Origin of the sequence: Leclercia sp. GLN_9 (assembly GCF_043105735.1) — a bacterium.
In the GTDB taxonomy this organism is placed as follows: Bacteria; Pseudomonadota; Gammaproteobacteria; order Enterobacterales; family Enterobacteriaceae; genus Enterobacter; species Enterobacter adecarboxylatus.
In genome coordinates this window covers 1-57,156 of sequence record NZ_JBICLV010000035.1, presented here as the reverse complement: position 1 = coordinate 57,156, position 57,156 = coordinate 1, and the positions used below count along the sequence as shown (strand labels likewise).

Here is a 57,156-nt window from a genome sequence, read left to right as displayed (position 1 = left end):
TGAGCGCAGTGCGAAGCACAGGTTTCATTGCGGGGCCGCATGGATTGACAAGGGGGGCCCGGCGGCCCCCCTTGTCACGTTCGCGGGTTATGTAATGCCATATTCTGCTGAACATGAGGTGAACGGAACAATCCATCGGGCTTAACTGACTGGCATTACAGCCTTTAGGCTGCCATTTTTTATGTTTGCTCCCTCTCCCGGTGGAAGAGGGGCGGGCATCAGACCGCAGACTCGCCCTGCGTTGCGCTCTCAATCGTTAAGCGCACGTCGGAGGTAATCAGGTCTGCCAGCATCTGGTACACCTTCATCGTCTCTTCAGGCTCGGCATCACCACTGTCGCTGATATAACCCTCGTCACGCAGCGTTAACACCAGTGAACTGAATACCGCTTTATCGAAGAACTCCGGCGCGTTGATGCCATGCAGCATCGAGAGACGCTGTGCCAGCGTGCGGCTCTCTTTCTCCAGCGTACCGCGGTTGATCGACGGGTTGGCGCTCAGCAGCCAGAAAGTAATGGCGTAGCGCTGCACGGTTTCGCGTGCGCCTGCCGCCAGCAGTTGCAGCGTGCGCGCCCGGGACGGGTTGATCAGCAGAAGGTCATCTTTCTGCGAAATCAGACCCTGGCGGGTCAGCTCTTCAATCTGCTTATCCAGCACCTCGGCCAGCTCGTCGTTGTTCCAGCGCAGGAACAGCTCGGCTTTCAGCATCGGGTAAAGGGCGGTGACATGCTCCAGGAGCGCCTTACGGGTGATCTGGCGATGCTGGGTGATGATGGCCGCCATCAGCGAAGGCAGCATCAGCATATGCGCAATGTTGTTGCGGTAATAGGTCATCAGCACCGCCTGCTCGCGCGGCAGAATGATGATATCGCCGATGGTGTCCTTCTCGACCTCAAACTTGTTCATCTGCAGCGCGTGCTCAAGCAGCTCGCTGGCGCTGGCGGTCGGCACCGTGGCGTCTTCCGCGTACGGCACGTTGCGCAACAGGTTCAGGTAGCAGTCGAGCTGCTCGGTCAGCTGCTCGCGGGTAAGCGAACGCTGGCGAGAGCCAAGCAGGGCGGTACAACACAGGTTCATGGCGTTGGCCGCACCGGCGTTGTTAATGCGCACCATCAGATCGGCGGCAATGGCGTTAACCGTTGGCGTCAGCCAGGCCGGACGCACTGCTTCGATCGGGTCGATGGACTCACGCCACTCCGGCACACGGTGATTCAGGTAGGTCATCAGCGGCATAGGTTCGCCGAAGTTCACATACCCCTGGCCGAGGTTACGCAGCTTGCTCAGGCCCCGCAGCATCTGCAGCAGGCTCTCTTTCTCTTTGGTGGCGCCGCGCAGCTCTTTGGCGTAGGTGCCCACTTCCATCACGTGCTCGTAACCGATGTAAATCGGCACCAGGGTGATTGGACGCGTACCCCCACGCAGCATCGCCTGAATGGTCATCGACAGGGTGCCGGTCTTCGGATCGAGCAAACGCCCGGTACGGGAACGGCCGCCTTCCACGAAATATTCCACCGAATAGCCACGGCTGAACAGCTCGCCCAGATACTCGCGGAACACGGTAGAGTAGAGCTTGTTACCTTTAAAGGTACGGCGAATAAAGAACGCACCCAGACGGCGGAAGATCGGGCCTGCTGGCCAGAAGTTGAGGTTGATACCCGCAGCGATGTGCGGCGGCACCAGCCCCTGGTGATAGAGCACATACGAGAGCAGCAGGTAGTCCATGTGGCTGCGGTGGCAGGGCACATAGACAATCTCATGGCCGTCGTGGGCAAGCTGCCGCACACGCTCGGCGTTGTGCACGTTAATCCCCTGATAGAGACGGTTCCAGGTAAAGCTCAGGATACGGTCGCTAAGGCGGATCATCTCATAGGAGAAGTTGGCCGCAATCTCTTCCATCAGGGCGATGGCGTTTTGCTGCGCCTTCTCGTGGGAGATTTTTTTGCTGCGCGCTTCGTCTTCGACGGCGCGGGCAATGGCTTTTGAGGCCAGCAGCTTGTTAAACAGATCCTGGCGAGCAGGCAGGCGTGGGCCTACCGCGGCCAGACGCTGACGGGCAAAGTGCATGCGCGCCACACGTGCCAGCTTCTGGGCGATGGTCTTATCCGTACCGTGTTCATCGGCCATGCGGCGCAGTGAAACTGACGGTGAAAAACGGACAAAGCTGTCGCGGCCAAGCCAGTTGACGGCAAAAAATTTCTGCACCCCGTTGAGCATGCGCAACGGCGGATTCTCTTCGCCTTTATCGCGCCCCGGACGACGGCCAAACATGACCGACACAGGCACCATCTGCACATCCAGCAGCGGGTTGCTGCGGTGCAGATCGAGGTAGTCATGGAACAGCTTGATCGACTCTTCTTTCGGTGTGTACCAGGTGAACACGCGAGGGCCACCGTGGATAAAGATGTAGCGCGGCAGTTGGGTGCCGTCGATCTCCAGCGGCTCCAGCGGATCGGGAAGATCGTGCGCCAGACATTGGGCGCGCAGCGTCAGCAAGTCGGCCTTCGAGTTATAAGGCAAAACGTACATAATAGGACGCGAGTTATCGAGTCCTAACTCCAGCGTAGGAACCGCCGGAATAGACTTGCTTTTTACCAGGACGCTTAATGGTAAATTAAGTAATTTGTAGTAAATTCGTGGCCAGCCAGACATAAACGATGTAAAGCCTCTGGTTAAAAATGCAATTGCGGCGCAAGGATAACAGAAAGCGCGCAAAATTTCTGTTGTTACCCGTCATACTTCCGGTGGCTGCGCAGGGCGCTTAAACCACCGTTTCTGACGCTATTTTCGAAGAAAGGTTTCTTTTAATGGCCAATAATACCACTGGGTTAACCCGAATCATTAAAGCTGCCGGCTATTCATGGAAAGGCATCCGTGCTGCCTGGATCAATGAAGCCGCATTTCGCCAGGAGGGTGTTGCTGTCATCGCGGCGATTATTATTGCCTGCTGGCTGGATGTGGATCCCATCACCCGCGTATTACTGATTGGCTCGGTGATGTTGGTGATGATAGTCGAAATTCTGAACAGTGCGATCGAGGCGGTAGTAGACCGTATCGGCACTGATTTTCACGAGCTATCGGGCCGGGCGAAAGATATGGGTTCTGCCGCAGTGCTGATGGCGATTATCGTTGCGTTGTTTACCTGGGTCACGCTGCTTTGGGGACATTTACGATAAGCCTTCAGAAACCGCAAAAGTCTCTGGTTTTTTATGCGGTTTGTGGTTCCAAAATCACCTTTAGCTGTATATACTCACAGCATAACTGTATATACACCCAGGGGGCGGAATGAAAGCGTTAACGACCAGGCAGCAAGAGGTGTTTGATCTCATTAGGGATCATATCGGCCAGACGGGTATGCCGCCGACGCGTGCAGAAATCGCGCAGCGTCTGGGCTTCCGTTCTCCAAATGCCGCTGAAGAGCACCTTAAGGCACTGGCGCGCAAGGGTGTGCTTGAAATTGTCTCCGGTGCGTCTCGCGGCATTCGTCTGCTGGTCGAAGCGGAAGAGGGTCTTCCCCTCGTCGGTCGTGTCGCCGCCGGTGAACCGCTGCTTGCGCAACAGCATATTGAAGGCCACTATCAGGTCGATCCTGGCATGTTTAAACCGAGCGCAGACTTTCTGCTCCGTGTTAGCGGCATGTCGATGAAAGATATCGGTATTCTGGACGGTGATCTGCTGGCAGTCCATAAAACTCAGGACGTGCGTAACGGGCAGGTCGTGGTCGCACGTATCGATGATGAAGTGACCGTTAAACGCCTGAAAAAGCAGGGTAACACTGTGCAACTGCTGCCGGAAAACAGCGAGTTTTCCCCGATTGTTGTCGACCTGCGTGAAAATAACTTTTCTATCGAAGGCCTGGCGGTTGGCGTCATCCGCAACGGTGAATGGTTATAATGCTTTTCTGACAGACTGCGGCAGTGTCGCAGTCTGTTTTTCTTGCCTCTGGCGAACATTTCCATGTCTCTCCTGACTTCTTCAGACAAGGCGTTGTGGCGTCTTGCACTTCCCATGATCGTCTCCAACATCAGCGTTCCTCTGCTTGGGCTGGTGGACACAGCGGTGATTGGTCATCTCGATTCGCCCGTCTATCTGGGCGGTGTCGCCATCGGCGCGACGGCAACCAGCTTCCTGTTTATGCTGCTGCTCTTTTTGCGCATGAGCACTACCGGGCTTACCGCTCAGGCCTATGGCGCGAAAGATCCGCTGCGTCTGGCCCGTGCGCTGGTGCAGCCGCTGATCCTGGCGCTGGGCGCAGGGTTAGTGATTGTGCTGCTGCGCACGCCGCTTATCGATCTGGCGCTGCATATTGTCGGTGGTAGCGAGGCCGTCCTGCATCAGGCGCGGCGCTTCCTTGAGATCCGTTGGCTCAGCGCCCCGGCATCGCTGGCTAACCTGGTGCTGCTCGGCTGGCTGTTGGGCGTGCAGTATGCCCGGGCACCGGTGATCCTGCTGGTGGTGGGCAACCTGCTCAATATCGTGCTGGATGTGTGGCTGGTGATGGGGCTGAAGATGAATGTTCAGGGCGCTGCCCTGGCGACCGCTATCGCGGAATACGCCACCCTGTTGATCGGCTTATGGATGGTCTGGCGGGTATTGGCGCTGCGCGGTATTTCGCTGGCGCTGCTGAAAACGAGCTGGCGCGGCAACATCCGTAAGCTACTGGCCCTCAATCGCGACATCATGTTGCGCTCGCTGCTGCTGCAACTCTGCTTCGGGGCGCTGACGGTGATGGGAGCACGGCTAGGGCCGGAGATTATTGCCGTCAACGCCGTGCTGATGACCTTGCTGACCTTTACCGCTTACGCGCTGGATGGCTTCGCCTATGCGGTCGAGGCGCACTCCGGGCAGGCCTATGGCGCACGGGAAAGCGGCCAATTGCGGGAAGTGTGGCGGGCGGCCTGCCGTCAGTCTGGCCTGGTCGCGCTGACCTTTGCCCTCATCTATGCCCTGGCAGGCGATCAAATCATTGCCCTGCTGACTTCACTGCCCGAACTGCGCGAGCTGGCGAGCCACTATCTTATCTGGCAGGTGATCCTGCCGGTGGTGGGCGTCTGGTGCTATCTGCTGGATGGCATGTTTATCGGTGCCACCCGCGGGGCGGAGATGCGCAACAGCATGGCGGTGGCCGCTGCCGGGTTTGGCCTGACGCTCTTCACCCTGCCGTGGCTGGGCAACCATGGTTTGTGGCTGGCCCTGAGCGTGTTCCTGGCCCTGCGCGGGCTGTCTCTGGGCTGGATCTGGCATAGGCACTGGCGCAACGGCAGCTGGTTTTCATAGCGGCCTCGCCTTGCCAAATGGTAAAAGATTCCGAATAACAAACCTAACGCCGCAGGCTTATCTATAATTATTATCACGTCCAGCACGAAACGTATTTCAGGACGAACTTAACCTTAACGACCGAACGAAGAGGAATCGATGATGAATAAAGACCAAGTCGGCGGTAACTGGAAACAATTCAAAGGTAAAGTGAAAGAACAGTGGGGCGACCTGACCGACGATGACATGACCGTCATCGAAGGTAAACGTGACCAGCTGGTGGGTAAAATTCAGGAACGCTATGGTTATGAGAAAGACCAGGCGGAGAAAGAAGTTGGTGACTGGGAAACCCGTAACAACTATCGCTGGTAATTAACCTATACCCGCAGGTACACGGATGTACGCCCAGGGCGACCTTACAGGTCGCCCCTTTTTTTGCCCTCAGCGCGGCTTTTTCTTCAGCTGGATAGAGTGATCGTGCTGGCAATCTTCCTGATGGCGGCAGGCTTCCACTTCGACGCAGTTACGGCACAGGCCGTGCGCCTCAATCACGTTGTGACGCAGGGCAAAGCCCATCTTCGCTGCCAGGGTATGCATGATATCTTCCACCCCTTCCGCGCCCTCTTCCTTCACGCTGCCACAGCGGTCACAGATAAACATCGCAGAGGTGTGGGTCGGCTGATCGAACAGATGGCACAGCACATAGCTGTTGGTCGATTCCACCTTATGTACAAAGCCCTGCTCAAGTAAAAAATCGAGCGCCCGATATACGGTAGGCGGTTTGGCCTGAGGCTCGCTTTCGCGCAGCAGGTCGAGCAGATCGTAGGCGCTGATGGCCCCGTTTTGCAGACTCAGCAGACGCAACACTTCAAGGCGCTGCGGAGTCAGGCGCACATTGCGTTGCGCGCACAGCTTTTCGGCTTGCGCTAACAGTGCCTGCATTGTGGTCGTTTCCATTTTGCACCTCGAATAACGTGGAATAACAAACCGCCACTTTATCATGTTCTGGCCCAAACGCCGAGATCCACCGGGTGTGCTACCCTGACGAAAAACCACAGGGGATGAAAAGATGAAAAGACCGGACTGCATTCGACACTGGCGTGAAGTAGAAGGTGCTGACAACTCGACCTATCCTGACAGCCCAGAGCGTTTCTCCATTGGCGCGCCGCTGGCGCGTGCGCTGGGGCTTGGCCGCCTCGGTATCCACCACGAACGTCTGCCGCCCGGACGTCGCACTTCTTATCCTCATGCCGAAAGCGATGAAGAGGAATTTATCTTTGTGCTCGAGGGTTATCCCGAAGCCTGGATCAACGGCTATTTATGGAAGCTGGAGCCGGGGGATAGCGTGGGTTTTCCTGCCGGGACGGGGGTCTGTCACACCTTTATTAATAATACCAGTGAAGATGTACGGTTATTAGTCGTGGGTGAAGCAAATAAAAAACATAACCGAATTTATTATCCGCTGAATCCGGTATATGCCGCCACGCGCGAAGATCGCTGGATCGATCATCCGCCGCAATTTTTTGGACCTCATGATGGAAAACCAGGGCAAAAATAATTTCTTGTTCTATACATATTTAAACAGATAAGAAAATCAACGAGTTATCTAATACGAAAGTTTAGATAAATTCGTCGCCTAATACTTTTTTCACAAAGGACGTATGCCCCTGCGCGGCATTTAGCTGCCGGGGTTTATTCACCCACAATAAGTCAGGTGTCCTGTGAAAATAAAATTCAAATTTTCTGTGGCGGGAATTGCCACCGCTTTTCTTTTGTCTAATCAGGCCGGAGCTGCAAATACATGGACGGAAGCACGCGGCGATGCAATGGGTGGGACTGGCGTTGCGTCGGCGCATTATAGCAGTGGGGTATTGATCAACCCGGCCCTGCTGGCAAAATCCCAGGCGGAAGATGACGTCGCCATTATATTTCCCTCGGTGGGGGCGCAAATCAGCGATAAAGACAATCTGCAGGATAAGATCGACGAAATCAGCGATGAGATCCGCGCCGATCAGGAGATGATCGACGATCTGACCGTAGCGAGGATCATGGCCGATCCGCAGGGAACGCTCAGTGAGCTTCAGGGTGCCGCAGGCAGTCTGGCCGACCAGCTGGAGTTTCTTGAGGGAAAAACCGCGCACGGCAACGCCGGGGCAGGGATCGCCGTCAGTATTCCCGGCTCGGGGCTGTCGCTGGCGTTTGTCGCTAAGGCCAATGCCCACGCGCGCGTCAGCTCGGAGATCGACCAGCAGGATATCGATTTTCTTCGTAGATTGCAGGGCAGCATGGGGATGACCAACCAGATGGCGTTGGGTGCGGCGCGAAACGGCAGTGACGTGATTACCCGCAACCTTAACTCCATCGCCAAGGGCAGGGCGGCGATCGTCTCTGATTACGGCGTGGCGATTGCCCGCCAGTTTGATTTCAACGGCCTGCCGGTTTCGGTCGGCGTGACGCCAAAACTGCAACAAACCTGGCTCTACAACTACACCACCTCCATCTATACCTACGACAGCAGCGACTTTAACAGCAGCCGTTACCGCAATGACGATACCAGTTTTAACGTCGATGTCGGCGTTGCGGTGGACTTCGGTGAAAACTGGACGGTCGGCCTGAGCGGGCAGAACCTGTTGTCCCGCGATATTGATACCAACGATATCCGCGTTCTCAACGGGCGTACCGGGCAAGAGGTGAGTTATCAGGATACCTGGCAGATCCGCCCTCTGGTCACGGCGGGGGTGGCCTGGCATACCGGCCTGTTAACCCTCAGCGCCGACGGCGATCTGACTCAAACCCGGGGCTTCAAAAGCGAAGAAAATTCGCAGTATGTCGGGGCAGGGGCAGAGGTCTCTCTGCTGGGCTGGCTGGCGGTGCGCGGCGGCTTTCGCGGTGACGTGAAGGGCAACGACAGTAACGTCTTTACCGGCGGGCTGGGCTTCGCCCCCTTTAACACCGTGCATATCGATCTGACCGGCATCGTCGGCGAGGATGAAACCTGGGGGGCCGGAGCGCAATTTAGCGTGAGGTTCTGACAGGAACCGGAGGCGCTCTGCCTCCGGCAAATCTGTGCTATAGTAGCGCCCCCTTTTCACCAGATGCTTAAAATTTCGCCATGTCGTCAGAAAACTCGTCCATCTATCCTGCTCACCGTTTTTCCATCGCGCCGATGCTCGACTGGACAGACAGACACTGCCGCTACTTTCTGCGTTTGCTGTCGCGCCATACTCTGCTCTATACCGAGATGGTGACCACCGGGGCGATTATTCATGGCAAGGGCGACTACCTCGCCTTCAGCGAAGAAGAGCATCCGGTAGCCTTGCAGCTCGGCGGCAGCGATCCGGCCGCGCTGGCGCACTGCGCGAAGCTGGCAGAAGAGCGCGGTTACGACGAAATCAACCTCAACGTTGGCTGCCCCTCCGATCGTGTGCAGAACGGCATGTTTGGTGCCTGCCTGATGGGCAATGCGCAGCTGGTGGCCGACTGCGTGAAAGCGATGCGCGATGTGGTCTCCATTCCGGTGACGGTCAAAACCCGTATCGGCATCGACGATCAGGACAGCTACGAATTTCTCTGCGACTTTATCGGCACGGTAGCCGGCAAGGGCGAGTGCGACATGTTTATCATCCATGCCCGCAAAGCCTGGCTTTCTGGCCTTAGCCCGAAAGAGAACCGTGAGATCCCGCCTCTGGATTACCCGCGTGTCTATCAGCTGAAGCGTGATTTCCCGCAGCTGACCATGTCGATCAATGGCGGTATCAAATCTCTGGACGAGGCCAAAGCGCATTTAGCGCATATGGATGGCGTAATGGTGGGCCGCGAGGCGTACCAGAACCCGGGCGTGCTGGCGGCGGTCGATCGCGAAATCTTTGGTGTGGATTGCGCCGATCGCGATCCGGTCGCGGTGGTGCGGGCAATGTACCCCTACATTGAGCGTGAGCTGAGCAACGGCACCTATCTGGGCCACGTGACCCGCCACATGCTGGGTCTGTTCCAGGGGATCCCGGGGGCGCGCCAGTGGCGTCGTTACCTGAGTGAAAACGCCCATAAAGCGGGAGCCGATATCGAGGTGCTGGAGCAAGCGCTGCGTCTGGTGGCAGACAAGCGATAATTTTCACTAAAACCTGGTCAAATTCACCACGCCCGGCACCGCATTGCCGGGCGTTTTTATTTACTATCAATCACTTATTTTTGGCACGGATCTTGTAATAGTCATAGCAGCGTATCGTTGTTATGCATTACTGGAGAGAGCCATGCTGGAACTACTTTTTGTGATTGGATTTTTTGTCATGCTGTTGGTAACCGGCGTCTCGCTGCTGGGGATCATTGCCGCATTGGTGGTTGCCACCGCGGTGATGTTTATCGGTGGGCTGTTTGCCCTGATGCTAAAACTGCTGCCGTGGTTGCTGTTGGCCGTGGCGGTGGTGTGGGCGATACGGGCGATTAAATCGCCAAAAATCCCACGCTATCAGCGCAATAACCGCTTTCGTTACTAAGGTATTGAGCGGTTCGTCACATCCTTGCAACTTTTACGGCAGCATTGCTTAGAACAGAATAGGATTTAGTTATCGAATCTGTCACTATTGCCGCCGTTAAAGAATTCATCGTGCTGTACCCTACATACAGCCGAACTAAAAAAAGAAAGGGCTTCCTCCGGGAAGCCCAATTTCTTTCTGACCCGTTATCATTCCTGCCGCAAATGCGTTGACTGCTTTCATTCACCCCAGTCACTTACCTGAGTAAGCTCCTAGGGTTCATTCAATTGTCGCGTTACCCGGCCTTTCGGGGCCAGCGCAAGCGCTGTTCAAAGCCTTAAGCGTTTTGTCCTGCAACATGAATTATTCAGGGGATCAGCAGACTCGACCCCTGCGTCGCCCGGCTCTCCAGCACTTCATGCGCCCGTTGCGCATCGGCCAGCGGATATTTCTGCGCCTCCGCCACATCCACCTTAATTACGCCGCTGGCAATCAATGAGAACAGCTCATTGCTGGCCTCAACCAGTTCGTCATGATTGGTGATGTAGCCTTGCAGCGAAGGACGAGTGGCGAACAACGACCCTTTCTGGTTGAGAATGCCGAGATTCACCCCGGTCACCGGGCCGGAGGCGTTACCGAAGCTGACCATCAGGCCGCGACGTTGCAGACAATCCAGCGAGGCTTCCCAGGTGTCTTTGCCCACCGAGTCATACACTACGCGCACCTTTTTACCGCCGGTGATCTCTTTCACCCGCTCAACGATGCTCTCTTCACGGTAGTTGATCACCTGCCAGGCACCCGCCTGAAGCGCGCGCTGCGCCTTTTGCGCGTTGCCGACGGTGCCGATCAGTTTGGCGCCCAGCGCTTTTGCCCACTGACAGGCAATCAGCCCAACGCCGCCTGCGGCCGCGTGGAACAGGAACTGTTCATCGGGTTTGATCTCATAGGTTTTGCGCAACAGATAAAACACCGTTAACCCTTTCAGGAAGGAGGCGGCGGCCTGCTCAAAGGAGATGGCGTCAGGCAGAATGGCGGCTTTATCTGCCGGGACATTGTGGATCGAGCTGTAGGCGCCGAGGGCAGATTGCGCATACACCACGCGGTCGCCCTCTTTTATATGCTTAACGGCGCTGCCCACTTTGACCACTACGCCCGCCGCTTCGGTGCCCAGTCCGCTTGGCAGAGCCGGGGGCGGATAAAGGCCTCCGCGGATATAGGTGTCGATATAGTTAATACCAATGGCTTTGTTTTCGACCTGGACTTCGTTATCGCCAGGCGCGGTGGGGGTAAACTCTACCGCTTTGAGAACGTCCGGGCCGCCGTGCTTATGAAATTCAATACGCGTTGCCATTTATCCTCCAGTGACATTTGGGTGGGGCAAATGTTATGAATCATGGTAAAATATCGACCCCATTTCTATCTCGGCTCCCTTCACTATGGCAGGAAATAAACCCTTCAACAAACAGACTGAGCCCCGCGAGCGCGATCCGCAGTTAGCCGGGTTAAAAGTCCCGCCGCACTCGATTGAAGCGGAACAGTCGGTGTTGGGCGGTTTAATGCTGGATAACGAACGCTGGGACGATGTTGCCGAGCGCGTTGTCACCGACGATTTCTATACCCGCCCGCACCGCCATATCTTTACCGAGATGGCGCGTTTGCAGGAGTCGGGCAGCCCGATTGACCTGATCACGCTCGCGGAATCGCTGGAGCGACAGGGACAGCTCGAATCCGTTGGCGGCTTCGCCTATCTGGCCGAGTTATCGAAAAATACCCCAAGTGCGGCGAACATCAGCGCCTACGCCGATATCGTGCGCGAACGTGCGGTTGTGCGCGACATGATTTCCGTCGCCAATGAAATCGCAGAAGCCGGTTTCGATCCGCAGGGGCGTAACAGCGACGAGCTGCTCGATCTAGCCGAATCCCGGGTATTTAAAATCGCGGAAAGCCGCGCCAATAAAGACGAAGGGCCAAAAAACATTGCCGAAGTGCTGGACGCCACCGTCTCGCGTATCGAGCAACTGTTCCAGCAGCCGCATGACGGGGTAACCGGGGTCAACACCGGCTATGACGATCTGAACAAAAAGACCGCGGGTCTACAGCCGTCGGATCTGATTATCGTCGCCGCGCGTCCGTCGATGGGGAAAACCACCTTTGCGATGAACCTCGTCGAAAATGCGGCGATGTTGCAGGATAAACCGGTTTTGATTTTCAGTCTGGAGATGCCCTCCGAGCAGATCATGATGCGTTCTCTGGCCTCGCTGTCGCGCGTGGATCAGACTCGCATTCGTACCGGCCAGTTGGACGACGAAGACTGGGCGCGGATCTCCGGCACCATGGGCATTCTGCTGGAAAAACGGAACATCTATATCGATGACTCCTCCGGCCTGACGCCGACGGAAGTACGTTCCCGCGCGCGCCGCATTGCCCGCGAGCATGGCGGCATTGGCCTTATCATGATCGACTACCTCCAGCTGATGCGCGTTCCGTCCCTGTCGGATAACCGTACCCTGGAGATTGCCGAAATCTCCCGCTCGCTGAAGGCGCTGGCGAAAGAGTTGCAGGTGCCTGTTGTGGCGCTGTCGCAGCTTAACCGCTCTCTGGAACAGCGTGCCGATAAACGCCCGGTGAACTCCGACCTGCGTGAGTCTGGCTCCATCGAGCAGGATGCTGACCTCATCATGTTCATCTACCGTGATGAGGTGTATCACGAGAACAGCGATCTTAAAGGCATCGCAGAAATTATTATCGGTAAGCAGCGTAACGGCCCGATCGGTACGGTGCGGCTTACCTTTAACGGCCAGTGGTCACGCTTTGATAACTATGCGGGCCCGCAATACGACGACGAATAGCGCTTCCTCATCCTTCACGCCGCAGGGGCGTTGACTGCGCCCGCTCACCCCGGCTTACTAAGCTCCCGGGGTGAACGGGCTTGTCACGTGACTCGGCTGCGTCCTCGCCCCTTCGGGGCCTGCGCAGGCGCTGTTCAAAAACGCGATAGCGTTTTTGTTCTGCATCGTGAATGATGCTGGAGAGTCTTTTTATTAAGGAATTCAAATGCAAGCGGCAACTGTAGTCATTAACCGCCGCGCTCTGCGACACAACCTGCAACGCCTGCGTGAACTGGCTCCCGCCAGCAAACTGGTTGCAGTCGTGAAAGCGAACGCTTACGGACACGGTCTGATCGAGACCGCGCGAACGCTCCCTGATGCAGACGCCTTTGGCGTCGCCCGTCTCGAAGAAGCCCTACGCCTGCGCGAAGGGGGGATCACCCAGCCGATACTGCTGCTCGAAGGCTTCTTTAATGCCGCCGATCTGCCAACCATCGCCGAAAAACAGCTGCATACCGCCGTGCACAACAGAGAGCAGCTCGAGGCGCTGGAGAACGCGGTACTCAGTGAGCCGGTCACCGTGTGGATGAAGCTCGACACCGGCATGCACCGCCTCGGCGTACGCCCGGAGCAAGCTGAGGCTTTTTATCAGCGTTTAAGCCAGTGCCAGAACGTTCGTCAGCCGGTCAATATCGTCAGCCATTTTGCTCGCGCCGATGAGCCGGAATGTGGCGCGACCGAACAGCAGCTCGATATCTTCAATACCTTCTGCGAAGGCAAGCCGGGCTTACGCTCGATAGCGGCCTCCGGCGGTATTTTGCTGTGGCCGCAGTCCCACTTCGACTGGGCGCGTCCGGGCATTATTCTGTATGGCGTTTCACCGCTGGAGGGCAAACCCTGGGGGCCGGACTTCGGTTTTCAGCCGGTGATGTCACTCACTTCCAGCCTGATTGCGGTGCGCGAGCACAAAGCCGGTGAACCGGTGGGCTACGGCGGCACCTGGGTCAGCGAGCGCGACACCCGTCTGGGCGTGGTGGCGATGGGCTATGGCGACGGTTACCCGCGCGCGGCCCCATCCGGTACGCCAGTGCTGGTCAATGGCCGCGAAGTGCCTATTGTCGGCCGTGTCGCGATGGACATGATCTGCGTTGACCTCGGGCCAGAGGCGCAGGAGAAGGCGGGCGATCCGGTGATCCTGTGGGGAGAAGGTTTACCCGTGGAGCGAATCGCGGAAATTACAAAAGTGAGCGCTTACGAACTTATCACCCGACTGACGTCGCGGGTGGCAATGCACTACCTCGACTGATATCGACTTTCCCTCAATTCTGTGTGAGTGAGAAACCCGCACGGACTGCTCCCTCTCCCTTAGGGAGAGGGCTGGGGTAAGGGGGAGCATGCGACTGAGGTGATTGTTCCGTTCACCTTAGGTTCTGCACTTCTTTGTCAGTCGCGTCACTCGCGAACCTGTTAAGGGGGCTCGCCGCCTCCCTCTTCACAATCCCGGCTCCCGGCCAGGAAAATCGCCGCGTCGCGGTGCACTCAGCTTATTCCTTCAGACTTTCGGGTCGGGCACCAGCCAGCATCCCTGCAGGCTATGCCCTCCCGGCGCATCCCTGTGCCTCGCCCCGGCCTTCCGGAAACGCTTCGACGATTTTCAGCCGGACCAGGGAGCCGCTATAAGTTATTTATCCTCTTAGAACGCCGACATGGCTTTAAGGGCAATAAAATACTGGGGAGCCCTCGGCCTTTTAGAGCCAGGGTGAGGGGAAACAGGCCGCCCGCAGGTTCTGTCGCCCACACCTCATCTTCCTTAACATCCTCTCGATCTTCTGCCGCTTCCGGTTTATTGTTGAATTCCCTGCCTCATTATTACCCGGAGAACCATCGCGTGTTCCAGAAAGTTGACGCCTATGCTGGCGACCCCATCCTCTCCTTAATGGAGCGTTTTAAAGAAGATCCGCGCGGCGATAAAGTTAACCTCAGCATCGGTCTTTATTACAACGAAGCCGGCATTATTCCGCAGCTGCAGGCGGTGGCCAAAGCCGAAGAACGTCTGAACGCCACGCCGCACGGCGCCTCGCTCTATCTGCCGATGGAAGGGCTGAACAGCTATCGTCACACCATTGCCCCGCTGCTGTTTGGCGCAGACCATCCGGTTCTGGTGGAAAAGCGTGTCGCCACCATCCAGACCCTGGGCGGCTCAGGCGCGCTGAAGGTTGGCGCAGACTTCCTGCACAAATATTTCCCGGAATCCGGTGTCTGGGTGAGCGACCCGACCTGGGAAAACCACGTCGCCATCTTTGAAGGCGCAGGCTTCACGGTGAACACCTACCCGTGGTTTGACGATCAGAGCAATGGGGTGCGTGTTGGTGCGTTACTGGAAAAACTGAGCACTCTGCCGGAACGCAGCATCGTGCTGCTGCACCCGTGCTGCCATAACCCGACCGGTGCCGATCTGACCAACGATCAGTGGGATGCCGTGATTGAGGTGCTGAAAGCGCGCAACCTGATCCCGTTCCTCGACATTGCCTATCAGGGCTTTGGTGCCGGGATGGAAGAGGACGCCTATGCCATTCGCGCCATCGCCAGCGCTGGCCTGCCGGCACTGGTCAGCAACTCCTTCTCCAAAATCTTCTCCCTGTATGGCGAGCGTGTGGGTGGCCTCTCCGTGGTCTGCGAAGACCAGGACGCTGCCGGGCGCGTGCTTGGCCAGCTGAAAGCCACCGTGCGTCGTATCTACTCCAGCCCGCCAAACTTTGGTGCGCAGGTCGTGGCGACCGTGCTGGGCGACGACGCACTCAAAGCCGAGTGGCTGGCGGAAGTGGAAGCGATGCGTACCCGTATCCTTTCCATGCGCCAGACGCTGGTCGATGTGCTGAAAGAGGCGGTGCCGGGGCACAACTTCGACTACCTGCTGCAGCAGCGCGGCATGTTCAGCTACACCGGCTTCAGCGCGCAGCAGGTGGATCGCCTGCGCGATGAGTTTGGCGTCTACCTGATTGCCAGCGGACGTATGTGCGTGGCAGGCCTGAACAGCAGCAACGTTCAGCGCGTGGCGCAGGCCTTTGCCGCTGTAATGTAAGTACTTACTCGCGGCCTCCTTGCGTTGACGAAGGGGGCCGCAATCAGGAAACCCCGCGCTGTGATATCCCTCCTTTTATTACGCCTTTAATGAAGAATTTCCTTTCATTCCCCTCCCGCTGCGGTTATTTTCGATGTGGTTTTTGACCATCCGCTCAAAAATAAACAATAACGGTTTGAATATTCAGGGGATAATATGCGCAAGATCACACTGGCTTTCAGCGCTGCCTGCTTATTACTCTCGCTTAGTCACCCGGTAGTCGCGCGCCCCTCATCACCCCCACCGTTATATACCGGTACCAACGCCGCCAGACTGGCCGAACAGGAGCCGATCCATTGGGTGTCTGTTACCCAGATAGAAAACAGCCTGATGGGACGTCCGCCCATGTCGGTGGGATTTGATATTGATGACACCGTCCTGTTCTCCAGCCCGGGCTTCTGGCGGGGTAAAAAGACCTGGTCACCGCAGAGCGAGGATTACCTGAAAAATCCGGCTTTCTGGCAGCAGATGAACAACGGCTGGGATGAGTTCAGCATTCCGAAAGAGGTGGCCCGCTCGCTGATTGCCATGCACGTTAAGCGTGGCGACAGGATCTGGTTTATTACCGGGCGTCATCCTACCCGAACCGAAACCGTCACCAAAACCTTGCAGGACGCCTTTCTGATCCCCGCCGCGGCCATGAACCCGGTCATTTTTGCCGGTGACACATCGGGCACAAACAACAAAGCGTCGTGGATGGAGCAGAAACAGATCAAGATTTACTACGGCGATGCCGATAGCGACATCGCCGCAGCCCGCGAGGCAGGCGCCAGAGGCATCCGGGTGCTGCGCGCCTCCAACTCGACGTACAAACCGCTGCCACAGGCAGGGGCGTTTGGCGAAGAGGTGATCGTCAATTCAGAATACTGAGTGCATGGGGCGGAAAAGTCGCTTTTTTAAGCAGATTTACCCGCTACGGGTTTTACCTTTCGTCGTATTGCTGCACACTTAGAAGGATTATCCTGTAACACGGAGCAGCACATGTGGTATCAGCAAACCCTGACCCTGCGCGCCAGGTCTCGTGGTTTTCACCTGGTGACGGACGAGGTCCTTGGACAGATCTGCGATCTTTCCCGCATCAACGTCGGTTTACTGCATCTTTTGCTGCAACACACGTCAGCCTCTCTCACGCTCAACGAGAATTGCGATCCCACCGTCCGTTCCGATATGGAGCAGCATTTTCTCAAATCCGTTCCCGACGGTGCCCGCTGGGAACATGATGATGAGGGGCCAGACGACATGCCTTCCCATATTAAATCCTCCATGCTGGGCGTCTCTCTGCTGCTGCCGGTGAATCATGGCCGCGTGCAGTTGGGTACCTGGCAGGGGATCTGGCTGGGAGAACATCGTATCCATGGCGGTTCGCGCAAAATTATCGCTACGCTACAAGGGGAATAATGATGACAATTTCGGAGATACTTCAGTACTGCATGAATAAGCCGGGTGCGGAGCAGAGCGTGCACAGTGACTGGAAGGCAACCCAGATTAAAGTCGCAGACGTGCTGTTTGCGATGGTGAAAGATGTGGAGGGGCGTCCGGCGGCCTCGTTAAAAACCAGCCCGGAACTGGCGGAGCTGCTGCGCCAGCAGCATACCGATGTGCGTCCCAGCCAGCACCTGAATAAAGCCCACTGGAGCACGGTCTACCTGGATGGGTCGATACCGGATTCGCAGATTTACTACCTGGTGGATGCCTCTTACAAACAGGCGGTGGAACTGCTGCCGGAGATGACCCGGCAGCAGCTTTCGGTATAACTACTTCAGAAGAGGCTTAAGGAAGCGGGCCGTGTGTGAGGCTTCGCATTCCGCGACGGTTTCCGGGGTGCCGGAAACCAGGATTTCGCCGCCGCCGCTGCCGCCTTCCGGGCCGAGATCGACAATCCAGTCCGCGGTTTTAATCACGTCCAGGTTGTGCTCAATCACCACGATGGTGTTGCCCTGATCGCGCAGCTGGTGCAGCACCTCGAGTAACTGCTGGATATCGGCAAAGTGCAGACCGGTAGTTGGCTCATCCAGAATGTACAGTGTCTGACCGGTGCCGCGCTTGGACAGCTCACGCGCCAGCTTCACGCGCTGCGCTTCACCGCCTGACAGCGTGGTCGCCGACTGGCCCAGACGAATGTAGGTCAGACCGACATCCATCAGGGTCTGGAGCTTACGCGCCAGCGCCGGAACGGCATCAAAGAACTCACGTGCTTCTTCAATGGTCATATCCAGCACTTCGTGGATGGTCTTGCCTTTGTACTTAATCTCCAGCGTTTCGCGGTTATAGCGCTTGCCTTTGCACTGGTCGCACGGCACGTAGATATCCGGCAGGAAGTGCATTTCGACTTTGATCACCCCATCGCCCTGACAGGCTTCGCAGCGACCACCGCGCACGTTAAAGCTGAAACGACCTGGCGTATAGCCGCGCGAACGCGATTCCGGCACGCCGGCAAAGAGTTCACGTACTGGCGTAAAGACACCGGTATAGGTCGCCGGGTTAGAACGCGGGGTACGACCAATCGGGCTTTGATCGATATCGATCACCTTGTCGAAATGCTCCAGACCGGTAACGTCGCGATACGGCGCTGGCTCAGCCAGGGTCGCACCGTTCAACTGCGTCTGAGCAATCGGGAACAGGGTATCGTTGATCAGCGTCGATTTACCGGAACCTGACACACCCGTAATACAGGTGAACAGGCCAACCGGCAGGGTCAGCGTGACGTCTTTCAGGTTGTTGCCACGCGCCCCGGTGAGCTTCAGCACTTTTTCCGGGTTCGCAGGCACGCGCTGTTTCGGCACTTCAATCTTACGCTTGCCGCTCATGTACTGGCCGGTCAGGGATTCCGGTACCGCCATAATGGCGTCCAGCGGCCCTTCTGCCACAACCTGACCACCGTGGACGCCAGCCCCCGGGCCGATGTCGATCACGTGGTCGGCCGCGCGAATGGCATCTTCGTCATGCTCAACCACAATCACCGTGTTACCGAGGTTACGCAGGTGGATCAGCGTGCCGAGCAGGCGTTCGTTGTCGCGCTGGTGCAGACCGATAGACGGCTCATCCAGCACGTACATCACCCCGACTAAGCCCGCACCAATCTGGCTCGCCAGACGGATACGCTGCGCTTCGCCGCCGGACAAGGTCTCTGCCGAGCGGGAGAGGGTCAGGTAGTTCAGGCCGACGTTGACCAGGAACTTGAGGCGATCGCCGATCTCTTTCAGCACTTTCTCGGCGATTTGCGCACGCTGGCCGGAGAGCTTCAGGTTGGTGAAGAAGTCCATCGCGTGGCCGATGCTCATGTCCGAGATGGTCGGCAGCGGCGTGTTTTCAACATACACGTGGCGCGCTTCGCGACGCAGACGGGTGCCGTCACAGGTCGCGCAGGAGCGGTTGCTGATGAACTTCGCCAGCTCTTCACGTACCGCGCTGGATTCCGTCTCTTTGTAACGGCGCTCCATGTTGTGCAGCACGCCTTCGAACGGATGACGGCGTACCGAGGTATCGCCGCGATCGTTCATGTATTTGAACTCGATGTTCTCTTTCGCGGAACCGAACAGGATCACCTTGTGCACGGTTGGGCTGAGGCTACCCCACGGCGCTTCGACGTCGAATTTGTAGTGTTCCGCCAGCGACTTCAGCATCTGGAAGTAGTAGAAGTTACGCTTATCCCAGCCGCGGATCGCGCCGCCTGCCAGCGACAGCTCCGGGTTCTGGATCACCCGGTCAGGATCGAAATACTGCTGCACGCCCAGACCATCGCAGGTCGGGCACGCGCCCGCCGGGTTGTTGAACGAGAACAGACGCGGTTCCAGCTCGCGCATGCTGTAACCGCACACCGGGCAGGCAAAGTTAGCCGAGAAGAGCATTTCGTCTGCTTTCGGGTCGTCCATATCGGCAACCACGGCCGTACCGCCGGAGAGATCCAACGCGGTTTCGAACGACTCTGCCAGGCGCTGAGTCAGATCGTCACGCACCTTAAAGCGATCGATGACCACTTCAATGGTGTGTTTCTTTTGCAGCTCCAGCTTAGGCGGATCGGAAAGATCGCACACTTCGCCGTCAATACGGGCGCGGATATAGCCCTGGCTTGCCAGGTTTTCCAGCGTTTTGGTGTGCTCGCCTTTACGCTCTTTAATGATTGGCGCCAGCAGCATCAGGCGTTTGCCTTCCGGCTGCGCCAGCACGTTATCCACCATCTGGCTGACGGTCTGGGCCGCCAGCGGAACATCGTGATCCGGGCAGCGCGGCTCGCCCACGCGGGCATACAGCAGACGCAGGTAGTCATGGATTTCGGTGATGGTCCCGACGGTGGAACGCGGGTTATGGGAGGTCGACTTCTGCTCAATAGAGATGGCCGGCGACAACCCTTCGATATGGTCGACGTCCGGTTTTTCCATCAGCGACAGGAACTGGCGCGCATAAGCAGAGAGCGATTCGACGTAACGACGCTGCCCTTCGGCATACAGGGTGTCGAAAGCCAGTGAAGATTTGCCTGAGCCTGAAAGCCCGGTCACGACGATCAGTTTGTCGCGAGGGATGACGAGGTTGATATTCTTGAGATTGTGGGTGCGGGCGCCCCGAACTTCTATCTTATCCATTCACCTTTCCCGGTAGGTAGATACACGGAATGCCTGGTTTGTTTGAAGGACAACCGGCAGAAACGATTAATTATGACACAAATTGACCTGGCTGGATATACAGTATTGGAATGCAAATTCTGGTGACTTGTGCAACAATGTATCCTTCGTGAGAACTCTGGAAGATGCTTCGAAACTATCGAAAGACCACGTGGAAATGGTACACTCGCGCGCTACACTCTTTTCAGACAAGTTTTCAGGAGACACGATCATGGCCAGCAGAGGCGTAAACAAGGTGATTCTCGTCGGTAATCTGGGCCAGGACCCGGAAGTACGCTATATGCCGAGTGGTGGTGCAGTGGCCAACATTACGCTGGCTACTTCCGAATCCTGGCGTGATAAAGCGACCGGCGAGATGAAAGAGCAGACCGAATGGCACCGCGTTGTGCTGTTTGGCAAACTGGCCGAAGTGGCCGGTGAATATCTGCGTAAAGGCTCCCAGGTCTATATCGAAGGCCAGCTGCGTACCCGTAAATGGACCGATCAGTCCGGCGCAGAAAAATACACCACTGAAGTGGTGGTAAACGTCGGCGGCACCATGCAGATGCTGGGTGGCCGTCAGGGCGGTGGCGCACCAGCAGGTGGCGGCCAGCAGCAGCAGGGCGGTTGGGGTCAGCCTCAGCAGCCTCAGGGCGGCAACCAGTTCAGCGGCGGCGCGCAGTCTCGCCCGCAGCAGCAGCCGTCTGCACCAGCGCAGTCTAACGAACCGCCAATGGATTTCGACGACGATATCCCGTTCTGATAATCAGAACCTGCGTTTCGCAACAATAAAAAACCCAGACCGCGGTCTGGGTTTTTTATTTTCAGTTTTTCTTTTCAGAATGTCTCGCCCACAGGCATCAGGTGTACATCATTGGCCAGTCTGGTGGCGTATGGCTCATCGCCTCGACCATTACCGCTTTAACGTTATTCCAGATCGCCGCCACATCCAGCAGGGTGATACCCAGCAGGCCGGTGGCAAACCAGCATGCCGCCGCCAGACCCAGACAGGTGCTGATCACCGCCAGAACGGCGTAATCCGATTTACGAAACTGAATGTTCAGCGTGCTGGCCAGAAACATCAGCACCGCGCTCAACAACTCCCAGCGTGCAAACACAACGCCAGTGGTAATAGCTGCCATAAAACGATCCTCAAAGATAACCGCCGCCGGGTAAAGCGCGACGTTGCCCACACACTGTGGCAAACTGGCTATCGGCAGGCTCAGACTCACAACAATGAAACAATGTTTCTTGTTACATAAGATGTGTGAACTATATCACATTTGTTCTTTTATTCGCCACTGGGCAAATGCATAAAAATAGCGATTTTTAAACCATGCTGTCAGCATGGTTATAACTACTTGAAATATATATTTAGTCTGCCATGCGCTGTATTTATGATAACTTTGCTGATAATTCATCAGGATAAGAAAACATGTACAGAGCGAAGGTCGATGTACAATATTTACAGCCTCAGAGGTATGGATTATGCTTCTTCCGGTTGCTTAATATGTTCGTAATAAATAAATCAGGCTTGAGCTTTTTTTCTGTTTATTCTTTTTTCTTTTAATTTTACACACGCGTCTCTGGAAGATTCTCGGATTCATGTATCTGACTGAATGTCATTTCATTCCTGATTAATTCGTTGCGGTATTTCTGTCTCGTTAATGAGCTGCGAATAAACAATGAAGCAAGTAAATCGAGAAAATATTAATGACAGTACCCGGGCCTTGCATGCATTAGCTAAATTAATGCCAAAACTATCCTCCCATGCCACCTTAACGTCTTTGCTGGAGACGATAAATTATACCTTTGGCGCCCAGCTCAGCTGGGTGATGATGCAGGATGAGACGGGCCAGCCGCAGCTGGTCAGTGCCGGTGAGTTAACCTGCCATCCGCTGGAAATTAATGCTTTTCTTGCCAGCCTGTTATTGCAACGTCATCAGCGTTCATGGCAGACAATCGGCTGGAAAGAGAATACCGGCACGCTGATATTCCCTCCCGGCCATCCGGGACACCACCAATTACAGTGCGGGGTGCTGTGTAAAATGGCCCCGCATCAGCACGGCTACTTCTTCCTTGGGTTTACGCAGCCGCAAAGCCCCCTCACTGTGCTGAAAGAGGTGGTAATTATCCTGGTGGAAAAGCTGAAGGATGTTGTCACCGGGCTTGTCGCCCGAGAGCGCACGGCAAAAGAGATGCAGCGGATGATCGCCCAGTACAAAACACTGTTTGAACGGGCGCCGGTGCTGATGAACTCGTTCGACAGAAATAGCCGCTGCGTGTTGTGGAATGCCGAATGCGAAAAGGTGTTTGGCTGGACGATGGCGGAGATCAACGCCCATCCCGATCCGCTGGCGCAGTTTTATCCTGACCCGGAGATGCGTCGCCGGGTGCATGAGTCGGTCAACATCACCCCGCTTAACGACATGTACGAATGGCACCCTGTGCGCCGGGACGGGATGCAGCTGACGATCCTGTGGTCGAACATTTCCCTGCCGGACGGCTCAATACTCAATATCGGGCTTGATATTACCGCCCGTAAAAACGCGGAGCGGCTTCTGGAAATGAAGGCCATGACCGACGATCTGACGGGCTGCTTAAATCGTTTTGCCATCCTGCAGCAAATTGCCGTTGCCCTTGAAGCCAGCCAGCGACAGGAGGGCGACAGCTACTTCTCAGTCCTGATGTTTGACCTGGATTTCTTCAAACAGATTAATGACCAGTGGGGCCACCTGGTGGGAGATGCCGCGCTGGTGCACTTCTGCGACTGCCTGCGGGCGCTGATCCCCCCAGATGCAGCGCTGGGCCGGGTGGGTGGAGAAGAATTTTTACTGCTGTTGCCTAAGACCCGCAGCGACACGGCGGTGCAGCTTTCCACCCGTCTCCGCCAGGCGCTGACCGTGACGCCGCTTAACGTAGGCACCCGAATGCTGACCCTTTCCTTTAGCGCGGGGGTCGTGGAGGTGAGCGGCGAACCGCACGATACCTCCTCGCTACTCATTAGCGCAGATAAGGCACTTTACGATGCCAAACGCGCGGGAAGAGGAAAAACAATCGTCGCGGTTGATTATTTATAAATCACTTTAATCATTATCATGGGATAAATAGCACAAAATCTCATGATGAAGTTGCGCTTTTTACATGCTGTAGGTAGTTTGAGTTAATCGACGACATTCTGTTGAGTTATCCGGGAGCCTGGCTTTCGACACCGGTAATTATTTTACTTAATAACCAGGAAACGAATACTTTCAGTTTGGCTTACGGACAAATATTATCGGCATAACCAAATATTAGGTTATTGGTGTTAAAAGTCAGTTGCTAACTTCGCATGATTCATGCAACGTAATCACCTGTTTAGCAAAGCATCCGGCCTTCATGATTACAGGCACATAAAAAGCAGGGATATAGGGCGGAAATGAATCGTAACGCACGGGACAAGGTGCTGAGGATAGTCGGGGTTATCATGGTAGTTTTGCTACCTGTGATGCTTGCGCTATGGTTTGCCCAGCAACGCGCGATTAACGAAACAAGCAGCCAACTTCGTTCCTTTGCAAAACTCGCTTTAGACAAAACTGAACTGGTCATTCAGCAGGTTGAGCTGGCTCGTCATGCTGCCGAACAGTATTCGGGCGATATTTGCACGCCGGCACACCGACAAAATATGTTGAATATCGTCCGGGGGCGACTCTACATTGCTGACCTGGTGTATGCGCAAGGCCGTGAATTCCTTTGCTCAACGACGAGCACCCCCGAGAATCCGTATACCATTTCCGCCGCCAATTACCAACGCAAGCCTGACGTCTCTATCTATTATTACCGCGACACCCCGTTTTATGAGGGATATAAAATGACCTATATGCAGTTAGGTCATTATGTGGTGGTGGTTAACCCCCTGACGTATAGCGAAGTAATGTCTTCAGACCGATCCCTGGCGTGGGGAGTATTTGATACGGTCACCAATACCTTTTTCTCCGCCAGTGAACAGGCTAATCAGAGTGAATTGAAAACCCAGATTAGCAATGACGATCTTATATTCCAGAATGAAGGCCGTTTTTATACGATTGTTCGCTCGGACAAGCGCCCGATTGCCGCCATTGTCTCAACGACTAACCAACGTTTTTATGAAGTCCTTTATCACCAGGCGACATTAACTCTGCCGCTGGGGATGATCAGCAGCATTATTATTTTATTAATGTGGTCGAGAACACGACGCGAATTTAATTCTCCGGGGCGCTTATTGCATCGGGCATTAAATAAAAGACAGCTTTGCCTGCACTACCAGCCCATTATCGATATCAAAACCAATGTCTGTGTCGGGGCTGAAGCGTTATTGCGCTGGCCGGGTTTTAACGGCCCGGTAATGAGTCCGGTAGAATTTATTCCGCTGGCAGAAGAAGAGGGCATGAGCGAGCGCATTACCGACTATGTAGTGGAAGAAGTCTTCAGCGATCTGGGTCCGTTTCTCGCCTGCAATCCGCATATCTATATCTCCATTAACCTGTCGGCAACGGACTTCCACTCTTCACGCCTGATTGCGATGATCACCGATAAAGCCTGCCACTACAATGTCCGGGCGCAGCAAATCAAAATTGAAGTGACCGAGCGTGGGTTTATCGACGTGCCGAAAACGACGCCGGTAATTCAGGCGTTTCGTCAGGCGGGTTATGAAGTGGCGATCGATGATTTTGGTACCGGCTATTCCAACCTGCACAACCTCTATTCGCTGAACGTCGATATCCTGAAAATCGATAAATCTTTTATCGATACTCTGACGACCAACAGCACCAGCCACCTGATTGTCGAGCACATCATCGAAATGGCTCAAAGCCTGCGCTTAAAAACCATCGCCGAAGGGGTGGAAACACCGGAACAGGTCACCTGGTTAAACAAGCGCGGCGTGCAGTATTGTCAGGGCTGGCACTTCGCGAAGGCGATGTCGCCGCAGGATTTCATGACCTGGCAGCAACAGCCTGTCGCGGCATCACTCGCCCACAGTCACTAGTTCAGCTGATGACGATAGTCGCTGGGAGTACGATCAAACTCGCGGCGGAATACGCGGGAAAAGGTCTGCTGGGAGACATAGCCCAGATCCATGGCGATATCAAAAATAGGGCGCTGGGTGGTGCGTAACGCCTGAGCCGCCAACAATAATCTGCGTTGCCGAATGTACTCGCCCAGCGTCTGGTGCATGACGGCGCGGAACATTCTCTGTAAGTACCACTTAGAGTAACCCGACTTTTTAGCCACCACATCAATACTCAAGGGTTGATCGATATGGTCATCCATCCATTCAATAAGTGTCTGAATAATTTGTTGATGCGACATAGAGCAGCCTCTTTCTGGTTACACCTGTATCGGTTAATTCGTCGTTTTGTCTTCGGGCGAGTATAATTCCTCAAGTTAACTTGAGGTAAAGAGGTTTTATGGAAAAGAAATTACCGCGGATTAAATCGCTGCTGACGCCGGGCGAGGTGGCAAGGCGTAGCGGCGTGACGGTGTCGGCTCTGCATTTCTATGAAAGCAAAGGGTTAATTAAGAGTATCCGCAACACGGGCAACCAGCGCCGTTATACCCGCGATGTGCTGCGCTATGTGGCGATCATCAAGATTGCCCAACGCATCGGGATCCCGCTGGCCACCATTGGCGAGGCGTTCGGCATCCTGCCGGAGGGGCATACGCTGAGTACAAAGGAGTGGAAAGCACTCTCGTCACAGTGGCGCGATGAGCTGGATCGGCGCATTCATACCCTGGAGGCGCTGCGCGACGATCTTGACGGCTGTATTGGCTGCGGATGCCTGTCGCGTAGTGACTGCCCGCTGCGTAACCCTGGCGATAAGCTGGGCGAGCAGGGCACCGGCGCGCGGTTGCTGGAAGAAGATTAGCCCGACGCATAAAAAACTAAAGCGCCACACGGGCGCTTTAGTTTATTTCCGGTCTTTGTCTTTCTCTCTATCCCGCTGGTTCACAGGAGGGTTTCCCCCGACATCAACACCCCTCAGTCGAGCATGGTTTGGAGGTTCCGGTTTGTGCTGACAATTTAAGTCTAGGCCGGGAGGCCGGGTTTGCCAGTTCCACAGCGCATAAAATAGGCGAAATTTTTTCGCCAGGTTGTGCAATTTTCTATAGTTAGTGGGTAAGCCCAACTGGAGATGTCCATGATTAAGGTCCACCACCTCAACCAGTCCCGATCCCAGCGTGTGCTGTGGGCGCTGGAAGAGCTTTCTCTGCCGTATCAGATTGAACGTTATCAGCGTGATAAGACGATGATGGCGCCCGCCGCATTGCGTAAAGTTCACCCGCTGGGTAAATCCCCGGTGCTGGAGGATAACGGCCTGATTCTGGCGGAATCGGGGGCGATCCTCGAATATTTGCAGGAGACCTACGATCCTACATCGCAGCTCAAGCCGCAGGATCGCGAGATGAAACTGCACTACCGCTTCTGGCTTCACTACGCGGAAGGTTCCCTGATGCCGTTGCTGCTGATGAAGCTGGTTTTCTCCAGCCTCGGTAAACCGCCGATCCCGTTTGGCCTGCGCTCGCTGGGCAAAGTGCTGGGGCAGGGGGTGCAAAAGACGTATCTCAACCGCCAGCTGCAAACCCACGCCCGTTTTCTGGAGTCCTGGCTGAAGGATCACCGCTGGTTTGCCGGGGATAACCTCAGCATGGCGGACGTGCAGATGAGTTTTCCGGTGTTTGCCCTGCTGGAGCGTGGCGGCATCGCGGATCTCCCTCATCTGCAAACATGGATGAAAAACGTCGAAATGCGTCCGGCCTGGCAGCGGGCGATCCAGCAGGGCGGTCCGTTCGAAATCCCTGGCAAATCCTGAACGAACCCTGAAAATGTTATCAAATTGCGCATTCACGATAACGTTTGCGCATACTCTGGTTATTTCTTCACCGCCCCGCAGGAAAATAAGCGAAAAACGGCAAAGTTAAGTTGAAAATGCCCGTGTTCAGGACGGATAATCGTTTGCCTTTAATTCAACACCCGTTTTGTCAGCGTGAAGCTAAACGTTTGCTTTTTTTATGACGCCCCTCTTTGTCATAAACGCAGCACAGGGATATGACGTTTCGCTGGTCGTGGAGTGTCCATCACGCTGACCGACGACGATTATAATTTTCAGGGGATGTTTTCTATGTCTACGCCATCTGCGCGTACCGGCGGTTCACTCGACGCCATGTTCAAAATTTCTGCCCGCGGCAGCACCGTGCGTCAGGAGATCGTTGCCGGTCTGACGACCTTCCTGGCCATGGTCTACTCGGTGATCGTGGTGCCGGGCATGCTGGGCAAAGCCGGTTTCCCACCGGCGGCGGTCTTTGTCGCCACCTGTCTGGTTGCCGGTGTCGGCTCCATCGTGATGGGTCTGTGGGCCAACCTGCCGCTGGCAATTGGCTGCGCCATCTCACTGACCGCCTTCACCGCGTTCAGCCTGGTGCTGGGCCAGCAGATCAGCGTCCCGGTTGCGCTGGGCGCCGTGTTCCTGATGGGTGTGCTGTTTACCATCATCTCTGCCACCGGTATCCGCAGCTGGATCCTACGTAACCTGCCGCAGGGCGTTGCGCACGGCACCGGCATTGGTATCGGCCTGTTCCTGCTGCTGATTGCCGCCAACGGCGTTGGCCTGGTGATCAAGAACCCGCTGGACGGTCTGCCGGTTGCGCTGGGTGATTTCGCCAGCTTCCCGGTGATCATGTCGCTGATTGGCCTGGCGGTGATCATTGGTCTGGAAAAACTGAAAGTGCCGGGCGGCATCCTGCTCACCATTATTGGCGTCTCTGTTGTGGGGCTGATTTTCGATCCCGCGGTGCACTTCTCCGGTGTATTTGCCATGCCATCCCTGAGCGATGAAAACGGCAACTCGCTGATTGGCAGCCTGGATATCATGGGCGCGCTGAACCCGGTTGTCCTGCCAAGCGTGCTGGCGCTGGTGATGACCGCGGTCTTCGACGCCACCGGCACCATCCGCGCGGTAGCGGGCCAGGCGAACCTGCTGGATAAAGACGGTCAGATCATCGATGGCGGCAAAGCGCTGACCACCGACTCCCTGAGCAGCGTCTTCTCCGGTCTGGTGGGTGCTGCGCCAGCAGCGGTATATATCGAATCGGCGGCGGGTACGGCGGCAGGCGGTAAAACCGGTCTGACGGCGATCACTATCGGCGTGCTGTTTCTGCTGATCCTGTTCCTTGCCCCGCTGTCCTATCTGGTTCCGGCGTACGCAACTGCCCCTGCGCTAATGTACGTTGGCCTGCTGATGCTGAGCAACGTGGCGAAAATTGATTTTGCCGACTTCGTTGACGCGATGGCTGGGCTTATCACCGCGGTGTTCATCGTGCTGACCTGTAACATCGTTACCGGCATCATGATCGGCTTCGCATCACTGGTGATCGGGCGTATCGTCTCCGGTGAATGGCGTAAACTGAACATCGGTACGGTGGTGATTGCCGTGGCGCTGGTGGCGTTCTACGCGGGCGGCTGGGCTATCTAAGCTGTCAACTGCGCAAACAGACGGGTGGCTAAGGCCGCCCGTTTTTATTTTCGGAACACATCTTGTTGCCTTATGCGTTACTCTGAGGGAGATACACTGTGGCAAGATGCCAGTGATGTAAACGTACCAAAACCTCGCAAACAGGGAACGCATGGAAATCTTCTTCACAATACTCATCATGACCCTTTTGGTCTCCCTCTCCGGGGTAGTTACCCGCGTACTGCCCTTCCAGTTACCGCTGCCGCTGATGCAGATCGCCATCGGTGCTCTGCTGGCATGGCCGACGTTCGGATTGCATGTCGAGTTTGATCCTGAACTGTTTCTGGTGCTGTTTATCCCGCCTCTGCTGTTTGCCGACGGCTGGAAAACCCCGACGCGGGAATTTCTTGAGCATGGGCGCGAGATCCTGGGGCTGGCGCTGGCGCTGGTGGTGATCACCGTGGTGGGGATTGGTTTTCTCATCTACTGGGTGGTGCCGGGGATCCCGCTGATACCGGCCTTTGCGCTGGCGGCGGTGCTGTCACCCACCGATGCCGTGGCGCTGTCCGGTATCGTTGGTGAAGGACGCATTCCGAAGAAAATCATGGGCATTTTGCAGGGCGAAGCCCTGATGAACGACGCCTCCGGCCTGGTGGCGCTGAAGTTTGCCGTCGCCGTAGCGATGGGCACCATGATCTTCACCATCGGCGGGGCATCCGTTGAATTCTTGAAAGTGGCGATTGGCGGCATTCTGGCCGGGTTTGTGGTGAGCTGGCTGTATGGCCGTTCGCTGCGCTTCCTCAGCCGCTGGGGCGGCGACGAACCTGCCACGCAAATCTTACTGCTGTTCCTGCTGCCGTTCGCCTCTTATCTGATTGCGGAACACATTGGCTTCTCCGGCATCCTGGCTGCGGTGGCGGCCGGGATGACCATCACCCGCTCCGGTGTCATGCGCCGCGCGCCGCTGGCGATGCGCCTGCGCGCCAACAGCACCTGGGCGATGCTGGAGTTTGTCTTCAACGGCATGGTCTTCCTGCTATTGGGTCTGCAACTGCCGGGGATCCTTGAGTCCTCGCTGGTGGCGGCCGAGGCCGACCCGAATGTTGAAACCTGGATGCTGTTTACCGACATCGTGCTGATTTACGCCGCGCTGATGCTGGTACGTTTCGGTTGGCTGTGGACAATGAAAAGATTCAGCGTGCGTTTCCTGAAAAACAAACCGATGGAGTTTGGTTCCTGGACCACGCGTGAGCTGCTGATCTCCACCTTCGCCGGGGTGCGTGGGGCCATCACCCTCGCCGGTGTGCTTTCCATTCCGCTGCTGCTGCCGACTGGCGATGTCTTCCCGGCGCGCTACGAGCTGGTGTTCCTGGCGGCAGGGGTGATTCTGTTCTCCCTGTTTGTTGGCGTGGTGATGCTGCCAATCCTGCTGCAACATATGGAGGTGGGCGACCACGTTCAGCAGCATAAAGAGGCGCGTATCGCCCGGGCAGCAACGGCTGAAGTGGCGATTGTCACCATTCAGAAGATGGAGGAGCGTCTGGCCGCCGATACCGAAGAGAACATCGATACCCAGCTGCTGAAAGAGGTGAGCTCGCGGGTGATTGGTAACCTGCGCCGCCGTGCGGATGGCCGCAACGACGTGGAAAGCTCGCTGATGGAAGAGAACCTTGAACGCCGCTTCCGCCTGGCAGCGCTGCGCTCGGAACGCGCAGAGCTGTACCACCTGCGTGCCACCCGGGAGATCAGCAACGAGACGCTGCAAAAACTACTGCACGATCTCGATTTGATGGAAGCGTTGTTGATAGAGAAGCAGTAGGGTGAGTGCGGTCTGATGCCTTCACCCCGGCCCTCTCCCACAGGGAGAGGGTGCAAACACTAAAAACGGTAACCTGGCGGTTACCGTTTTGCGTTTACCCCGGCACCCAAAACCCTTCGCAGCATTTCAGCCAGGCCTGGGCGCTGTGCGACAGATACACTCCCTCCCGCCAGATCATCCCCAACTGCCAGTGCAGGTCGCTCTGCAGCGGGATCCAGCGCAACGTGTTTTTATCCAGCCGCTCACAGATGGGCTGCGGCAAAATCGCGATCCCAACCCCCGCCTGTACCATCGCAGCCAGAAAGTCCCACTGTCCACTGCGCACCGCGATGCGCGGCTTAACACCGTGCTGGCTGAACAACTGCATCAGCTGGCGGCTGAGGGCAAAATCTTCGTTGTAGATCAGCAGCGGGTGCTCGGCCAGCAGTTCAGGATTAATGGTATCGAGGGTCAACCAGTTGCCGGAGCGCGGCACCAGCACGCACAGCGGGTGGCTGAACAGCGGCAGTGCCGTCAGACCGCTGTCCTCCTCCACGGGCAGGGCGGTCATCGCCAGATCCAGCTCGCCGTTGATCACCGCCTGCTGGACGGTTAAGCCACCAAATTCAGAAATTTTCAGCTCTACGCCGGGATAGCGCTGGCGAAACAGGCCGATAGGCCCGGCCATCATCATCCCCACCATCGGCGGAATACCGAGGCGTAATATGCCTTTGTTAAGGTGGTTGATGTCGCCAAGCTCCGCCTCCAGCTGGCGAAACTCTGCGAGGATCGCCAGACCGCGTTCAAACACCACCCGACCGGTGTCGGTTAACAGCAGCTTGCGCCCGTCGCGGATCAGCAGGGTACAGTTCAGTTCATCTTCGAGGTTTTTCAGCATTTTGCTGATGGTGGGTTGGGTGACAAAAAGCTTCTCCGCAGCGCGGGTGAAACTCTGCTGGCGTACCACTTCGACAAAGTAACGCAGCGTGCGTATGTCCATGACTATTCCTCGAAACTATACCTTTGATGATTTTAATTCATTTCAGTCAATTACGGGCGCTGACTATACTGGCGCTCCGTCTCATTTTGAGGAAATCCCCCATGACCGTGGCGTTAGGTCGCGTTACGCCTGCCGTCGTGCAACGACTCCAGGTACCGGTTCAGGTACTGCTTTACGCGGGTCTTTTTGTCTTCGCTGAATACCTTGTTGGCTGGCTACATCTGCCGCTGCCGGCCAATCTGGTCGGGATGGTGCTGATGTTCAGCCTGATCCTCTGCCGCGTTATTCCCCTGAATTGGGTGCGGGCAGGCTCACGCTGGCTGCTGGCAGAAATGCTGCTGTTTTTTGTGCCCGCGGTGGTGGCGGTGGTGAATTACGTCCAGCTGCTGATGGTGGATGGCTGGCGCATCTTTGCGGTGATCGCCCTGAGCACGCTGATGGTGCTGGGTGCCACCGCGTGGGTGGTGGATAAAGTCTATCGCTTTGAGATTAGCAGGCAGAAACATGACTAACTTTCAGGTCAGCGTGCTCTGTCTGGTGGTGACGCTGATTATCTATTTCGCCAACAAGCGCCTGTATCGTCGCTTTCGCAAACTTCCCCTGATGCCGCTGGTCTTCACCCCGATTTTGCTGGTAATGATGCTGGTGTGGGGGCATATCTCCTGGCAGAACTATATCGGTGAGGCGCACTGGCTGCTGTGGCTGCTCGGCCCGGCGACCATCGCCTTCGCGGTGCCCGTGTACGACAACCTCGCGGTGATCAAACGCCACTGGATGTCGCTTTCGGCCGGGGTGATCACCGCCACGGTGGTGGCCGTCACCAGCTCGGTCTGGCTGGCGCGGTTGTTTACCCTGTCGGATGAGATCCAGCGCAGCCTGGCGGTGCGCTCCGTCACTACGCCCTTTGCGCTGGCCGCGGCAAAACCGCTCGGCGGGCAGCCGGATCTGGTGGCGCTGTTTGTGGTGGTCACCGGGGTGTTTGGCATGGCGGTGGGGGACATGCTGTTTTTGCGGCTCTCGATCCGCGAAGGGATGGCGAAAGGGGCCGGGTTTGGTGCCGCCTCCCATGGCGCTGGCACCGCCCGCTCCTATGAGCTGGGCCAGCAGGAGGGGGTGGTCGCCAGCCTGGTGATGATGCTCTCCGGCGTGGTGATGGTGCTGGTGGCACCGCTGGTGAGCTGGTTAATGTTCTGAGTCTTGCCCGGCGGCACGGCGCTTGCCGGGCCTGCGGTTCTCCAGGTCGGTAAGCGCCGCGCCATGCGACAATACTAACGGTTTAAACGCCGCACAATCCGCTCCACCTGCTGGCGGAAATCCGCTGCGACCTGAGCGGGAAGCTGGCCCTGCTCCAGTTTTTCCCGCGCGGCGGTGAACCTGTCGATCACCTGCAAATCTTCAATATAGGGCGTGGCGACGGCGGTCGTGTGCAGCGACTGCGCCTGGCGCAACCCGGCGATCACCGGATCCTGCGGGTCAATCAGCCCCTGCTCTGTGAGCTGTGTTTCCGCCGCCTTGTTAAGCGGAATACCGCGCTCCAGCCCCAGCGCCTCTACCGACTGCGGATCGTTAAGCAGGTAGTTCACCAGGATTGCCGCCTCTTTGGGATGCTTTGTGGATTTTGCCACCGACAGCATCTGCGCCGTTTTGAAATACACCCCCGATTCCTCCGTCCCGGGCTGCATGACGTAATCCCCCAGCACCAGCTTCGCGGGCGGGGTCATGTTGTTGGCAAACATGCGAATGGTAATGTTCCAGGTGAACAGGCCGCCCCATTCGCCGTTGATCCACGGCTTCATCTCATAGAGGTTGCCTTTGCCGTAGGAGGAGAGGGTTTTGGGCGACGGCAGAACGTGGTCATCGCTCAGGCGCTTCACAAAACTGAAGGCCTCATCCCACTGCGCGTCGTTCCAGGCGAAGGTGCCGTCGCTATTGAACATCGGCTTGCGGTGCGTCTGCATCATGTAGGCATTGAGCAGCAGAATGACATCCTGATCGACCATGGTGTAGGGATAGTAGTTGTTGCCCAGTTTCTGCTGGAAGGTTTTCCCGGCGGCAAAAAACGCCTCCCAGTTTTTCGGGTACGCCAGCCCGGCTTTCTGCCAGGTCACGTCGTTATAGTAAAAGACCGGGGCGTTGACGGAGACCGGCAGGCCGTTGAGCTTGCCGTTGATTGTGGTGGATTGCAGATCCTGAGCCTGATACTGGCTTAAATCCAGCTCCGCTTTCAGTTTGTCGAGATCGTAATACCCGTCGCCGTTTTTGGAGAAGATTATCAGCCACGGCCAGTTGGTCTGCATCACATCCGGCTCGGTGCCGCTCGCCATCTGGGTGGTCAGGCGCGAAAGATGCCCGTCCCAGCCGGTGTATTCGGCCTTCACTTTAATATCCGGGTGCGACTTTTCGAAGGCGTCCAGCGCCTTCAGCGTGGCCTGGTGGCGGCTGTTGCCACCCCACCACGACATGCGTAATTCAACGGGCTGCGCCCAGGCAGAGGTACAGGTAAATAACAGCGATGCGATGACACCTGACAGGAGTTTATTCATTTTTTATCTCCGGAATTTTTATTATTAAACAGGTGAGTAACGACACAATACTGACCAGTCGCGCTGGCGCGGCCTCCTGCCGCGCCTTCATCATGCTCCTAGCGTTTCGTCAGACGGGAAACCAGCTCGAACTCCTTAAAATTGACCGGACGTTGCTGCTGCATGGAGATATTGCCCGCAATCCCGGTCAGGATGGACATAGCCCCTGCCCGGTGGTCGGCTGCGCGCTGCAGCGGATCCTGGCCCGGCGTGCCAAACAGGTCGGCCAGCATGGCGTTATCGCCGCCGCCGTGGCCCCCTTCACCGAGGCTGAATTCCGCTTTCCAGGGTTCGGCAAACATCGGGAAGACGGTGAGATCGCACTGCTCCAGGCTGCCCTCGTTTTCGCGATCGCCCCCGGCGTTGACGTAGGACTTCTCGACGATCTTCATCTCCAGACGACCTTCGGTGCCGTTAAAGACCACGTTCAGCCCTTCCCACGGCAGGTAGGCGTTCAGGGAGTAGGTGAGCTGCACCTGATTTTGATATTTAACCAGTACCGACAGGGTGTCTTCGATGGTGATGCCATCGCTGAACACGCTCTGGTCGCGGAAGTAGTTATCTTCATGCTCGGCATCGAGATAGAGCGCCTTAAGCTGGGCGTTCTCCGCCATCTGCAGGGCAAACGGATCCGCTTTCGCGTCGGCAAAGCCGTGGGCACGCGGGTAGAACTTCGTCACGCCGCGCTGCTCGGCGTTCTCCCTGCCGTAGAATTGCAGGCTGCCTTCGGCGTAAACCCGTTCCGGGTAGCTGCCGAGCCAGAAGTTCATCAGATCGAAATGGTGGGTAGATTTGTGTACCAGCAGGCCGCCACTGTTGCGCTTTTCCCGGTGCCAGCGGCGGAAGTAGTCTGCGCCATGTTCGGTGTTGAGCAGCCACTCAAAGTGTACCGAAGTAACCTTGCCAATCGTGCCCTGCATCAGCAACTCGCGCACCTTGCTGTGGTGCGGGGCGTATCGGTAGTTGAAGGCCACCCGCACGCTGCGGCCGGTCTCTTCGATGGCATCGAGAATGCGCAGGGCGCGTTGTTCGTCGATGGTCATGGGTTTTTCGGTGATCACATCGCATCCGGCGTGCAGCGCCCGAACGATGTAGTCGTCATGGGTGCGATCCATGGTGGTCACGATGACAACATCGGGACGCGTTTCGCGGATCATCTCTTCAAACTGCGCCGCCTGCCAGAGGGAAACCGGCTCTGCCCCTTCGTTTTTTAATAGCTGCCGGGCATACTCCATGCGCGTCCTATTGGTATCGCAGAAGGCGACCAGTCTGGCATTTTCCCGCCAGGCACCGCCGATAGCGGAAATATATAAACCAGCACGACCACCGGTTCCTACCAGAGCATAATTTTTCATGGCATCCTCAAGTCAAATAGCAAAATAAATATCAGCAAGGTGACGCAATGAAACGTATTCCACATCAGTTGATGGAGCTGAACAGCACTTTTATCTGGCACTGGCCCTGGTTTATTCAGGGGGTGAAAAGCGCGAAACAGCACGGTTTCACTGGGATCATCCTGCACCAACAGGAACTGCTTTCGGTACTTGCCACGCCCTCGGCATTAAGCCAAAAGCTCAACGTCGAGAACCTTATTCATCAGCAAAATTACGCCCTGCAATATTTAATCCGCGTCGATCGCTATCTGGCGGAAAATAACTTATCGTTCTGGCTGCAAGGGGAGGCCGCGCCGGATGACGATATTATTAAGCGTAAATTTCCTGAACTGACGTTCGACGAAAAAAGCGCGCCGGATTTCTGGCACCAGTTTTATGCCGCCATATTGCATCCGCTATTACACGCCTTGCCCCACCTCAGCGGGCTTATTCTCAGCCTGACGACACCGGACTTTCAGACCACCCGCTGGCAGCAAAGCCTGCATGATGTCTGGAGCCTGCTGCGCGCCCGGGGCAAAAAGCTCATCCTGCGCGACTTTATTGATAACAGCTGGCCGCGACAGCAGCTGGCTAACATTCTGGCGACGCTCCCGGACGACGTCCGGGCCTCGGTTAAAGCCACGGAGCTGGATTACCATCCCGGCTTTGCCAACCATCCGCACATCGCCACCCTGCCGGGGCATAAAAAGTGGATCGAGTACGATCTCTTCGGCACCGGTTACGGCTGGACCGCGCTGCCGTGTTATCTGGGCGATGAGATCAGCGGGCGCTTAAGCTGGGCGCTCAGCGCCGCCGAAAACGAAATCGAAGCTATAACTTCCCGCGTGAGCTGGCAGTGGCTGCCCGACAGCCGGGTGATGGACTCCGCCAACGCCATCAATCTGTTCGGTCTCACCGCCGCCAACCAGGCCGCCGATGCGGCGTTGCCCGCCACCTTCGATCGCTGGGCGGAACATCATCAGCTCGGCTTTCGCTCTTTGCAGGACAAGCATCAGCTCTCGGCCATTGTCCACGCCAGCTACGACTGGTTGTGTAAAACGCCAAACCTCCTCGGGCGACGGCTGCACTACCAGAGCCAGATCCCGGAGAGCATTGCCCAGGCGCAGCAGCTGCTGCATATGGACACCCGCAGCGCCAACTGGCTGCACGCCTGGCAGCCGCTGATGCCCGCCGACGATCCTGCGCTGGGCAAAGAGCAGCGTGAGCGGATGGCGCTAGAGAAAGAGGCCGCCTGCTTCCTCGCATCACGCACGCTGCAAAATCTGCGGGAGCTCATGCCGCGGATAACCTGCCAGGACGATACCCTGGCTACCCTGCTCGCCGCCTGGCGCAGCGCGGAAATCTACAGCCAGATGTTCTCCCACGTGGCCGCCGCGGTGACCGACGTGTTGTGGCGGGATCACTACGGTGCGAACAGTCTGCCTGCTGACACCCTGCAGAAGCATCAGCAGCGGCTGCTTCACTACACCGACACCCTGAATCGCTGGCTGGCGGACCCACCCGCCAGCGGCCCCTTGTTCCTGCCGCTACTCCTCAGCCCGGAGCGGCTGGAGCGCTTTGCCAGAAGCCTGAGCGAGTCGCTGTGACTAAAGCATAAAAACTGAGACGGGGATTGTCTGTACGGGGGGCAGAGGGAAAGCCGGGGATTGAGGTGAAATCGGGAAAAGTGTGATGGCCTTTGCGAATTGTAGATAAAGCCTGTGATGCACATCGGCTTTTTCCGTTCTGGCGACGTGATAAACGTCACCAGAAGGGGAAAAAAATGTGATCCCCGACCAGCGGCCGGGGAGGGGGTTTTAGTGCGCGCGGCCCTGTTCGACGCCCAGGCCGGTTTGTGAACGGATAAACTGGGCGCGGAATTTCTCACGCTCCAGGTTACCTTCTGGCGAGTTATCGGTAGCGGAGAAGAACCAGATGCCGATGAACGCCACGGCAATAGAGAACAGCGCCGGGTATTCATACGGGAAGATGGCGCTTTCGTGGCCGAGGATCTGCACCCAGATGGTCGGGCCGAGGATCATCAGGATCACCGCCGTCAGCAGCCCCAGCCAGCCGCCAATCATCGCGCCGCGTGTGGTCAATTTAGACCAGTACATGGAGAGCAGAATGATCGGGAAGTTGCAGCTTGCCGCAATGGAGAAGGCCAGTCCCACCATAAAGGCGATGTTCTGTTTCTCGAACAGAATGCCGAGCAGGATCGCCACCACACCCAGTACCAGCACGGTGATTTTGGAGACTCGCAGCTCGTCGCGCTCGCTCGCACCCTTACGGAAGACGTTGGCGTAGAGGTCGTGCGATACCGCAGAGGCACCAGCCAGCGTCAGCCCGGCCACCACCGCAAGGATAGTGGCGAAGGCCACGGCGGAGATAAAGCCGAGGAACAGGTTGCCACCCACCGCGTCGGCAAGGTGTACCGCCGCCATGTTATTACCGCCGATCAGCGCACCCGCCGCGTCTTTAAACGCCGGGTTCGCCCCCACCAGCATGATCGCGCCAAAGCCGATGATAAAGGTCAGAATGTAGAAGTAACCCATAAAGCCGGTGGCGAAGAAGACGCTCTTACGCGCTTCACGCGCATCGCTCACGGTGAAGAAGCGCATCAGGATATGCGGTAAGCCCGCCGTACCAAACATCAGCCCCAGGCCAAGCGACAGTGCGGATATCGGGTCTTTGACCAGCCCGCCCGGGCTCATGATCGCTTCCCCTTTCGGATGCACCGCCATCGCTTCGGTGAACAGGTTATTGAAGCTAAAGCCGACGTGCTTCATTACCATAAAGGCCATAAAGCTGGCACCGAACAGCAGCAGCACCGCTTTGATGATCTGTACCCAGGTGGTGGCGAGCATGCCGCCAAACAGCACGTACATCACCATCAGTACGCCAACCAGAACTACCGCAACGTGATAGTTCAGACCGAACAGCAGCTCAATCAGCTTGCCGGCACCCACCATCTGCGCAATCAAATAGAGGGCCACAACCACCAGCGAACCGCAGGCAGAGAGCATACGGATGGGGCCTTGTTTCAGACGATAGGAGGCGACGTCTGCAAAGGTATAGCGCCCGAGGTTACGCAGGCGTTCTGCAATCAGGAACAGAATGATCGGCCAGCCAACGAGGAACCCGAGGGAGTAAATGAGGCCATCATAGCCGGAGGTATACACCAGCGCGGAGATCCCGAGGAAGGAGGCGGCGGACATAAAGTCACCCGCAATCGCCAGCCCGTTCTGGAAGCCGGTAATGTTTCCGCCCGCCGTGTAGTAATCGTTACGGGAGCGCACGCGTTTCGATGCCCAGTACGTGATGTACAGCGTCAGCACGACGAAAATCAGGAACATGATAATCGCCTGCCAGTTGGTTGGCTGACGCTGAACCTCGCCGGTAATGGCATCTGCCGCATGGGCAGCAAAGGGAAGTGTGGCGGCAAGCGCCGTCAGAACTCGCTTCATGATGCTTTTACCTCGTGCAGGACAGCCTTATTAAGCCGATCGAATTCGCCGTTCGCACGCCAGACGTAGACGCCCGTCAGCACAAACGAAATGATGATAACGCCAATGCCAATTGGAATACCGCGCGTGACGCTGGTGCCGGCGTGCAGCGGCGTACCAAGCCAGTGCGGCGCAAAGGCGATCAGTAAAATAAAGCCGACGTAGATAATCAGCATGATGATGGAAAGAATGAAGGCGAACCGTTGCCGTTTTTCGACAAGCTCCCTGTAGTGCGCACTGTTCTCTATCTGCTGACAAATATCGTTATTCATCAGATTCTCCAGAAGTATCGGTAGGGTTGAGGTTTATTGTTATTCCCTCTCCCGGAGGGAGAGGGTTAGGGTGAGGGTGAAGGAAGGAGCGATCTGATGCCCTCACCCCAGTCCTCTCCTACAGGGAGAGGGAGAAAAAATTACGAAGGCATTGCGATGGCCTGCTTCTCTTCGAGCAGTTTGTCCACCACGCCAGGATCGGCGAGCGTTGAGGTATCGCCTAAGTTGCTGGTATCACCCGCGGCGATTTTGCGCAGAATACGGCGCATGATCTTGCCGGAGCGGGTTTTCGGCAGTGAGTCGGTCCAGTGCAGTACGTCCGGGGTGGCAAGCGGGCCGATCTCTTTACGTACCCAGTTACGCACTTCGGTGTACAGTTCCGGCGACGGCTCTTCGCCGTGATTCAGCGTGACGTAGGCATAAATCGCCTGGCCTTTGATGCTGTGGGGAATACCGACGACTGCCGCTTCGGCAATCTTCGGATGCGATACCAGCGCCGATTCAATCTCGGCAGTGCCCAGACGGTGGCCGGAGACGTTCAGCACGTCGTCCACGCGACCGGTGATCCAGTAGTAGCCATCTTCATCACGACGCGCACCGTCGCCGCTGAAGTACATGTTTTTGAAGGTGGAGAAATAGGTCTGCTCGAAGCGCTCGTGATCGCCAAACAGCGTGCGCGCCTGGCCCGGCCAGGAGTCGGTGATCACCAGGTTGCCCTCGGTGGCTCCGTCCAGCGGGTTGCCTTCGTTATCCACCAGCGCAGGCTGCACGCCAAAGAACGGACGGGTCGCGGAGCCGGCTTTCAGCTGGGTCGCGCCTGGCAGCGGGGTGATCATGAAGCCGCCGGTTTCGGTCTGCCACCAGGTATCGACAACCGGGCACTTCTCGTTACCGATCTTCTTCCAGTACCACTCCCAGGCTTCCGGGTTGATCGGCTCGCCCACGGACCCGAGGATGCGCAGGGAGGAACGGTCGGTCCCTTCAATGGCCTTGTCGCCTTCGGCCATCAGCGCGCGGATCGCGGTTGGCGCGGTGTAGAGAATATTGACCTGGTGTTTGTCCACCACCTGGCTCATGCGCGCCGGGGTCGGCCAGTTTGGCACCCCTTCGAACATCAGCGTGGTCGCGCCACAGGCCAGCGGGCCATACAGCAGGTAGCTGTGACCGGTGACCCAGCCCACGTCGGCGGTACACCAGTAAATATCACCCTGATGATAATCAAAGACATATTTGAAGGTGGTCGCGGCATAGACCAGATAGCCGCCAGTGGTATGCAGCACGCCCTTTGGCTTGCCGGTGGAACCGGAGGTATAAAGGATAAACAGCGGATCTTCCGCGTTCATTGCTTCTGGCTGGTGCTGGTCGCTGGCCTGCTCAATCAGGTCGCTCCACCACAGGTCGCGGCCCTCATGCCATTCAACCGCATTACCGGTGCGCTTGAGCACAATCACGCTGTTGACGCTGTTCACACTCGGGTTTTTCAGCGCCTCATCGACGTTCTTTTTCAGCGGAACGGCACGGCCCGCACGCACGCCTTCGTCGGCGGTAATCACCAGTTTTGAACTGGAGTCGATAATGCGACCGGCAACCGCTTCCGGCGAGAAGCCGCCGAAGATGACGGAGTGCACCGCGCCGATGCGGGCGCAGGCCAGCATCGCGACGGCCGCTTCCGGTACCATTGGCATATAGATAGCAACCACATCACCTTTTTTGATGCCCTGGGCCAGCAGAACGTTGGCAAAGCGGCAGACATCGCGGTGCAGTTCGCGGTAGGAAATATGTTTGCTCTGGGATGCGTCGTCGCCTTCCCAGATGATGGCCGTCTGATCGCCGCGCTCGGCAAGATGACGGTCCAGGCAGTTGGCGGCGAGGTTCAGCGTGCCGTCTTCATACCATTTAATAGAGACATTGCCGGGGGCAAAGGAGGTGTTCTTGACCGTTTGATAAGGGGTGATCCAGTCAAGAATTTTGCCCTGCTCGCCCCAGAAGGCGTCAGGGTTGGTAATCGACAGCTGATACTTCTCCTGGTACTGCTCCGGGTTGATCAGGCAGCGGTCCGCAATATTTGCGGGAATGTCGTGTTTATGGACCTGGCTCATGGTTTTTGTTCTCCTTGTAGAATGTTAATAATATGTCGCAAAAACGTTAATTGTAGGGGCTTTGGGACCTTTGTTTACTATTTGGGCGACAGATCACGCAAAAATTAAAGAGTTCGAAAATTGAGCAAATGACACTTTGCAGAAAAATAATTACTCTTGAGGATTATTTGCATTTATAGATAAAAAAGCGTTTTTATAACAAAAGGTTATTTATCATTACTGATATAAATTAGCGTGATAACGCCTTTTGTCAGTCAAATGCCTCGTTCTTAAAGGCTTGCGCAGCATGCCGTGCAAATGGTACTGATACCGCGCGTTAAAAAACCCCATAAATGAACGCAACACAATTCATACCCTTTCAGTATGTGTCGTCCCCGCCGTTTTACGAGTACGAACACTTCATTGAGGAAGTCTCTTGTTATGAAAAATTTGAAAGTCAGCCTGGCCTGGCAAATTTTGCTGGCCCTTGTGCTGGGTATCTTGCTGGGCAGTTATCTGCATTATCACAGTGACAGCCGCGAATGGCTGATCGCCAACTTACTGTCGCCAGCCGGTGATATCTTTATTCATCTGATCAAGATGATTGTGGTGCCGATTGTCATTTCTACGCTGGTGGTCGGGATTGCCGGGGTCGGCGACGCGAAGCAGCTCGGGCGTATCGGCGCAAAAACCATCCTTTATTTCGAAGTGATCACTACGGTCGCGATCATTCTTGGCATCACGCTGGCGAATGTGTTCCAGCCTGGCGCGGGTATTGATATGTCGCAGCTGGCAACGGTGGATATTTCGAAATACCAAAGCACAACCGCAGAAGTGCAAAGCCATTCTCATGGCCTGATGGGCACGATCCTGTCGCTGGTGCCGACCAATATCGTGGCGTCGATGGCGAAGGGCGAAATGCTGCCGATCATCTTCTTCTCGGTGCTGTTTGGTCTGGGCCTGGCGTCGCTGCCCTCCACCCATCGCGAGCCGCTGGTGACCGTGTTCCGCTCCATCTCTGAAACCATGTTCAAAGTCACCCATATGGTGATGCGTTATGCGCCGGTTGGGGTATTCGCGCTGATCTCCGTGACGGTGGCGAACTTCGGTTTTGCCTCCCTGTGGCCGCTGGCGAAGCTGGTGCTGCTGGTACACTTCGCCATCCTGTTCTTCGCCCTGGTGGTGCTGGGGCTGGTGGCGCGGATATGTGGCCTGAGCATCTGGATCCTGATCCGCATCCTGAAAGACGAGCTGATTCTGGCGTACTCCACCGCCAGCTCCGAGAGCGTGCTGCCGCGTATTATTGAGAAGATGGAAGCCTACGGGGCGCCTGCGTCAATCACCAGCTTCGTGGTGCCGACCGGTTACTCGTTCAACCTGGACGGCTCTACGCTGTACCAGAGTATCGCGGCGATCTTCATTGCCCAGCTGTACGGTATCGACCTCTCCCTGTGGCAGGAGATCGTGCTGGTACTGACGCTGATGGTGACCTCAAAAGGGATTGCTGGCGTGCCGGGCGTGTCGTTTGTGGTCCTGCTGGCGACGCTGGGTAGCGTGGGTATTCCGCTGGAAGGGCTGGCGTTTATCGCCGGTGTTGACCGTATCCTCGACATGGCGCGTACCGCGCTGAACGTGGTGGGTAATGCGCTGGCGGTGCTGGTGATTGCCAAGTGGGAACACAAATTCGACCGTAAGAAAGCCCTGGCGTATGAGCGCGAGGTGCTGGGCCGTTTCGATAAGACGGCTGACCAGTAGTGTAAAAAAAGCCCGGTGGCACTGCGCTTACCGGGCCTACCATACTATTCCCTCTCCCCTTTTGGGAGAGGGTTAGGGTGAGGGGAATTTACTCCCCGCTCAATGCATCAAACTCCTCGCAGCCGGTATCAAACCCTTCGCTACAGCTCAGATTAAACCAGTACAGCGCCTTCTGTTTATTGGGGGTGATAAACCCGGCCTCGCCCTGATGAAACACCTGACCTGCCCAGTATTCCGCGTAACCCGTGCGCGAGAGGGCGGAGCTTTGCTTAAACCACTGCGCGGCCTGCACATCATCCTGCGCCACCTCCACGCCGTTGGCGTAGATCAACCCCAGCAGCAGTTGGGCATCGACAGCGGCGTCATCCTCGGTATTCGCCGCGGCTTTATGCAGTAAGGTCAGTGCCTGCGGGTAGTCGGTTTGCCCGGCACGGGTATTCACCAGCAACCGCGCCAGCATCACCGCACCCGGCGAACTGCCCGCCACCGTGGCCTGCTGCGCCAGCCCCTTTGCCTGGGTTAAATCGCCGTGTTTAAACTTGATTTGCGCCAGCAGCGCCATGGCATCGATATCGCCGTTTTTGGCTGCTTTTTCGGCCCAGGTTTCGGCCTGCTTATCATCACCCGAGCTGTAGTAGGTTTCGGCGAGGTAATACTGAGCGCGGCTGTCGCCCGCCTCAGCCTGCTTCAGGTACTGGCCGCCAATCTCTTCGGCGCCCACCAGGGAAGAAAAAAGGATCAATAAAAGATAAAGAGATTTCATGCGTTATTTTCGTAGGGGTAGATAACGGGCAGTATAAGCGTGGGACGAGAAGAAAAAAATGGGTGCATTAAGACCTCCACTATCCACAAGCCGGGCGGGTTTCCCCGCCCGCTGACGTTAGCCTGCCGCGCAGGCTGATTTAGCCGCCACGTCGTGCTGTTCATCCTTTATACCCGTCATACATCACGTAGCTGACGCCTATAAAATGGAGTGAATACTCACCCCATTTTTTTATGGTTCCGTTAATTAAGCCTTAGCCAGTGGCCATTTCACGTAAGGTATTTTTCAGTTTGTTATATTCCTCAAGAACATATTGTTCGGCAGCCGATTGATCCGCAATGGGTTCCACGCGCACCGCACAATATTTATATTCCGGCGTTTTGGTTATTGGGCTTAAATTCTCCGTCACCAGCTCGTTACAGGCGCCGATCCACCACTGGTAAGTCATGTACACTGCCCCGACGTTTGGCCGGTCACTCACCTGAGCGCGGGTAATGACCCGGCCTTTGCGTGAGTTGACCCACACCAGCGCCTCATCCTCAATGCCCAGCCGTGCGGCATCCTCAGTGTTAATTTGCACATAGCCGGGTTCGTCGGCCAGCGCCGACAGGGCCGCACAGTTGCCGGTCATCGAGCGGCAGGAGTAGTGACCCACTTCGCGCACCGTGGAGAGCACCAGCGGATAGTCGTCATCCAGCTTATCAATGGGGGCCATCCAGTCGCAGGTGAAGAACTGCGCCAGCCCGTTCGGGGTATCAAATTTTTCCGCGAACAGGTACGACGTGCCCTGATCTTCTGGCGATTCATCCCGGCAGGGCCACTGGATATAGCCCAGCTCGCCCATCTTTTCGTAGGTTGCGCCCTTAAAGCCCGGACACAGCTGGCGCAGCTCATCCCAGATTTGCTGGGTGTTGTCGTAGTGCATCGGATAACCCATCCGGGTCGCAATCTCGCTGATGATCTGCCAGTCGGTTTTCAAATCCCACTTCGGCTCGACCGCCTTAAAGAAGCGCTGGAAGCCGCGATCGGCGGCGGTGTAAACCCCTTCATGCTCGCCCCAGGAGGTGGACGGCAGGACGACATCCGCCACCGCCGCGGTTTTGGTCATAAAGATATCCTGAACAATCACCAGCTCCAGATCGGCAAAGGCCTGACGCACCGCCGGAAGTTCGGCATCGGTTTGCAGCGGATCTTCGCCCATGATGTACGCCGCCCGCACCTCGCCGTGGGCCACACGGTGCGGCAGTTCGCTGATGCGGTAGCCGGGATGCGCAGGCAGGCTCGCCACGCCCCAGGCTTTCGCAAATTTCTCGCGGTTTTCTGGCAACTTAACAAACTGGTAGCCCGGGTAGGTATCCGGCAGCGCGCCCATGTCGCAGGCACCCTGCACGTTATTCTGGCCGCGCACCGGGTTGACCCCGACGTGGGCTTTGCCGAGATTGCCGGTCAGCATCGCGAGGCTGGTGAGCGAGCGCACCGTTTCCACCCCCTGCCAGAACTGGGTGACACCCATCCCCCACAGCAGGGTGGCCGTTTTCGCTCCGGCATACAGACGCGCGGCCTGGCGGATCTCTCCCGCACTCACGCCGGTAATGGCCTCGACCGACTCCGGCGTATAGCGTTCAACGATCTTACGGTACGCCTCAAAGCCTTCCGTGCGGGCAGTGACGAAGGCCCGATCGTAGAGCTGCTCGGCAATAATCACGTGGCCGATGGCATTAAGCAGGGCGATGTTTGAGCCGTTTCGCAACGCGATATGCATATCGGCAATGCGCGCGGTTTCGATGCGCCGCGGATCGCAGACGATAATCCTGGCCCCGTTCTGCTTCGCGCGCAGAATGTGGTTCGCGACGATCGGATGTGAATCCGCCGGGTTATAGCCGAAAATAAACACCAGATCGGTGTTATCAATCTCGTTGATGGCATTGCTCATGGCGCCATTCCCGACCGACTGGTGCAGACCTGCAACCGAGGGGCCGTGTCAGACGCGTGCGCAGCAGTCGACGTTGTTGGTGCCAATCACGGCGCGCGCAAATTTTTGCATGATGTAGTTGGTTTCATTCCCGGTGCCGCGCGAGGAGCCGGTGGTCTGGATCGCATCCGGGCCGTGCTGCGCCTTGATGGCGCTGAGACGACGGGCGACGTAATCCAGCGCTTCATCCCAGGAGACGGACTCCAGCTTGCCGCCACGTGTGCGCTGGATCATGGGGGTTTTCAGCCGCGGGGTCAGGATTTGGGTGTCGTTGATAAAATCCCAGCCGTAGTAGCCCTTCAGGCACAGCTTGCCCTGGTTGGTTTTCCCCCCGGCTGCCTCGGCACGGACGATGCTGCCGTTATCGACGACCAGGCTTATCTTGCAACCTGATGCGCAATAGGGGCACACCGTGATGACGTTTTTCATCGGTCTCGCTCCAGTGTAAATGATGCTGACGTGTTGGTTTATTATGCGGCTTGCAGGCCACATTCTTATTGTGGGATTGCCCTGACTTTACGGGTGAATTCGGGTCAAAACCCTGACAGAAAACAGGCCCACGTCAAAAAATGCGACGGCGAAAGCGATGGGGATGTGACGGCGGTTGAAGATCCGCGAGGGAAAGGACGTTTTGGCTGGAGCCTTGCACAGAATGGGCCAGACTGATCACTATCTCCCTGATGGAATCCAGTATGAAACCAGCAATTCTGGTGGTCGATGACGACACCGCGGTCTGCGAACTGTTGCAGGACGTCCTCAATGAGCACGTCTTCACTGTCCATGTGTGCCATAACGGCCAGGATGCCCTGCGTCTGGCGCAGCAAGCGCCGGAGATCGCGCTGGTGCTGCTGGATATGATGCTGCCGGATATCAACGGCTTGCAGGTGCTACAGCAGTTGCAAAAGCAGCGCCCCGAGCTGCCGGTGATCATGCTGACGGGCCTGGGCAGTGAATCGGACGTGGTGGTCGGCCTCGAGATGGGCGCTGACGACTACATTGGTAAACCCTTCAACCCCCGGGTGGTGGTGGCGCGCGTCAAAGCCGTGCTGCGCCGCACCGGTGCGCTGGCGGCAGAGCCGGTGGCCGTGCGGGCAGCCGGGATCAGCTTTAACGGCTGGACGCTGGACACTACCCGCTGTGAATTGATCGACGCCCGGCGCGGCGTGGTCGCCCTGACCCAGGGCGAGTACGGTTTGTTGCTGGCGCTGACGCAAAACGCGCGTCGGGTACTCAGCCGGGAGCAGCTGCTGGAGCTGACCCACAGCGAAAGCGCGGAGGTGTTCGATCGCACCATTGATGTGCTGATCATGCGCCTGCGACGCAAAATTGAAATTAACCCCCATCAGCCGCTGCTGATTAAAACCATCCGTGGGCTGGGCTATGTCTTTGCCGCCGACGTGCTGCATGGAGACAGGGCGGCCTAGGCCAGCGGATTCTCCTCGATAAAGTGCTGTAACTCCGCAAGGGTTTTTGCCCCGTCGATGGCGTTGGCCGCCAGCAGGCTGGCCCGGGCGCAGGCATGCGCCATGCGGATGCTCTCTGCCAGCGACAGCGAGTCGTGGCAGCCATACAAAAAACCCGCGCAGAAGGCATCCCCCGCGCCGACGCTGCCGACGATCTCGTCCTGACTCAGCCGCCACGAAGGGATCCAGCCTCCTTCTTCGCCCGGCTCTTGTCCCCAGGCCCCTTCCGGGCAGTGGATCACCACCCGCGCCTTCACCCCCGCCGCCAGCAGCTCTGCCGCTGCCGCGGCAATATTGGCGATCGCGGGCGCATCCCGGTCATCGCGCGTTGGCAGGCCGCTGAACTCGCCCGCCTCCAGCTCGTTGATCACCAGATAATCAAGATGGCGCAGGGCAGGGAGCACCAGCGGCTGATAGCGCGGATCGCCCTTGCGCGACACGAGGTCGAGAGAGGTCTGGAACCCCAGCTCGCGCATCTGCGCCAGCAGACGCGCGCTGCGGGTGCCGTACTCCTCGTCCGGCTTATCCAGGCTGTCCAGCAGCAGGAGATAGCCCAGATGGAAGATTTTCATGCTCTGATCGAGCCGGTCAAAGGCGGGCAGATCCAGCAGCCGGTTGGCCCCCGGCGAGTGGAAAAAGGTGCGCTGGCCGCTGGGGTCGGTCATCACCTGTGACATGGAGGTAGGGGCAAACGTGGTGCGCTGTACCCGCTGGCGGTTGACGTGATACTGGTCGAGCATGGCGAGAATGTAATCCCCGTCGTGATCGTCCCCAACCAGTCCCACCGCCTGCAGCGGGAGTCCGGCACGCATTTTCGCCAGGGTTAACAAGACGTTGAGCGGTGCCCCACCGGTGGCGCGCTCGCTGTGGGTGATCTCCGCCAGCCAGCCGCGCTCGGGCCACTGCACAATCTGATGAACATGATCCACCAGCATGTTGCCCGCCGCGATAATCCCCCGGCGTTCCATCATGCGTACCCCGCGCTGCCAAAGGTTCGCATCTGCGCGGCCACGGTGTCGGTGATCGCCTCTTCGATGCCGAGCAGCAGTTCAGCAAACTCATCGTACAGCGGCTGTCGGTTGGCCATCCGCTGTTCCACCGCCGCCAGCGCCGCCTGCGACATGCCGGTGTAGAAGTTAATTTTGTGGATCCCGAGTTCAATGGCGCGACGGAAATCGGCGTCGCTGATCCCGGACCCGCCGTGCAGCACCAGCGGCAGGCCGGTTTGCTGCCGGATGGCATCAAGACGGGCAAAATCGAGCTTCGGCTCGCCCTTGTACTTGCCGTGAGCGTTGCCAATCGCCACCGCCAGCGCATCGATGCCGGTCTGATCGACAAACTCCCGTGCCCGCAGCGGATCGGTAAAAAGCGCTTCGTCGGCATGACCATACAGGGCGCCGCCCTCATCGCCACCGACGGCACCAAGCTCCGCCTCCACCGACACGCCCACCGCGTGGCACATCTTCACCACTTCCCGCGTCTGGCGGATGTTCTCTTCGTAGCTCAGGGTGGAACCGTCAAACATCACCGAGCTAAAGCCTAAACGCAGCGCCCGCACCACCGCTTCGAAATGCAGGCCGTGATCGAGATTCAGCACCACCGGAATATCATGCCGGGCGGCTTCGAATTTCACCGCCTCCACCAGTGAATCGAGCGACACATACTTAAAATGCACTTCGGCAATGTTGATGATAAATGGCGAATTCTCCTGACGAGCCGCGGCAAACAGTGCCCGCAGGAAGTGAGAGTCGAGGACGTTAAACGCCCCCAGTGCGTAACGGTGTTCGCGGGCGTGCGCCAGCCCGTCGGCGAGAGAGATAAGCGGCATGATTCACTCCTTACAGGCGAAACAGGCTGTATTCATTGCACAGGACCAGCACGGCCGGTTCGTCTTCATCGATATTGTTATAGCGGGCGGTAGGGTGCAGGAAGTGGTTGTCTGTCTCGTCGTCATTGACTGACGAGACTTCACCCACCAGCACATCACCAAAGCCCTTTTCACCCCAGAAGCTGTGGTATATGCCGGGCGGCAGGCAGATGCTCTCCCCCGGTGCGAGGCGGATATGGCTACCCGCCACGTGGGTCTGCTGGCATCCATCAATGGCGACCTTGATATCGCCAGCCTCTTTCTGTTCATGCTCATCGGCATTCCACAGCTCAACAATCAGGTTTCCGCCGCCGCGGTTGATGATGTCTTCGCGTTTGCGCCAGTGAAAATGCAGCGGCGTCACCTGGCCTTCACGCACGTGCATGATCTTCTCGGCATAGCATTTGTTCCAGGGTTTGCCGCCGGGAGAGCCGTTGCGCAGGGCAAAGAGGGTTAAGCCCTGCGTCGCAAAGTTATCGCCGCCGAACGCGGTCACATCCCAGCCTAGCCGCAGATCGAACACTTCTTGCCAGGCATCGGCGTCAAGCTGCTGCCAGCGGCCAGGCGGGAAGCTGGCAAAGGGGGGTAAATGCACATCGTGCATCGAGAAAAACTGTCGTGTGTGGCCGAGGATCTCGTTAATTTCGGAGCGTTTCATAATGACTCCTTGAGTGATGTGCAAATATTACCCCTCACCCTAACCCTCTCCCCATAGGGGAGAGGGAATCTGAACACCCTCTCCCCTATGGGGAGAGGGCCGGGGTGAGGGGCATCAGGCCGCACAAGGCTTACTTAACCGTCCAGCCTTTATAATTGCCGACGTTGCTCTTATCGATCATCGTCACCGGGATCAGCACGGGCTCTTTCGGCGCGGGTTTGCCCTGTAATATGTCATAGCCGATCTCAACCGCTTTCGCCGCCATGACCTGCGGATCTTGCGCCGGGGTGGCGATAAACAGGGAGTTTTCGCGCTTCAGCGCCTCTTCGGCATCTGGCGAACCATCGACGCCCACAATAAAGAACTCATTACGTTGCGCCTGTTTTGCTGCCAGATCAGCACCGATCGCGGTCGGATCGTTGATGGCAAACACGCCGTCGATCTTCGGATTGGCGGCCAGCAGGGAGGTCATCACCTCCAGCCCACCGTCACGGCTGCCTTTGGCGTTCTGGTTCCAGGAGAGCACTTTGATATCCGGGTGGCGCTTGAATTCAGTCTGGCAACCTTCCACGCGGTTTTGTACCGCAGAGACCGGCGGTCCGTTGATGATCACCACGTTGCCTTTGCCTTTCAGGCGGTCGGTGATCAGCTTACAGGCCATCTCACCGGCCTGGGTGTTGTTGGAGGTAATGGTCGCATCGGCACCCTCTGCCGCGACGTCAACCGCCACCACCACGATCCCGGCGTCTTTCGCGCGCTTCACCGCCGGGCCGATCCCTTTTGAATCCGCGGCGTTAAGAATGATCATATCGACCTTCGCGGCGATAAAGTTATCAATCTGAGAAACCTGCTGGCCGAGATCGTAGCCGCTGGACACCAGCGTCACTTTCACGTTATCCCCCGCCAGTTTGCGCGCTTCCAGCTCCGCGCCTTTGGTGATCTGCACAAAGAACGGGTTGGCCAGATCGCCCACCGTCACGCCGATGGACTTCAGCTCTTTGGCCTGGACAAACGGACTTGCTGCAAGCAGTGCGCCAGCACAGAGCGCGGTAACTAATGGCTTTAATCTCATGCTGTATTCCTCACGTAGGGTTTTCCCGTCATCCTTCTGGCCGCAGATGCGTTGGCTGCGCGCATTCACCCGAATCACTGACGACAGTCAGCGCATCGGGATTCATACACTTGCCGCCTCCCTGCGACCAGAATGATTCAGGGAAATATTGTTGTTATGCACTTTGATGGTGTCGGGTACGGTATTTGTCGATCAGCACCGCAATGATGATCACCGCCCCTTTGATCACCAGTTGCCAGAAATAGGAGACGCCCATCAGCGTCATGCCGTTGTTAAGGGTGGCGATAATCAGCGCGCCCACCAGCGTGCCGGTGATGGTGCCGATCCCGCCGACAAAGCTGGTGCCGCCGAGGATCACCGCCGCGATGGCGTCCAGCTCATAGCCGGTGCCGAGGTTGCCGTTGGCGCTGTATAGCCGCGAGGCGCTCATCACCCCGCCGAGACCCGAGAGCAGGCCGCTCATGCCGTAGACAAACAGCAGCACCAGCCAGACCTTTATGCCCGTTAAGCGCGCGGCCTGCATGTTGCCGCCTACCGCGTAGATATGAACCCCGAGCGTGGTGCGGCGCAGGATGAACCAGCAGACCGCGATCACCGCGAGGGCAATCACCACCAGCCATGGCACCGGCCCGAGATAGTTATTGCCGATCCATTCAAAACTGATGCTGGAGTTGATCACCGTGGTGCCGTCGGCCAGCAGATATGCCGCGCCGCGCAGCGCCGTATAGGTGCCGAGCGTGACGATAAAGGGCGGTAGCCCGGCAAAGGCCACCAGTGCCCCGTTAAAAGTGCCGAGCACCAGCCCGAGCATCAACGCTGCTGGCACCGAGAGCATGGACAACTCCGGCATCAGCGAGACCACCATCGCCGCCACCGCGGTGGTGCCCAGAATCGAGCCGACCGAGAGGTCGATGCCGCCGGTCAAAATAATGAAGGTCATCCCCGCCGCCAGCACGATGTTGATCGACGCCTGGCGGGTAATGTTCAGCAGGTTGCTTTCGGTAAAGAAGTTTGGCGCGATAAAGCCAAATACCGCGACAATCAGGATCAATATCGGCAGGATACCGATGGTTTGCATCAGATCGCCCATCAGCATTTTTTTGGCGGAGGCCGCTTTGGCCACCTGTTGCGGAGTGTTTGGTTGCGTCATGGTTATACCGCCCGATGATGAGAGTCGTTAACGCCGGTCGCCAGCGTCATGATGTTTTCTTGTGTGATATCGGCCCGATGGAGTTCACCGGCAATGCTCCCTTCGCGCATGACATACACGCGATCGCTCATGCCGACCACTTCCGGCAGTTCGCTGGAGATCATCAGGATCGCCACCCCTTTGCGCGCCATCTGGTTCATGATCCGGTAGATCTCGCTTTTGGCGCCCACGTCCACGCCGCGGGTCGGCTCGTCAAGGATCAGAATGCGTGGGCTGATCGCCACCCAGCGGGAGATGAGCAGCTTTTGCTGGTTGCCGCCGGAGAGACCGCCCGCCCGCACCTGAGAATGCGGGACGCGAATATTGAGCAGGGCGATGGCGTCATCGGAGATGGACTGCGCTTTTTTGCGATTCAGCATGCCGAAGGTAGCGTCGCGCTCCAGCGTCGCCATGGTGATGTTCTCCTGTGCCGCCAGTTCCAGAAACAGCCCCTGCTCCTTGCGGTTCTCGGTTAAGAAGCCAATTCCGTGATCGATGGCGGCGCGCGGGGAGTGGATCACCACCGGCTCGCCATCCACCTCAATCATTCCGCCCGTGGCCTTGCGCACACCGAAAATCAGCTGCGCCAGTTCGGAACGTCCGGCACCCACCAGCCCGGCAAGGCCGACGATTTCGCCGGAGCGCACCTGCAGGCTGCAGGGCTGCACTTTGCCGCCGTCGGTCAGGTGGTGAACGTTCAGGCGCGGGCTGCCGAGCGGGATATCGCGCTCTTTGTTGAACAGATCGCTCAGCGGCCGCCCGACCATCATCCGCACCAGCTCAGAGGCGTTGAGCTTGTCGCGGGTGAGACTGCCGACGTATTGCCCGTCGCGCAGCACGCTAACCCGGTCGGATAACTCATAGACTTCGGCCATGCGGTGGCTGATATAGATGATCGCCATTCCTTCGTCGCGCAGGCGCAAAATCAGCTCGAACAGACGGTGGGTCTCGCGTGAGGAGAGGGCGGCGGTGGGTTCATCCATCACCAGAATGCGGCTGTTGCGGTGCAGCGCGCGGGCAATTTCCACCTGCTGCTGCTCGGCGATGGTCAGCTTCATCACCAGGTCGGTGGCTTTGAAATGCGCGCCAAGACGATCGATCACCGCCTGAGCCTGGGCGGCCATCTCTTTGCGCTGCACCAGCCCGCCGCGTGACAGCTCGCTGCCAAGGAAAATGTTCTCTGCCACGGTGAGGTTAGGGGCGAGCTGCATCTCCTGATAGATCAGGGTGATACCAGCCGCCAGGGCATCTTTCGGGCCTTTGATGTTAAATGGCTTGCCGTCGATCAGGATCTCGCCGCTGGTGGCGATGTAGGCCCCGGCGAGGATCTTCATCAGGGTGCTTTTTCCGGCGCCATTTTCGCCCATTAAGGCGTGGATCTCGCCGGGATAGACCGTCAGATCCACACCCTTCAGCGCGTGAAAGCTGCCAAAGGTTTTGGCAATGTTGCGCATCTCTAAAACCGGGGTTCTGCTCATGGCGGATCTCCTGTGACGTTCGATATCCGCACTTCATCACATCCCGGTAAATGCAAAATGTCAGAAGTCGTTCATATTTGTCATAGTTATGAATAGTTAATGTGGATCACAGTTACGCCACTGAATCGCTTTCTCCCCTCACCCCGGCCCTCTCCCCAAAGGGGAGAGGGAGTAACGGTTCCCTTTCCCCTTTGGGGAAAGGGTGTACGGTCCCCTCTGGCCTTTGGGAAAAGGGGGCTGTTCCCTTTCTCCTTTGGGGAAAGGTGTAACTGTTCACGCTCTCCTTTGTGGAAAGGGGGTGACTGTTCCCTCTCTCCTTTCTGGAAGGGGTGACTGTTCCCTCTCTCCTTTGTGAAAGGGGTGACTGTCCCCTCTCTCCTTTGTGGAAGGGGTGACTGTTCCCTCTCTCCTTTGTGGAAAGGGGTAATTGTTCCCGCTCCCCTTTGTGGAAGGGGTTAACTGTTCCCTGTTCCCTTTGGCGGGGAGTCACTGTTCCCTCTCCCTTTTGGGGAGAGGGTTAGGGTGAGGGGTAAGAGCCTCAAACCGCACAGGAGCTGATATAAATGCCCTCACGCCGTCCCCCCTTCTTCGCCAGCGCCCGTGGTCGCCTGCTGATCTTTAATCTGCTGGTGGTGGCGGTAACCTTAATGGTCAGCGGCGTGGCGGTGCTGGGCTTCCGCCATGCCAGCCATATCCAGGAGCAGGTACAGCGTCAGACGCTGGACGACATGACCGGCAGCATGAACCTGGCGCGTGAAACCGCCAACGTGGCGACGGCAGCAGTCAGGCTATCCCAGGTGGTAGGGGCGCTGGAGTATAAAGACGAAGCCAACCGCCTGAAACAGACCCAGACGGCACTGGTTCACGCGCTGGAGCAGTTGGCCGATGCGCCGCTGGCGCAGCAGGAGCCAGCCCTTGTGAAGCGGATCATCCAGCGCAGCAATGCGCTACAGCAAAGCGTGACCGGCATGCTGGAGCGCGGGCAGCGACGCCACCTGGAGCGTAACGCCCTCCTCAGTTCGCTCTACCAGAGCCAGAGCTATCTTCGCCATCTGCAGGACATTAACCGTCGCTACGCCAGTAACCTGCCCGACGCCCGGCTGCTCAGTGAGATGGACCGGCTGATTGCCGCCGCCATCGAAACCCCCTCGCCGCGCGCGACTATTCAGCAGTTGGATACGGTAACGGCGATGCTGCCCCGCCAGGCCATACAGCCAGCGGTAAGCTTCGTACTGCCCGATTTCAACGCCGAGCTGAACAAGCTCGGCCCGCTCTCCGGGCAGCTGGAAGAGAGCGATCTGGCGATCAGCTGGTATATGTTCCACATCAAGGCGCTGGTGGCGATCTTAAACAGCGATATCAATCAGTATGTGGAGCAGGTGGCACAGGCCTCCCGGCAGCGCACCGCCGAGAGCCATCAGGAGCTGCGCTCGATCAGCGTCTTTATCACGGTATCTGTCGTGCTGGCGCTGATCATCACCGCCTTTGCCTGCTGGTATATCTACCGCAACCTGGGCACCAACCTGACCGCCATCTCCCGGGCGATGTCGCGGCTGGCCCACGGCGAACAGGATGTCTCGGTGCCTGCGCTACAACGCCGGGATGAGCTGGGCGAACTGGCCCGGGCATTTAACGTCTTTGCCCGTAATACCGCCTCGCTGGAGCACACCACCCGGCTGCTGAAAGAAAAAACCTCGCAGATGGAGGTGGATCGCCTCGAACGTCAGGGGCTGGAAGAGGCACTGCTGCACAGCCAGAAGATGAAGGCCGTCGGGCAGTTAACGGGCGGACTGGCGCATGATTTCAACAACCTGCTGGCGGTGATCATCGGTAGCCTGGAGCTGGCCGATCCCCATTCGCCGGATGCCCCGCGCATCGGCCGCGCGCTGAAGGCCGCCGAACGCGGAGCGCTGTTGACCCAGCGTCTGCTGGCGTTTTCCCGCAAGCAGTCCCTGAACCCGCACGCGGTGGAGATGAAGCCCCTGCTGGAAAACCTGGCCGAGCTGATGCGCCACTCCCTGCCTGCAACGATTGTGCTGGATATCGAAGCGCAAACCCCGGCATGGTCCGCGTGGATTGACGTCAGCCAGCTGGAAAACGCCATCATTAACCTGGTCATGAACGCCCGCGATGCAATGGAAGGGCAAAGTGGGACGATCAAAATCCGTACCTGGAACCAGCGCGTGACCCGCAGCGACGGACGCAGGCAGGACATGGTAGCGCTGGAGGTGATCGACCACGGCAGCGGGATGTCGCAGGAGATAAAGTCCCGGGTCTTTGAGCCGTTCTTCACCACCAAACAGACCGGAAGCGGCAGCGGGCTGGGGCTGTCGATGGTCTACGGCTTTGTGCGCCAGTCCGGCGGGCGGGTAGAGATCGAAAGCGCGCCGGGGCAGGGCACCACCGTGCGGCTGCATCTGCCGCGCGCCACCCTGCAGGCGCTACCCGCGCCGGAAGCCGGGGCAACCACCGCCTTGCCGCCAGGCGACCGGTTGGTGCTGGTGCTGGACGATCAACCCGACGTCCGGCAGACGCTGTGCGAACAGCTGCACCAGTTGGGCTACCTGACGCTGGAGGCCGAGACCGGCGAACAGGCGCTGCAGATGCTGAATGCCTCTGCGGATATTGAGATGTTTATCAGCGATTTAATGCTGCCCGGCAATCTGAGCGGCGCCGAGGTGATTCAGCATGTGCGCCAGCATTTCCCGCATCTGCCGGTGCTGCTCATCAGCGGCCAGGATCTGCGTCCTGCGCACAACCCGCAACTGCCGGACGTGGCGCTATTACGTAAACCCTTTACCCGTGAGCAGCTGGCGCAGGCGCTGCAAAAAGCGGCCAGAATTTGAGATTCCTCCGCTACTCGCGCTACCTGCCGTTCATTACCGTAAAGCCAGCTCAACCGCTGTGAGACTGGCTTTATGAAACGTTACTCCACCGCTCTGTTATTTGGTCTGCTCTCTTTAACCAGCCAGCTGGCGCATGCCGACATCGTTGATGAGGCGATTGGCAATATTCAGCAGGCGATCAACGACGCTTATAATCCCAACAGCAGTCGCAACAATGATGACGATGACCGATACGATCAGCGGCGTCAAAGCGACAGCCGACAGTATGACGATCGCCGCAGACAGCTTGAGGACCGGCGTCAGCGTCTGGATGAGCGGCAGCGCCAGTTGGATGAAGACCGGCGTCGCCTGGAAGATGACGAACGGCGGTTAGAGGATGATTACGATCGTTAAGTACGTGTGGCCTGATGCCCTGACTCCGGCCCTCTCCCGTAGGGCTGAGGGCTCCCCACAAAAAATAGGCTCGGTCGGCCCTCTCTCCTGATATTGGCACGGTCAGCTCCCGCTCCTGATACTGGCACGGTCGGCCCCCTCTCCTGATACTGGCACGGTCGGCCCCCTCTCCTGATACTGGCACGGTCGGCCCCCTCTCCTGATACTGGCACGGTCGGCTCCCGCTCCTGATACTGGCACGGTCAGCTCCCTCTCCTGATACTGGCACGGTCAGCTCCCGCTCCTGATACTGGCACGGTCGACCCCCTCTCCTGATACTGGCACGGTCGGCCCCCTCTCCAGATATTGGCAC

General features: G+C 57.4%; 48 protein-coding genes. 28 read left to right on the top strand and 20 right to left on the bottom strand.

The features are described 5' to 3' along the window. Window positions 1–218: 218 nt before the first annotated feature. Window positions 219–2,648, bottom strand: a complete 2,430-nt coding sequence (plsB, locus tag ACF8PE_RS20385) for a glycerol-3-phosphate 1-O-acyltransferase PlsB (protein ID WP_117386856.1) — start codon at window positions 2,646–2,648, stop codon at window positions 219–221. A gap of 155 nt (window positions 2,649–2,803) precedes the next feature. Here plsB and ACF8PE_RS20380 point away from each other — a divergent pair, with 155 nt between their 5' ends. From ACF8PE_RS20380 to ACF8PE_RS20365, 4 genes are all read left to right on the top strand, one after another. After that, complete coding sequence (locus ACF8PE_RS20380; RefSeq protein WP_032615965.1) at window positions 2,804–3,172, top strand: diacylglycerol kinase; 369 nt, start codon at window positions 2,804–2,806, stop codon at window positions 3,170–3,172. Between the two features lie 109 nt (window positions 3,173–3,281). Further along, entirely contained in the window at window positions 3,282–3,890 is a 609-nt protein-coding gene (gene lexA, locus ACF8PE_RS20375) for a transcriptional repressor LexA (RefSeq protein ID WP_032615967.1), read from the top strand. A gap of 63 nt (window positions 3,891–3,953) precedes the next feature. Further along, complete coding sequence (dinF, locus tag ACF8PE_RS20370) at window positions 3,954–5,273, top strand: MATE family efflux transporter DinF (RefSeq protein ID WP_151583451.1); 1,320 nt, start codon at window positions 3,954–3,956, stop codon at window positions 5,271–5,273. A 141-nt stretch (window positions 5,274–5,414) separates the two neighbouring features. Continuing rightward, the gene (locus ACF8PE_RS20365) at window positions 5,415–5,624 is read left to right on the top strand and encodes a CsbD family protein (protein WP_032615972.1); all 210 of its coding nucleotides are present in this window, start codon (window positions 5,415–5,417) and stop codon (window positions 5,622–5,624) included. Window positions 5,625–5,693: 69 nt separating this feature from the next. On the opposite strand, the gene zur is transcribed toward ACF8PE_RS20365, so the two are convergent. Then, window positions 5,694–6,209, bottom strand: a complete 516-nt coding sequence (zur, locus tag ACF8PE_RS20360) for a zinc uptake transcriptional repressor Zur (RefSeq protein ID WP_032615974.1) — start codon at window positions 6,207–6,209, stop codon at window positions 5,694–5,696. Window positions 6,210–6,321: 112 nt separating this feature from the next. Here zur and ACF8PE_RS20355 point away from each other — a divergent pair, with 112 nt between their 5' ends. From ACF8PE_RS20355 to pspG, 4 genes are all read left to right on the top strand, one after another. Further along, complete coding sequence (locus ACF8PE_RS20355; protein ID WP_032615976.1) at window positions 6,322–6,810, top strand: cupin domain-containing protein; 489 nt, start codon at window positions 6,322–6,324, stop codon at window positions 6,808–6,810. Window positions 6,811–6,973: 163 nt separating this feature from the next. Further along, window positions 6,974–8,284, top strand: a complete 1,311-nt coding sequence (locus ACF8PE_RS20350) for a conjugal transfer protein TraF (protein ID WP_234549391.1) — start codon at window positions 6,974–6,976, stop codon at window positions 8,282–8,284. 80 nt (window positions 8,285–8,364) lie between these two features. Next, entirely contained in the window at window positions 8,365–9,360 is a 996-nt protein-coding gene (gene dusA / locus ACF8PE_RS20345) for a tRNA dihydrouridine(20/20a) synthase DusA (protein ID WP_117386859.1), read from the top strand. Between the two features lie 142 nt (window positions 9,361–9,502). After that, on the top strand, window positions 9,503–9,745 hold the full coding sequence (pspG, locus tag ACF8PE_RS20340; protein ID WP_032615982.1) for an envelope stress response protein PspG: 243 nt from the start codon (window positions 9,503–9,505) through the stop codon (window positions 9,743–9,745). A gap of 346 nt (window positions 9,746–10,091) precedes the next feature. On the opposite strand, the gene ACF8PE_RS20335 is transcribed toward pspG, so the two are convergent. Next, entirely contained in the window at window positions 10,092–11,075 is a 984-nt protein-coding gene (locus ACF8PE_RS20335; RefSeq protein WP_032615984.1) for a quinone oxidoreductase, read from the bottom strand. 85 nt (window positions 11,076–11,160) lie between these two features. Here ACF8PE_RS20335 and dnaB point away from each other — a divergent pair, with 85 nt between their 5' ends. From dnaB to ACF8PE_RS20305, 6 genes are all read left to right on the top strand, one after another. Then, entirely contained in the window at window positions 11,161–12,573 is a 1,413-nt protein-coding gene (dnaB, locus tag ACF8PE_RS20330; RefSeq protein ID WP_032615986.1) for a replicative DNA helicase, read from the top strand. Between the two features lie 205 nt (window positions 12,574–12,778). Further along, window positions 12,779–13,858, top strand: coding sequence for an alanine racemase (gene alr, locus ACF8PE_RS20325; protein WP_059308947.1), 1,080 nt, complete (start codon window positions 12,779–12,781; stop codon window positions 13,856–13,858). 582 nt (window positions 13,859–14,440) lie between these two features. Next, window positions 14,441–15,634, top strand: a complete 1,194-nt coding sequence (tyrB, locus tag ACF8PE_RS20320) for an aromatic amino acid transaminase (protein ID WP_032615989.1) — start codon at window positions 14,441–14,443, stop codon at window positions 15,632–15,634. 195 nt (window positions 15,635–15,829) lie between these two features. Next, entirely contained in the window at window positions 15,830–16,543 is a 714-nt protein-coding gene (gene aphA / locus ACF8PE_RS20315) for an acid phosphatase AphA (RefSeq protein ID WP_032615991.1), read from the top strand. Between the two features lie 111 nt (window positions 16,544–16,654). Beyond that, on the top strand, window positions 16,655–17,071 hold the full coding sequence (locus tag ACF8PE_RS20310; protein ID WP_130587981.1) for a secondary thiamine-phosphate synthase enzyme YjbQ: 417 nt from the start codon (window positions 16,655–16,657) through the stop codon (window positions 17,069–17,071). Between the two features lie 2 nt (window positions 17,072–17,073). Next, the gene (locus ACF8PE_RS20305; protein ID WP_032615995.1) at window positions 17,074–17,427 is read left to right on the top strand and encodes an MmcQ/YjbR family DNA-binding protein; all 354 of its coding nucleotides are present in this window, start codon (window positions 17,074–17,076) and stop codon (window positions 17,425–17,427) included. Here the strand turns inward: ACF8PE_RS20305 and uvrA are convergent, their stop codons facing one another. Further along, entirely contained in the window at window positions 17,428–20,253 is a 2,826-nt protein-coding gene (gene uvrA / locus ACF8PE_RS20300; protein ID WP_059308945.1) for an excinuclease ABC subunit UvrA, read from the bottom strand. A 250-nt stretch (window positions 20,254–20,503) separates the two neighbouring features. Between uvrA and ssb1 the strand changes: the two genes are divergently transcribed. Then, window positions 20,504–21,034 (top strand): single-stranded DNA-binding protein SSB1, encoded by a 531-nt coding sequence (gene ssb1 / locus ACF8PE_RS20295; protein WP_032615999.1) that lies wholly within the window; start codon window positions 20,504–20,506, stop codon window positions 21,032–21,034. 97 nt (window positions 21,035–21,131) lie between these two features. Here ssb1 and ACF8PE_RS20290 read toward each other — a convergent pair whose 3' ends face one another. Continuing rightward, window positions 21,132–21,413, bottom strand: coding sequence for a YjcB family protein (locus ACF8PE_RS20290; RefSeq protein ID WP_032616001.1), 282 nt, complete (start codon window positions 21,411–21,413; stop codon window positions 21,132–21,134). A 609-nt stretch (window positions 21,414–22,022) separates the two neighbouring features. Between ACF8PE_RS20290 and ACF8PE_RS20285 the strand changes: the two genes are divergently transcribed. Both ACF8PE_RS20285 and ACF8PE_RS20280 read left to right on the top strand, forming a co-directional pair. After that, complete coding sequence (locus ACF8PE_RS20285; RefSeq protein ID WP_230431116.1) at window positions 22,023–23,351, top strand: sensor domain-containing diguanylate cyclase; 1,329 nt, start codon at window positions 22,023–22,025, stop codon at window positions 23,349–23,351. Between the two features lie 338 nt (window positions 23,352–23,689). Next, window positions 23,690–25,276: an EAL domain-containing protein gene (locus ACF8PE_RS20280; protein ID WP_392495217.1), complete on the top strand. Its 1,587-nt coding sequence runs from the start codon at window positions 23,690–23,692 to the stop codon at window positions 25,274–25,276. Here the strand turns inward: ACF8PE_RS20280 and soxS are convergent. After that, complete coding sequence (gene soxS / locus ACF8PE_RS20275) at window positions 25,273–25,599, bottom strand: superoxide response transcriptional regulator SoxS (RefSeq protein ID WP_039031951.1); 327 nt, start codon at window positions 25,597–25,599, stop codon at window positions 25,273–25,275. The two genes, ACF8PE_RS20280 and soxS, sit on opposite strands and share 4 nt — an antisense overlap. Window positions 25,600–25,697: 98 nt before the next feature. Between soxS and soxR the strand changes: the two genes are divergently transcribed. The 4 genes from soxR (at window position 25,698) to ACF8PE_RS20255 (ending at window position 30,558) form a co-directional block, all read left to right on the top strand. Then, a complete protein-coding gene (gene soxR, locus ACF8PE_RS20270; RefSeq protein WP_392495216.1) occupies window positions 25,698–26,156 on the top strand; it encodes a redox-sensitive transcriptional activator SoxR in 459 nt (152 codons plus the stop codon). A 273-nt stretch (window positions 26,157–26,429) separates the two neighbouring features. Then, entirely contained in the window at window positions 26,430–27,101 is a 672-nt protein-coding gene (locus ACF8PE_RS20265) for a glutathione S-transferase family protein (RefSeq protein WP_392495215.1), read from the top strand. A 309-nt stretch (window positions 27,102–27,410) separates the two neighbouring features. Continuing rightward, on the top strand, window positions 27,411–28,760 hold the full coding sequence (ghxP, locus tag ACF8PE_RS20260; protein WP_032616060.1) for a guanine/hypoxanthine transporter GhxP: 1,350 nt from the start codon (window positions 27,411–27,413) through the stop codon (window positions 28,758–28,760). A gap of 151 nt (window positions 28,761–28,911) precedes the next feature. Further along, window positions 28,912–30,558, top strand: coding sequence for a Na+/H+ antiporter (locus tag ACF8PE_RS20255; protein ID WP_392495214.1), 1,647 nt, complete (start codon window positions 28,912–28,914; stop codon window positions 30,556–30,558). A gap of 94 nt (window positions 30,559–30,652) precedes the next feature. On the opposite strand, the gene ACF8PE_RS20250 is transcribed toward ACF8PE_RS20255, so the two are convergent. Further along, window positions 30,653–31,537, bottom strand: a complete 885-nt coding sequence (locus ACF8PE_RS20250) for a LysR family transcriptional regulator (RefSeq protein WP_059308941.1) — start codon at window positions 31,535–31,537, stop codon at window positions 30,653–30,655. Between the two features lie 101 nt (window positions 31,538–31,638). Between ACF8PE_RS20250 and ACF8PE_RS20245 the strand changes: the two genes are divergently transcribed. After that, on the top strand, window positions 31,639–32,049 hold the full coding sequence (locus ACF8PE_RS20245; RefSeq protein ID WP_032616019.1) for a CidA/LrgA family protein: 411 nt from the start codon (window positions 31,639–31,641) through the stop codon (window positions 32,047–32,049). Continuing rightward, a complete protein-coding gene (locus tag ACF8PE_RS20240) occupies window positions 32,042–32,731 on the top strand; it encodes an LrgB family protein (RefSeq protein ID WP_032616021.1) in 690 nt (229 codons plus the stop codon). The genes ACF8PE_RS20245 and ACF8PE_RS20240 overlap by 8 nt, the downstream gene beginning before the upstream one ends. Before the next feature lie 74 nt (window positions 32,732–32,805). Here the strand turns inward: ACF8PE_RS20240 and ACF8PE_RS20235 are convergent, their stop codons facing one another. Together ACF8PE_RS20235 and ACF8PE_RS20230 are read right to left on the bottom strand one after the other, a co-directional pair. Then, window positions 32,806–34,080: an ABC transporter substrate-binding protein gene (locus ACF8PE_RS20235; protein WP_059308940.1), complete on the bottom strand. Its 1,275-nt coding sequence runs from the start codon at window positions 34,078–34,080 to the stop codon at window positions 32,806–32,808. Between the two features lie 98 nt (window positions 34,081–34,178). After that, window positions 34,179–35,474: a Gfo/Idh/MocA family protein gene (locus ACF8PE_RS20230; RefSeq protein ID WP_059308939.1), complete on the bottom strand. Its 1,296-nt coding sequence runs from the start codon at window positions 35,472–35,474 to the stop codon at window positions 34,179–34,181. A gap of 47 nt (window positions 35,475–35,521) precedes the next feature. On the opposite strand from ACF8PE_RS20230, the gene ACF8PE_RS20225 reads away from it, so the two are divergent. Further along, window positions 35,522–37,099, top strand: coding sequence for a hypothetical protein (locus tag ACF8PE_RS20225; protein ID WP_032616027.1), 1,578 nt, complete (start codon window positions 35,522–35,524; stop codon window positions 37,097–37,099). Between the two features lie 210 nt (window positions 37,100–37,309). Here the strand turns inward: ACF8PE_RS20225 and actP are convergent, their stop codons facing one another. The 3 genes from actP to acs form a co-directional block, all read right to left on the bottom strand. Further along, window positions 37,310–38,959, bottom strand: a complete 1,650-nt coding sequence (gene actP / locus ACF8PE_RS20220) for a cation/acetate symporter ActP (protein WP_032616029.1) — start codon at window positions 38,957–38,959, stop codon at window positions 37,310–37,312. After that, complete coding sequence (locus tag ACF8PE_RS20215) at window positions 38,956–39,270, bottom strand: DUF485 domain-containing protein (protein ID WP_032616031.1); 315 nt, start codon at window positions 39,268–39,270, stop codon at window positions 38,956–38,958. Before ACF8PE_RS20215 ends, actP begins: the two co-directional genes overlap by 4 nt. Window positions 39,271–39,410: 140 nt before the next feature. Beyond that, the gene (acs, locus tag ACF8PE_RS20210) at window positions 39,411–41,369 is read right to left on the bottom strand and encodes an acetate--CoA ligase (protein ID WP_032616033.1); all 1,959 of its coding nucleotides are present in this window, start codon (window positions 41,367–41,369) and stop codon (window positions 39,411–39,413) included. Window positions 41,370–41,789: 420 nt separating this feature from the next. Between acs and gltP the strand changes: the two genes are divergently transcribed. Beyond that, window positions 41,790–43,103, top strand: a complete 1,314-nt coding sequence (gene gltP / locus ACF8PE_RS20205; RefSeq protein WP_032616035.1) for a glutamate/aspartate:proton symporter GltP — start codon at window positions 41,790–41,792, stop codon at window positions 43,101–43,103. An 88-nt stretch (window positions 43,104–43,191) separates the two neighbouring features. Here gltP and ACF8PE_RS20200 read toward each other — a convergent pair whose 3' ends face one another. Both ACF8PE_RS20200 and fdhF read right to left on the bottom strand, forming a co-directional pair. After that, the gene (locus ACF8PE_RS20200; protein WP_032616037.1) at window positions 43,192–43,866 is read right to left on the bottom strand and encodes a tetratricopeptide repeat protein; all 675 of its coding nucleotides are present in this window, start codon (window positions 43,864–43,866) and stop codon (window positions 43,192–43,194) included. A 253-nt stretch (window positions 43,867–44,119) separates the two neighbouring features. Then, entirely contained in the window at window positions 44,120–46,267 is a 2,148-nt protein-coding gene (fdhF, locus tag ACF8PE_RS20195) for a formate dehydrogenase subunit alpha (RefSeq protein WP_392495213.1), read from the bottom strand. 263 nt (window positions 46,268–46,530) lie between these two features. Here fdhF and ACF8PE_RS20190 point away from each other — a divergent pair, with 263 nt between their 5' ends. Continuing rightward, on the top strand, window positions 46,531–47,262 hold the full coding sequence (locus ACF8PE_RS20190) for a response regulator (protein WP_032616044.1): 732 nt from the start codon (window positions 46,531–46,533) through the stop codon (window positions 47,260–47,262). On the opposite strand, the gene ACF8PE_RS20185 is transcribed toward ACF8PE_RS20190, so the two are convergent. The 6 genes from ACF8PE_RS20185 to ACF8PE_RS20160 all read right to left on the bottom strand — a co-directional run bounded on the left by ACF8PE_RS20185 (window position 47,259) and on the right by ACF8PE_RS20160 (window position 53,565). Continuing rightward, complete coding sequence (locus ACF8PE_RS20185; RefSeq protein WP_392495212.1) at window positions 47,259–48,272, bottom strand: carbohydrate kinase family protein; 1,014 nt, start codon at window positions 48,270–48,272, stop codon at window positions 47,259–47,261. The two genes, ACF8PE_RS20190 and ACF8PE_RS20185, sit on opposite strands and share 4 nt — an antisense overlap. Next, window positions 48,269–49,129: a ketose 1,6-bisphosphate aldolase gene (locus ACF8PE_RS20180; RefSeq protein ID WP_059308934.1), complete on the bottom strand. Its 861-nt coding sequence runs from the start codon at window positions 49,127–49,129 to the stop codon at window positions 48,269–48,271. The genes ACF8PE_RS20185 and ACF8PE_RS20180 overlap by 4 nt, the downstream gene beginning before the upstream one ends. A gap of 10 nt (window positions 49,130–49,139) precedes the next feature. Then, window positions 49,140–49,826, bottom strand: coding sequence for a D-lyxose/D-mannose family sugar isomerase (locus ACF8PE_RS20175; RefSeq protein WP_117386873.1), 687 nt, complete (start codon window positions 49,824–49,826; stop codon window positions 49,140–49,142). A gap of 130 nt (window positions 49,827–49,956) precedes the next feature. Further along, entirely contained in the window at window positions 49,957–50,898 is a 942-nt protein-coding gene (locus ACF8PE_RS20170; protein WP_059308932.1) for an ABC transporter substrate-binding protein, read from the bottom strand. A 154-nt stretch (window positions 50,899–51,052) separates the two neighbouring features. Beyond that, window positions 51,053–52,048: a ribose ABC transporter permease gene (locus ACF8PE_RS20165; protein ID WP_032616052.1), complete on the bottom strand. Its 996-nt coding sequence runs from the start codon at window positions 52,046–52,048 to the stop codon at window positions 51,053–51,055. 2 nt (window positions 52,049–52,050) lie between these two features. Next, window positions 52,051–53,565: a sugar ABC transporter ATP-binding protein gene (locus tag ACF8PE_RS20160; RefSeq protein WP_032616054.1), complete on the bottom strand. Its 1,515-nt coding sequence runs from the start codon at window positions 53,563–53,565 to the stop codon at window positions 52,051–52,053. A 563-nt stretch (window positions 53,566–54,128) separates the two neighbouring features. Between ACF8PE_RS20160 and ACF8PE_RS20155 the strand changes: the two genes are divergently transcribed. After that, window positions 54,129–56,411 (top strand): ATP-binding protein, encoded by a 2,283-nt coding sequence (locus ACF8PE_RS20155; protein ID WP_392495211.1) that lies wholly within the window; start codon window positions 54,129–54,131, stop codon window positions 56,409–56,411. A 72-nt stretch (window positions 56,412–56,483) separates the two neighbouring features. After that, on the top strand, window positions 56,484–56,804 hold the full coding sequence (yjdP, locus tag ACF8PE_RS20150) for a DDRRRQL repeat protein YjdP (RefSeq protein WP_032616058.1): 321 nt from the start codon (window positions 56,484–56,486) through the stop codon (window positions 56,802–56,804). Window positions 56,805–57,156 lie beyond the last annotated feature (352 nt).

Coding starts and splice junctions, on each gene's coding strand:
- plsB (WP_117386856.1), bottom strand. CDS start 2,648: ATGTCTGGCTGGCCACGAATTTACTACAAATTACTTAATTTACCATTA.
- ACF8PE_RS20380 (WP_032615965.1), top strand. CDS start 2,804: ATGGCCAATAATACCACTGGGTTAACCCGAATCATTAAAGCTGCCGGC.
- lexA (WP_032615967.1), top strand. CDS start 3,282: ATGAAAGCGTTAACGACCAGGCAGCAAGAGGTGTTTGATCTCATTAGG.
- dinF (WP_151583451.1), top strand. CDS start 3,954: ATGTCTCTCCTGACTTCTTCAGACAAGGCGTTGTGGCGTCTTGCACTT.
- ACF8PE_RS20365 (WP_032615972.1), top strand. CDS start 5,415: ATGAATAAAGACCAAGTCGGCGGTAACTGGAAACAATTCAAAGGTAAA.
- zur (WP_032615974.1), bottom strand. CDS start 6,209: ATGGAAACGACCACAATGCAGGCACTGTTAGCGCAAGCCGAAAAGCTG.
- ACF8PE_RS20355 (WP_032615976.1), top strand. CDS start 6,322: ATGAAAAGACCGGACTGCATTCGACACTGGCGTGAAGTAGAAGGTGCT.
- dusA (WP_117386859.1), top strand. CDS start 8,365: ATGTCGTCAGAAAACTCGTCCATCTATCCTGCTCACCGTTTTTCCATC.
- pspG (WP_032615982.1), top strand. CDS start 9,503: ATGCTGGAACTACTTTTTGTGATTGGATTTTTTGTCATGCTGTTGGTA.
- ACF8PE_RS20335 (WP_032615984.1), bottom strand. CDS start 11,075: ATGGCAACGCGTATTGAATTTCATAAGCACGGCGGCCCGGACGTTCTC.
- dnaB (WP_032615986.1), top strand. CDS start 11,161: ATGGCAGGAAATAAACCCTTCAACAAACAGACTGAGCCCCGCGAGCGC.
- alr (WP_059308947.1), top strand. CDS start 12,779: ATGCAAGCGGCAACTGTAGTCATTAACCGCCGCGCTCTGCGACACAAC.
- aphA (WP_032615991.1), top strand. CDS start 15,830: ATGCGCAAGATCACACTGGCTTTCAGCGCTGCCTGCTTATTACTCTCG.
- ACF8PE_RS20310 (WP_130587981.1), top strand. CDS start 16,655: ATGTGGTATCAGCAAACCCTGACCCTGCGCGCCAGGTCTCGTGGTTTT.
- ACF8PE_RS20305 (WP_032615995.1), top strand. CDS start 17,074: ATGACAATTTCGGAGATACTTCAGTACTGCATGAATAAGCCGGGTGCG.
- uvrA (WP_059308945.1), bottom strand. CDS start 20,253: ATGGATAAGATAGAAGTTCGGGGCGCCCGCACCCACAATCTCAAGAAT.
- ssb1 (WP_032615999.1), top strand. CDS start 20,504: ATGGCCAGCAGAGGCGTAAACAAGGTGATTCTCGTCGGTAATCTGGGC.
- ACF8PE_RS20290 (WP_032616001.1), bottom strand. CDS start 21,413: ATGGCAGCTATTACCACTGGCGTTGTGTTTGCACGCTGGGAGTTGTTG.
- ACF8PE_RS20285 (WP_230431116.1), top strand. CDS start 22,023: ATGCCAAAACTATCCTCCCATGCCACCTTAACGTCTTTGCTGGAGACG.
- ACF8PE_RS20280 (WP_392495217.1), top strand. CDS start 23,690: ATGAATCGTAACGCACGGGACAAGGTGCTGAGGATAGTCGGGGTTATC.
- soxS (WP_039031951.1), bottom strand. CDS start 25,599: ATGTCGCATCAACAAATTATTCAGACACTTATTGAATGGATGGATGAC.
- soxR (WP_392495216.1), top strand. CDS start 25,698: ATGGAAAAGAAATTACCGCGGATTAAATCGCTGCTGACGCCGGGCGAG.
- ACF8PE_RS20265 (WP_392495215.1), top strand. CDS start 26,430: ATGATTAAGGTCCACCACCTCAACCAGTCCCGATCCCAGCGTGTGCTG.
- ghxP (WP_032616060.1), top strand. CDS start 27,411: ATGTCTACGCCATCTGCGCGTACCGGCGGTTCACTCGACGCCATGTTC.
- ACF8PE_RS20255 (WP_392495214.1), top strand. CDS start 28,912: ATGGAAATCTTCTTCACAATACTCATCATGACCCTTTTGGTCTCCCTC.
- ACF8PE_RS20250 (WP_059308941.1), bottom strand. CDS start 31,537: ATGGACATACGCACGCTGCGTTACTTTGTCGAAGTGGTACGCCAGCAG.
- ACF8PE_RS20245 (WP_032616019.1), top strand. CDS start 31,639: ATGACCGTGGCGTTAGGTCGCGTTACGCCTGCCGTCGTGCAACGACTC.
- ACF8PE_RS20240 (WP_032616021.1), top strand. CDS start 32,042: ATGACTAACTTTCAGGTCAGCGTGCTCTGTCTGGTGGTGACGCTGATT.
- ACF8PE_RS20235 (WP_059308940.1), bottom strand. CDS start 34,080: ATGAATAAACTCCTGTCAGGTGTCATCGCATCGCTGTTATTTACCTGT.
- ACF8PE_RS20230 (WP_059308939.1), bottom strand. CDS start 35,474: ATGAAAAATTATGCTCTGGTAGGAACCGGTGGTCGTGCTGGTTTATAT.
- ACF8PE_RS20225 (WP_032616027.1), top strand. CDS start 35,522: ATGAAACGTATTCCACATCAGTTGATGGAGCTGAACAGCACTTTTATC.
- actP (WP_032616029.1), bottom strand. CDS start 38,959: ATGAAGCGAGTTCTGACGGCGCTTGCCGCCACACTTCCCTTTGCTGCC.
- ACF8PE_RS20215 (WP_032616031.1), bottom strand. CDS start 39,270: ATGAATAACGATATTTGTCAGCAGATAGAGAACAGTGCGCACTACAGG.
- acs (WP_032616033.1), bottom strand. CDS start 41,369: ATGAGCCAGGTCCATAAACACGACATTCCCGCAAATATTGCGGACCGC.
- gltP (WP_032616035.1), top strand. CDS start 41,790: ATGAAAAATTTGAAAGTCAGCCTGGCCTGGCAAATTTTGCTGGCCCTT.
- ACF8PE_RS20200 (WP_032616037.1), bottom strand. CDS start 43,866: ATGAAATCTCTTTATCTTTTATTGATCCTTTTTTCTTCCCTGGTGGGC.
- ACF8PE_RS20190 (WP_032616044.1), top strand. CDS start 46,531: ATGAAACCAGCAATTCTGGTGGTCGATGACGACACCGCGGTCTGCGAA.
- ACF8PE_RS20185 (WP_392495212.1), bottom strand. CDS start 48,272: ATGATGGAACGCCGGGGGATTATCGCGGCGGGCAACATGCTGGTGGAT.
- ACF8PE_RS20180 (WP_059308934.1), bottom strand. CDS start 49,129: ATGCCGCTTATCTCTCTCGCCGACGGGCTGGCGCACGCCCGCGAACAC.
- ACF8PE_RS20175 (WP_117386873.1), bottom strand. CDS start 49,826: ATGAAACGCTCCGAAATTAACGAGATCCTCGGCCACACACGACAGTTT.
- ACF8PE_RS20170 (WP_059308932.1), bottom strand. CDS start 50,898: ATGAGATTAAAGCCATTAGTTACCGCGCTCTGTGCTGGCGCACTGCTT.
- ACF8PE_RS20165 (WP_032616052.1), bottom strand. CDS start 52,048: ATGACGCAACCAAACACTCCGCAACAGGTGGCCAAAGCGGCCTCCGCC.
- ACF8PE_RS20160 (WP_032616054.1), bottom strand. CDS start 53,565: ATGAGCAGAACCCCGGTTTTAGAGATGCGCAACATTGCCAAAACCTTT.
- ACF8PE_RS20155 (WP_392495211.1), top strand. CDS start 54,129: ATGCCCTCACGCCGTCCCCCCTTCTTCGCCAGCGCCCGTGGTCGCCTG.
- yjdP (WP_032616058.1), top strand. CDS start 56,484: ATGAAACGTTACTCCACCGCTCTGTTATTTGGTCTGCTCTCTTTAACC.